The sequence below is a fragment of the Collinsella sp. AM44-11 genome (genome assembly GCF_003467145.1).
Lineage (GTDB): Bacteria > Actinomycetota > Coriobacteriia > Coriobacteriales > Coriobacteriaceae > Collinsella.
Genome location: NZ_QSFE01000006.1, coordinates 57672 through 115342 on the forward strand (window position 1 = coordinate 57672; position 57671 = coordinate 115342).

Below are 57671 nucleotides of genomic sequence, written 5' to 3' on the forward strand. Positions count from 1 at the left end.
GCCATATGAGCGCTCATACTCTGTCCCAGTAAAGCAACCAATGCAAAGGGAGATATCTATGAGCACCCTGATTCAACCGAACGCGCCGTTTCGCGCCGATATCGTCGGCAGCTTTCTTCGTCCCCAGGCCGTAAAGGACGCCCGTGCCGCCTATGTCGCGGGTAAACTCGACGCTTCCGGCCTTAAGGCCGTCGAGGATGAGGCCATTTGCGATTTGGTGGCCAAGCAGAAGGCAGCCGGCTTACAGGTAATTACCGATGGCGAATACCGCCGCAGCTACTGGCACCTCGATTTTATGTGGGGCCTTAACGGCATTGAGCGCCGCGCCTCACGCACGGGTTATATGTTCCATGACGAGGAGACGACGGCCGACACCGCTGTGGTTACCGGTCCTATTAGCGGCGAGAATCATCCGTTCGTCGAGCATTTTAAGTTCGTCAAGGCGCTCGAGGGCAAGGGCCAGGTCGCGCGCCAGACCATTCCGGCACCGATCCAGACGTTCTCCGAAGTCACGCTCGACCGCTGCGATGGCCAGCAGGAGAGTCTGCACGCCGTCTATAAGACCGACGAAGAGCTCGTCGATGCCATTGCCGCAGCATACCGCACCGTGATTGCCGACCTGTATGCCGCAGGCTGCCGCAACATCCAATTTGATGACTGCACCTGGGGCATCTACTGCGATACCGACTTTGTGTCCAAGACTGGCATGAGCCCGGTTGACCTGCAAAAGGTGAGCGAGCTGGGCGTGGCACTCAACAATGCTGCCATCGCGGGCAAGCCCGACGATCTGGTCATCAACACGCACGTATGCCGCGGCAACTACCACTCCACCTACGCTTTTGAGGGCGGCTACGACCCCATTGCGCCGTATCTGTTTGCGCATGAGGACGTTGACGCGTTCTATCTGGAGTTCGACACGCCCCGCGCCGGTGGTTTTGAGCCGCTCAAGTACGTTGCTCCCGGCAAGAAGGTCGTGCTGGGCTTGGTGACCACCAAGGTGGCAGAGCTCGAGAACGAGGATGTTATCGTCGAGCGTATTCGCGAGGCGGCAAAGTACGTGCCGCTCGAGAACCTGTATCTGTCTCCGCAGTGTGGCTTTGCCAGCTGCGAGATTGGCAATAAGCTGACCGAGGACGAGCAGTGGGCAAAGATTGCGCTGGTCAGGCGTGTTGCTGAGCGTGTCTGGAAGTAGTGCTGCCGTTCGCAGGGGCGTCGTGGTCGGAGCGGCATGCATCGCGTACAATGGTTCGGATCGTATCGTTCGGGCAGGTAATCCGATATGCCCGGGCGCCCTTCCATTATGAAAGGACATCCATGTCCCAATCCTCGACGCCCGCCGTCGCCGATGCCATCTACGATGCGTCGTCGCTCGGTCGCCCGCGCATGTTCTTGCTCGGCCTGCAGCACCTGTTTGCCATGTTTGGCGCCACGGTGTTGGTGCCCGTGCTCACCGGCCTTTCGGTTTCGGCGACCCTTTTGTTTGCCGGCCTGGGCACGCTGCTCTTCCACTTCCTATCGCGCGGCAAGGTGCCAGCGTTTTTGGGATCTTCGTTTGCCTTTATTGCCGGTTATGCCGCAATCGCGCCCAACGGCGAGGCCGAGCTTTTGCCCTACGCCTGCCTAGGTGTAGCCTGTGCCGGCCTGCTCTATCCGGTGCTGGCGGCCCTGTTTCGCGCGTTTGGTGCCAAGCGCGTTATGCGCTTCTTCCCGCCGGTAGTGACGGGCCCCATCGTCATTTCCATCGGCCTGATCTTGGCAAGCTCTGCCATCGCCAACTGCCAGACTAATTGGCTTGTTGCCGTTGTCGCTGTGGCGGTGATCGTCATCTGCAACATCTGGGGCCGTGGCATGGTCAAGATCGTGCCGATTCTGCTGGGCGTTGTGGTGAGCTATGCCGTTGCGACTGCGCTCGGCGAGGTTGATTTCTCGGGCGTCGCAGCCGCTCCCTGGGTTGGCTTGCCCGTCGTGTGGGATAACACCGTGTTTGCACTCTTTGGGCCGCAGTTCGATAGCGGTCTTGCCACGACGGCCATCATCACCATTATGCCGCTGGCATTTGCGACCATGATCGAGCATATCGGTGATATCTCGGCTATCGGCTCCACCTGCGAGCGTAACTACATCGCCGATCCCGGTCTGCATCGCACGCTGCTCGGCGACGGCCTTGCCACGATCCTGGCTTCGCTCTTTGGCGCTCCGGCCAACACCACCTATGGCGAGAACACCGGCGTGCTCGCCCTGACGCGCGTGTTCGACCCGCGCGTGATTCGCATTGCCGCGTGTTGCGCCATCGTGCTTTCGTTCTGCCCCAAGTTTGCTGCGGTGATTGCCGCCATGCCGGCGTGCGTAATCGGCGGTGTGTCGCTCGTGCTCTATGGCATGATCAGCGCCGTGGGCGTTCGCAACCTCATCGAGAACCAGGTCGATTTCCAAAATAACCGCAACGTGCTGGTGGCCGCCCTGGTGCTCGTGCTTTCGCTCGGCATTGCGTACAGCACCGCCGGCGCCATCGTGCTGGAATTGGGCGGCGTGACGATTTCGCTTTCCGGTCTTGCCGTGGGCTCGCTGGTGGGCATTGTACTCAACGCCATCCTGCCGGGTAACGACTTTGAGTTTGATGTCTCCGAGCTTGAGGAGGCTGCTGAGTAACAACTGCGTCCAGCTGAATCAAAAAATGGCGCCCATGCGTACGCGCGGGCGCCATTTTTAATGCGCCAATATCCAGTGGATGCCACGTGCCATGCGCAGATCGGTTTGGGCAAAGTGATTGCCGGGGTTGAGCTCCAGCGTTGTTGGAATGCCGCGCGCGATGAGCAGCGCTTCCGTCGCGCGCGTGTCGTCGAGCACATGCCGCATCATGCGGTTGGGCGTCTTGGTCTCTTTTTTGCCGAGCGACAGATAGACAGCCTGCGGGCTGCCGGCAAATGGCGCCGTGCTGGCACGGTCGACAAAGTCGGGAAACCATAGCGACCCCGATGCGCTCGCGGCGCGGTCAAAGGCGTCGGTTTGCCAGAGGGACCAGAGTGCGAAGAGGCCCGCGAGCGAGTAACCGGCAATGCCGCGCCAGGTGGGCGGCTGAGGAAGCGACGACTCGACCTGGGGGATTATCTGATTCAGCAGCTCATCAAGAAAATCGGCAGCTTGGCCGCCGAAAGGTTCGGCATCGCGTACGGTCCCGTCGCATGCCCAGGGGCTCAGCTCGCGATTCCAATCGAGCCCGCCAATGGTGACAAGGGCGAATGGCGGACAGTTGAGCTCTCGGCAACACTTATAAACCTCGCTGCCGTCGCCCACGACCACAGGAAGGTAGATGACAGGCGCGCTTTCCGTATGATTCGAATAAACGGTTATCTGTTTTTGATGCGCTTCCATGACAGGCTTCTCTCAGTGTTGTGATATCGGCAGCCCCAATTGTCGCACGCCAGCGTATGCCGGTTGGGCTAGACCAAAGACAATCTCGTGCATCCCCTGCGGACGCATATGGAAAACGCCACCGCCGGAGGGGAGCTCGGCGGTGGCGTTGTTAAACGGTGCTGGGGCTCGGGGCCTTCGCGGGAGCTGCCATGTGCGCAGGGGCGTCTAAGAGCGCTTACGGCTCGCCATGGTGCCTGCGGCGATAGCGGCTGTTCCCGCAAGGACGGTTGCCACGATGGCTGCACCCGAGGTGTCGCCGGTTGCCGCGAGCACGCCGGTAGTCTTGGCTTTCGTGGTTGAAGCCGCAACGGCCTTGGTCGGCTTTGAGCCCTCAGACTTGGGGTCCTGCTTGGACTCCGCGGGCTTGCTTTCTGCGGGCTTGGGGTCTTCCGGCTTGGCTACCTCGGGAGGTGCGATGGTCGTGCTTTTGGCGACTGCTTTGATATAGAGGGAGTCGACCGTGGCGTCGCCCGTGCCGATGGCTTGACCTGCCTCGTAGATGCCGTCACGGAGCTTGCGATAGTCAATGACCTTGCCGACTTCGGGCGTCTGGATGGCGGCGTTCTCAATCTTGATGGTGCCGATTGTCTTGCCGTCAGCGCTCATGGCACGGGCAAAGATTGCCGCTGTATCTCCTTCGGCCGTTACCTTGCTGCGGATGATCGAGATGACTGCGGGTGTGACGCCCTCGCTGGTCTGGGCGATGATGCCGATGTTCTCGCCTTGGGGTTCGCGCCTCGTCTCGCCATCTTGGTTTTCGCTGTAGGGGATGGGGCCGTCGCCGTTCTCGACATAGCAGGCTATGGCCTTGACAACGGAGTCGCTGATGTAGATGTGGCCACCCTTCTCGTTGGGTCGATCGTTTCTGGTGGAGAATGCAGCCGAAACTTCGCCTTCCGCAAACGCGTCCACGGTGGAGCCGTTCTTGACGACGATGTCGTCCTGGTAGGTGAAGAGGGCGATGGCGCCACCGTATCTGCCTTTACTTGCACGGACCGTCACGTTTGCATGATCGAGGGTGATGCCCTTGTGGGCATAGACGCCATATTCAACACCGTTTACGTTGAGGGAGGCGTTTGTGGCTGCGAGGCTGCCCTTGGCCTCGACGGCAGCGTCTTTCTCGGAGCTTGCCTCGACCGTCCCGCCACCCTTGATGGTGAGGTTCTTGTCGGTTCCAATACCCTTGTCCTTGGTAGCCCTGGCGGTGACGGCTCCGCTGTCGTCAATCGTGATATTGCCGTTTGCCCTGATGCCATCCGATGCACCCGTGGCGTTGACGTTGCCCGAACCTTTGATAGCGAGATCACCCCCGGCATTGATGGCATCAAACCCTGTGCTCGTGGCGTTGACGGATCCGGCTCCGTCGATGTTGATATTACCCGTGGAGAGGATAGCGTCCTCAGTAGATGTCACGCTGAGCGTGCCGCCCTCGTCGCCTTGGATATTGAGCTCGGCATTCTCGTTAGTGCCATGAGAAACGTTGATGCTTTCGATCCATTCGGCAGTGACGATGTTGGTTCCCGAGTAATTCACGTTGAGCTTGCCTGCGGCCTGGATCTCGCCGCCGTTATAGTTGTTGAGCTTCAAGTCGTCGGCGCCGTCCCACGACCAGGTACCGGCTTCGTCGCTCGCCGCGGTGTTGTACTTGTTGCCGCCGACCTTGACCCATTCCGCTGCGAGCGAGACGCTCGGCATGAGAAGCGAGCTTACCGTGAGCGCGCATACGGCTCCCACGACGATGCGGCGCGTCACGCGGCGCCAGCTGCCGTGCGCGAGTCCTATGCGACGGCGAACGTCGGGTTCGGCAACATGGGTTCCGGCGGTAGTGTCATTGCGTTTGGGGGTCGTGAACAAGGCTGCCATGGTTGCTCCCGTTCTCATAGGGCCTATACGACTAGATTCAGCGTATCTGCTGGATGTTGCCGGCGGTAGTGCCGTTTGGAGGGCAAAATGGCCAAAATGGGGGAGAAATAGACCGCACGCCGGCGCAGGGACCGGCGCTAAAAGAAAAGCGCGGAGCCGCATGGCGACTCCGCGCTTTATTGTTCAGCTTTTGCAGCCTTGCCCTTACGCTACGAAGAAGTAGACGAGGAAGGCAAGGGCCGCGATCCACCCGTCCTGTGCGAAAAAGTGTTTACGAGCGTTTGCGACTCGCCAGGGCGCCTGTGACGATGGTGGCCGTTCCTGCAAGGGCGGTCGCTATGATGGCCGCGCTCGAGGTGTCGCCGGTTGCGGCGAGGATGCCGGTGGTTTTGGCTCCCGTGGCTGCAACTGCAACGGTCTTGGTCGTCTTCGTGCCCTCGGACTTGGAACCCTCGGGCTTGGTCTCCTCGGACGGCGCGATGACGACGTTCTTGGCGACGGCCTGGTCGTAGGGGGAGTCAATCGTGGCATCTCCCGTGCCGATGGTTTGACCCGCCTCGTAGACGATGCCGTCGCTGAGTTCTTCCTTGTTGCGATAGTCAATGACCTTGCCGCCTTCAGGCGTCTGGATGGTGGCTCCTTCGATTTCGATGGTGCCGATCGCCTTGCCGTCCGCGCTCATGGCAAGGGCGAAGATTGCCGCCGTGTCTCCCTCGGCCGTGACCCTGCTGCGGACGATCGAGATGGTCGCGGGCGTGATGCCCTCGCTGGTCTGCGCGAAGATGCCGATGTTCAGGCCCTCGGACTCAGGGATGATTTCGTCGTTTTGGTCTCCACTGTAGTGGTCGGGGCCGTCGCCGCCGGTCTCGGCATAGCGGGCTATGGCCTTGACAACGGAGTCGCTGATGTAGATATGGCCACCCGCTTCGCCGGAGTAGAAATTACTGGTGGAGATTGCAACCGAGAACCTGCCTTCTGCGAGCGCATCCACAGTCGAGCCGTTCTTGATGACGATGTCGTCCTCATCGGTGAAGAGTGCGCTGACTTCCCCGCCATCTGAGCTTGCGCGGACCGTCACGGTCGCGCCATCGAGCGTGATGCCCTTGTAGACATAGATGCCATACCCAACGCCACCTGCGTTGAGGGAAGCGTTCGTGACCGTGAGGCTGTTTTTACCGTCGATGGCGGCGTCTTCCTCGGAGCTTGCCTTGACCTGGCTGCCACCCGAGATCTCGATACTGCCGTCGGCCCAAATCGCATTGTCCTCGATAGAGCTTGCCTCTACCTTGCCGCCGCCCTTTATGATGAGGTTCTCGTTAGCATCGATACCCTGATCCTCGGTGGCCTTGGCGGTGACGGTTCCGCTGTTGTCGATCGTGATGTTGCCGTCGGCCCTGATGCCATCCGAATCGCCCGTGGCGTTAACGTTTCCCGAGCCCTTGATGGTGACATCGCCCCCGGCATCGATGGCATCGTGCTCGGTGCTCGTGGCGTTGACAGTGCCAGCGCCGTCGATGTTGATGTTGCCGACGGAAGTGATGGCGTCACGAGAAGATGTCACGTTGAGCGTGCTAGACGCGTCGCCCTGAATATTAAGCTCGGCGTCCTCGTTCGCGCCATCCTTAACCTTGATGCCGCGGCCGTCGTCGTTAGTGACGGTGTTGTTGCCCTCGTAGCTCACGTTGAGCTTGCCCGCTGCCTCGATCGCGCCGCCGTTATAGCCGTTGAGCTTCATGTCATCGGCGCCATCCCATGACCAGGTACCGGCGGTGTCTCCCGTGGGGCCCGCGGCCGCTTCGTGGCGGACGCCGCCAACGTCCACCCACTCGGCTGCGAGCGAGATGCTCGGCATGAGCAGCGAGCTTACCGTAAGCGCGCATACGGCGCCTACAACGATGCGGCGCGTCACGCGGCGCCAGCTGCCGTGTGCGAGCAGCGTGCAACGGCGCAGGTCGGGCTCGACAAAATGGGCTCCAGAGGTTTTGTCATTGCGCTTGGGGGTCGTGAACAAGACGGCCATGGTTACTCCCATCCTCATAGGGCCTATGCGGTTATATCCAGCATATCTGCAGGATGTAGCTGTCGGTAGTGCCGTTTGGAGAGCAAAACGTCCAAAACTTGCGAAGCAATACATCGCGCGTCCGTGTGGTGCCTGGCTTTAAAAGCAAAGCGCGGAGCCGCTCGATGCGACTCCGCGCTTTGCTGTTTGGTATTGCGAATCTTGCGCCTACGCTACAAAGAAGTAGACGAGGAAGGCGAGGGCTGCGATCCACATGAGCGGCTTGATCTTGGAGGCCTCGCCCTTAAAGAGCGCGACGATTACGTAGGCGATAAAGCCCAGGCCAATGCCGGCAGAGATGGAGTAAGTGAAGGGCACGCCGGCGACAATCATGAACGCCGGGAAACCTTGCGACACGTCGGACCAGTCGATCTCGGAGGCCTCGCTCATCATGAGGTAGCCGACGTAGACCAGAGCACCGCAGGTGGCGGCGCTGGAAACGATGGTGACGATGGGGGAGAAGAACGCGGCGAGGATGAACAGCACGCCGGTGGTGACGGAGGTGAGACCCGTGCGGCCACCGTCGGCAGCGCCGGACGTGGACTCGACGAAAGTGGTGATGGAGGAGACGCCCATAAAGCCACCGGCAGCAGCGGCCACGGAGTCGACGACCAGGATGGGACGGATGTCCTCGACATTGCCGTCCTCGGTCAGGAACTCGCCCTGCTTGGCGACGGCCATCGCGGTGCCCATGGTGTCGAAGAAGTCACTCATGAGCAGCGAGAAGGCCACGACGAGCAGCATCGGGTCGGTCAGAACCTTCACGATGGCCATGTTGCCATCGGCGGTGCTGGCAAACGGGGCGCCAAAGGTCGAGAAGTCGAGCGGGGCGATAAGGCCCGCGGGCGCATGGGTGACGCCCAGCGGGATACCGGCGATAACGGCGACGATGATGCCGATGAGCAACGAGCCCGGCACGTTGCGGGAAGCCAAGGCGACCGTCACGACGATGGAGATGATGCCGACGATAAAGGTGGGGGAGGTGATGTCGCCCAGGCCGACGAGCGTACCGGCGCCAGCGGTGATGATGCCGGCGTCGCACAGGCCGATCATGGCGATAAACAGGCCCAGACCTACCGAGATGGCGTGGCGCAGGACCACGGGGATGGCATCCATGATGGCCTCGCGCAGGCCGCAAAGGACGAGCAGCAAGATGACGATACCCTCGAGGAAGATAACGCTCATGGCCACGTGCCAGTCGCCGCCGCACATGGTGGTGGCGATGCCCGCGATCATGGCGTTGATGCCCAGACCCGACGCGCAGGCGAGCGGGCGGTTGGCGAAGATGCCCATGCAGATGGTCATGATGCCGGCGCCCAGGCAGGTGGCGCAGGCGAGCGCTCCCGCATCGATGCCAGCGCCCGAGAGCACTGCGGGGTTGACGGCGATGATGTAGGCCATCGCCAGGAATGTTGTCAGTCCAGCGCGAAGTTCGGTCCCGATTGTGGACTTGCGCTCACTGACGTGAAAAAGTTCGTCCATGCATACCCTTTCCTTGTTCGGCCCCGAGTTTAGGCCGATTGACACGAACTCACTTACTATATCGTCTTTACAACCTTGCTGTTCCTCGCATGTTGATGTTCGGCGCTTTGTAACAGACGGACGGTATTTATCGCATGAAAATGTGTGGGTACCGTATACTTAAGCGGTTACAACGACCCCTATGGAGGAACGTATGATTAAAGAGCTTTGCCACGACGAGGCTATCCTGTCCCAGCGTTGCGAGGTTGCGACCGTCGAGGACGAGTCGGTTGCTCAGGACCTGATCGATACCATCAAGTCGCTCGACGATGCCGGCTGCCTTGCCGCTAACCAGATTGGCGTTACCAAGAAGGTCTGCGTCTACCTGGACGACGCCGGCGAGCCCCACGTGCTCTACAACCCCCGTCTGGTGTTTGGCCTGGGCGCCAGCAAGATGGAGGAGAGCTGCCTGACGCATGAGGAGGTCACCAAGTCCACGCGCTATATCAAGTGCAAGGTTGCCTTTGACCAGATCGTCGACGGCAAGATGCGCGAGCGCAAGCAGGACTTTGTGGGCTTCGAGGCGCAGATGATCCAGCATATGATCGATCACTGTCTTGGCAAGCTTGTCTAGGGCGACCGCAGCACCGCACTTCGTCGTTTTTGGTCCGGGCGTGACATTGTTGTCATGTCCGGGCTTTTGTGTTTAGCGCCTTTTTGTTTGGTGACAATGAACTTAGCAAGAACGTAAAGCTAGGAGGCGCTATGTGTACGAGCATTCGATTTACCGATAATTCCGGCAACATGTATCTGGGCCGCAACCTCGACTGGAGCTTTGACTACGGCCAACAGGTTCGCGTGATGCCGCGCGGGTTTCACATTCCGTATTCGTTTATCGACGACACGACAGCGGCACACGCGGTGATCGGTATGTGCATCGATTACAAGAACTACCCTATGTTCTTCGACTGCGGCAACGATGCGGGCCTCGCCGTGGCGGGTCTCAATTTCCCGGGTTATGCCGAGTATGCCGAGGACCCTGTCGACGGCAAGACCAATATCGCGGCCTATGAGTTTCCCCTGTGGGTGGCAGCGACGTTCTCGACGGTCGATGAGGTCGAGGCCGCGCTGCGCGACACGGTGATTGTCGCCAAATCTGCCGGAGAAGGGCTGGGCGTGTCGCTGCTCCATTGGATTATCGGCGACAGCCAGCGTAGCATCGTGGTCGAGATGATGGCTGACGGCCTGCATGTATACGACGATCCAGTCGACACCCTTGCCAACCAGCCGACCTTCCCGTGGCACATGGAAAACCTACGCACTTATATCACTGCCACAAGCGATTTTCCGCAGACGGCGACATGGCGTGGCGCCGAGCTCAAGCCCTATGGCGCGGGTGCCGGTATGCGCGGTATTCCGGGCGATTGCTATTCGCCGAGCCGTTTTGTAAAGGCGGCGTACCTCAATGCCAATTACCCGCAAAAGGAGAGCGAGACCGAAAACGTCGTCCGCATGTTCCGCTCGCTCGAAGGCGTGGTGATGATTGAGGGGGCGTCCAGGATGGGCGACGGCAAGTTCGAGAAGACTATCTATACCGGATGCTTTAGCGCGCGCACGGGCAATTATTACTATGCGACCTACGATGACCCATCGATTCGCTACGTGAGCCTGATGGATGCCGAGGGCGCGAGCCCCGATAGGCTCGTGGTTCCCGAGCCGCGTCGTTCGTAGCCGTTAGCTTTACTGCAATGCAAAGCGGCCCTGCATCTCCTATGAGGTGCAGGGCCGCTGCGACCTGGGCTTTATCCCGCATGCGCCCCGAGAAAATGTCCCTTAAGCGCGTGCTGCCTGGGCGATACCGGCCTTGGCGTTTGCGCGTTTGCCGGTGAGTTCGCAAAAAATCGCGCCGCCGATGATAAGTGCGGCGCCCATCAGGCGGACTGGTGTTATGGCTTCGCCTAAAAGGACGGCGGAGAACACGACGGCCGAAAGCGGCTCGAGGTAGCCGACGACCGCGACGGTCTGGACGGGCAGCTTGGCGACGGCACTAAAGTAGAGCAGGCAACCGATGCCGGTGTTGACGACGCCAAGCATGACGACGGCGCGCCAATCAATACTGGTGGCGACGCCGGCGGACAGACATGAGGGAGCGCCCTGCGTGATGAGTGTAAGGACCAGCGCGGTCACAAAGGCGGCGCTCACCTGGAGCGTGGAGTTCTCGAGGCCTTCGATGTGTGGCGCACCCTTGCTAGCGATGACCATCAGCGCATAGCAAAATGCCGAGGCGATGCCGCAGGCGATACCCGCAATGGGCATATTGCCGCCTAGACCTTGTGCTGCAATGAGAAAAGCACCGCAAGCAACGGCGGTGAACCCGGCGATTTTGCCGCTGGTCAGTTTTTCGCCAAAGATAAGCGGTGAGAGAGCCATGACGATGATGGGGCCGCAGTAGTACAGCAGCGAGGAGATGCCGACGCCGATCGTCTGATAGGCGCGGAACAGAAAAATCCAGCTGGTGCCCAGCGCGGCGCCCGAGACGATGAGCGCTGCGGCCTCGCGGGGGCGAGACGGAGCCTGCAGGTTATGGCGCTTGGTTATGAAGAGGACGGCGGCAAGGGTGAGAGCGCCCAAAAACGTGCGCAACAGTACGATATCGGAGCTCGGCAGCGCGATGGCAGCGGCGATGATGCCGTTGGAGCCAAACAATAGCAATGCTGCTAAGTACGTAAACAATCCGTTGTTCATGTGCTGACATCCCCTCTATATTCGAGCATGTTCACTATGGGTGAACTGGCTTTAGAAGAAAAGCGAATATAATGCATGGATAACATGACAAAAACTCATGTAAAGGTGGAGGGGTGCCGTGGAAACGAATATTCAAAAGATGCAGGTGCTGCTCGAGACGGTGCGGGCCGGCAGTTTTACGCGCGCCGCCGAGCGGCTGAGCTATTCGCAGTCGGGCGTGAGCCGCATGGTGGCCGATCTCGAGGCCGACTGGGGCTTTAAAGTGCTCGATAGAAGCCGCGAGGGCGTAGTGCTTTCTGCCGATGGGCAGCAGGTCATGCCGGCAGTCGAGGCGTTATGCGAAGAGTTTGGCCGCCTGCAGCGACGGGTGGATGAGATGCGCGGGCTCATGCGCGGCAAAATCTGCATCGGTACGTTTTCGAGTGTGGCGACCCACGTGTTGCCGCCGGTGATTGCGCGTTTTCGCGCCGATCACCCGGACGTCGATTATGAGTTGCTGATGGGCGATTACTCAGAGATTGAACAATGGGTGGCAGAGGGCCGCTGCGATCTGGGCTTTATCCCGCGTGAGCCACGCGGCGCCGGCATGGCGTCGCGGCCGTTGGTGCAAGACGAGCTGATGGCCGTGGTGCCAGCGGACTCCTCGCTTGCCACCGCGGAGGTCGTTTCCCTTGCCGATTTGGCCAACGAGCAGTTTATTCTGCTGGAACGCGGTAGCGACGACGAGATTACGCCGCTGTTCCGCCGCGCGGGCCTGGCGGTGCGCTCTAAGCTGTCGACCTGGGATGATTATGCGATTATGGCTATGGTCGAGGACGGCCTGGGCGTGAGCATTCTTCCCGCGCTCATCTTGCGCCGCTGCCAGTTCGATGTTGCCGTGCGTTCGCTCGAAGGGCATCCCCATCGGCAGATCAACGCCATATATCGAACGGCTGACGTTTCGCTTGCCGCCGCTCGATTCCTCGAATACCTCTAAACGCGTGCACGTCATTGTCTGCTTTGGGCAAATCTCTGAGTCCGGTACATTTTCTTATGAAATTGAACTTTTGAATGAGGTGCCGCGTTATACTGCTTCCTAAATTGAACTCAGGTTCAATTCGTGTTGTATAAATTGAACTTTGCCAGCAAGGAGGTTCTAGTGGCCCAAGAGACGTTTAGCGATCGTCTGCGACAGGCTATGTCCGATCGCGACGTTCGCCAGTCGGACGTGATCCGCGCATCGGAGATGCTCGGCAAAAAACTCGGCAAGAGTCAGATGAGCCAATATGTGAGCGGCAAGACGATTCCGCGGCGCGATGTGGCTGAGCTGCTCGCCCGTATTTTGGAGGTCGATGTTACCTGGCTGCTTGCCGGCGACGCCGATCAAGGCGAGGCATCATCACCCCGCAACGATTCCAAGCCCGAACCCCATCCCTCAGCTCAAATTGCAAGGAGCACCACCATGCGTACTTTTTCTAAATCCACCAAGCTCGATAACGTCCTGTATGACGTGCGCGGTCCCGTCGTCGACGAGGCCGCCCGTATGGAGGACGAGGGCGAGCGCATCCTCAAGCTCAATATCGGCAACCCGGCGCCCTTCGGTTTCCGCACGCCCGATGAGGTCATCAAGGACATGCGCCAGCAGCTGCCCGACTGCGAAGGCTATTCCAACTCGCGTGGCCTGTTCTCCGCGCGCAAGGCGATCATGCAGTATTCGCAGATCAAGGGCTTGCCCAACGTTCAGATGGAGCATATCTACACGGGCAACGGCGTGTCCGAGCTCATTCAGCTTTCGATGAACGCGCTGCTCGACAATGGCGACGAGATTCTGATTCCCAGCCCCGACTATCCGCTCTGGACGGCGTGCGCAACCCTTGCCGGCGGTCATCCCGTGCACTATCTGTGCGATGAGCAGGCGGATTGGTATCCCGACCTGGAGGATATGGAGTCCAAGATCACGAGCGCGACCAAAGCCCTCGTCATCATCAACCCCAACAACCCCACGGGTTCCGTCTATCCGCGCGAGGTGCTCGAGGGCATCGTCGAGGTTGCACGCAGGCATCAGCTGATGATCTTTGCTGATGAGATCTACGACCGCCTGTGCATGGACGGCTACGAGCACGTCTCGATTGCCTCGCTCGCTCCCGATCTGCCCTGCGTCACCTTTAGCGGTCTGTCCAAGTCGCACATGATCGCGGGCTATCGTATTGGCTGGATGGTGCTTTCGGGCAACCAGCGCTGCATGAGCGACTTCATCATGGGCATCAACATGCTCTCCAACATGCGCCTGTGCTCCAACGTGCCGGCTCAGTCGATCGTTCAGACGGCGCTCGGTGGCCATCAGTCCGTCAACGACTACATCCGCCCTGGCGGCCGTGTCTACGAGCAGCGCAACTTTGTGTATGAGGCGCTCAACAAGATTGACGGCATCTCGGTGGTTAAGCCGCGTGCGGCGTTCTACATCTTCCCCAAGATGGATGTGAAGAAGTTCAACATTACCGATGACGAGCAGTTCGCCCTTGACCTGCTGCACGAGAAGAAGATCCTGATCACGCGCGGCGGCGGCTTTAACTGGGCTGAGCCCGACCACTTCCGTATCGTGTACCTGCCGCGCATGGAAGTGCTCAAAGAGTCCCTCGAAGACCTCGCCGACTTCTTCGACCATTACCGCCAGAGCTAGTGGGATAGAAGTTCCGCACTATGAAAAGCTCCCTGCAGTTGTTTTGCTGCAGGGAGCTTTCTTGAATCGGCGGAACTAAATAACGATTCCGCAACAGTGGTCGATTTCGTGTTGGATGATCTCGGCGGTGTAGCCCGAGAAGTTTTTGATGCGGTGGACGTAATTCTCGTCCAAATACTCAACCTTAATGCGGCGATAGCGAGTACAGGGGCGCTCGCCGGAAAGCGAGAGACATCCTTCGCTCGTCTGATAGGAATTGACCTGCTCAAGAATTTGAGGGTTGTACATCAGCAGCGCCCTGTTGCCGTCCTTTACGCAGATGATGCGTTTGCGCACGCCAATCATGTTGGCGGCAAGGCCCACGCACTCGTGCTCATGCTCATGGAGCGTATCCAGGAGGTCCTGCCCGGTCGCGGCATCGTCGGGTCTCGCGTCTTCGGAAGGCAGGCGCAAAAAGAACTCGGATTTCATGATGGGCTTAATCATGGCGGGCTCCTCATGTCTCGTGCTTTCGTGGACTTTTAATAATAGCGCGGAAGGAAAGCTGCGCGTCAGCGTTACAATCTTTCAACGTTGGACCATGTTGTCGGATCCGTCGCGTGCGGCGTCTGACGTAAGTCTAGGGCTCATGCTCGCCCTGGACTGTTCCTCTGGGGCGATGCGACTGTCGTTCCAAGAGGAAGGAAATGCATGGGGAGCAAATCTCAGCAACAAGTTCAAGCAACGCCATCGGCCACTTCGGCGTTTCTCGTCGTAATGTATATTGCAGCCTTTGTCGCCGCGTTTAACGAGAACATCATTAACGTGGCACTGCACGATATCATGGCGGCCTTTTCGGTGAGTGCCACCACGGCGCAGTGGCTAGTTTCGGGATACATGATCGTGACGTCGATCTTTACGGCCATCATGGCCTTTCTGTCCGGTCGTTTCTCGACGCGCAAGCTGCTGTTTTTCGCATGCGGATGCATGGTCGCCGGAGAAGTTCTGTGCCTGGTCGCCCCGTCGTTTACCGTTTTGCTGCCAAGTCGTATTTTGCAGGCTGCGGGATCGGGCATCTTGTTTCCGCTCATGATGAATGTGGTGCTATCTTGTGCTCCGCGCGAGAAGCTCGGTCTGTATCTGAGCCTGGGCGGTGCCTGCATTACGCTAGGGCCGGCGTTTGGGCCCGTGATTAGTGGTCTTATATGCACGTTGTTTGGCTGGAGGGCGGTGTTCGTAGTGCCGCTGGTGGGCGGTGTCGTGGTCGCCGCGGCGGCAGCAAAGCTCGTTCGGAATGTCGGAGAGCGCTCGAACACCACGCTTGATATTCTGTCGGTTGTTTTGCTCGCTGCCGGCATTACGGCGTTCGTGTATTCCGTAGGCGAGTTCTCGACCAATGTGATGGCCGGTATCGTGGCGCTTTTCGCCGCTGTTGTGGTGCTCGGCCTGTTTGCGGTTCGTCAGCTCAAGCTCGAGCATCCGGTGCTTAACGTGCGTCCCATGGCGAGCGTTCGTTTTTGGCCTGCATGCCTGCTTGTGGTGGTGTCGATGATGACGACGTTCTCGATGAGCGTTTTGTTGCCGCTCTATTTTGAGGGCGCATACGGCATGACCGCACTTGTCGCGGGTTTGCTCATTTTGCCGGCGATCGCCTGCAACGCCGTGACCTCGATTGTGGGCGGACGCGTGATGGATGCCCGTGGTGCGTGGCCGCTGCTGCCGGTCGGCTTTGCCCTGATCGCTGTGGGGCAGACGGCAATCTCGATGACCGCGGCAAGCATGAACATCGGCGTTGTCGTGCTGCTGGCCGTTGTGGTGTATGCCGGCGTCGGTTTGGTACTGAGCCCCTCGCAGACCGCCGGTTTGGAGACGCTTCCCGCCGCTGAGCATCCTCACGGAACGGCATTGCTTAACACGTGGAACATGATTGCCGCGTCGTTTGGTCCGTCGCTGTTTATCGGCCTGCTTTCGAGTTCTGCGGTGGCTGCTGGCGCCGCAGGCGTTGCGTCGGACGTTGCCCAGGCGATAGGATTTGCAGCCGCCGTGCGCGTGGCGGCCGTGATTGCCGTTGTCGGGTTCGCGGTGTCGCTGGTGTACGCTCGCCGCGAGTCGCACATGTCGCATTAATGTGTGCACATAGATTCTGCAGCTAGATTGGATGGCGACACCATAAACTAATGGACGTTTTGCCGAGAGGCATGAATGTATAAAGCGCAAAGAGTGCGCGACGGGCCCCGCGAATGGGGCGATGATGCCCGAGAGGGCCAAGAAGGAGTCTCATGTCTGAGAACGAAGAGATCATGAACGAGACCGAGAACGAGACCATGGCTGCCGAGGTCGAGGCAGTCGAGACCGTGGAGACCGAAGCTGCTGAGGTTGAGGCTGCTGACGAGGTTTCCGCCGAGGAGGCCGAGGTTGTCGAGGCCGCCGCTGATTACGATGACGAAGAGCTGATGGACAAGATGCAGAAGGCCGCCCGCCTGCTGCGCAGCCGTCGCTTTGCTATTTCCAAGGAGGAGGAGGCCAAGGCCGAGCGCATGGCGAACATCGAGCGCGCCATCAAGCTTCTTGACCTCAAGCCCAAGATGGAGCAGAAGGAAATGTCCGACCTGCTGGGCATGCGCCTTCGTGAGCTCGATGGCCTGATGGCCGAGGCCGAGGCCGCCGATCTGGTCGGCCGCATCGACGACGCCGAGGGCGATATGCGCAAGATCGTTGTCTTCGCTGCCGAGGATGCCGCTGAGGGCCTGACCGAGCTTGCCAACAAGAAGGAGAAGCTCCTGCCCGAGCTTTCTTACGAGGAGGCCACCGAGCTGATGGCCGCTCTCGATAAGGTTATCGCTCCGCTCGTCGCCATGGGCCTGGACGAGGACCGCGGTCCTCGCGGCGGCCGTGACGAGCGCGGTGGCCGTGGCGGCGACCGTGGCGGTCGCGGCGGCTTTGGCGATCGCGGTGGCCGTGGCGGTGACCGCGGCGGCCGCGGTGGCGATCGCGGTGGCCGTGGCGGCTTTGGCGACCGTGGCGGCGACCGTGGCGGTCGCGGCGGCTTTGGTGGCAACCGTGGTGGCTATGGCGATCGCGGTGGCAACCGTGGTGGCTTCGGCGGCAACCGTGGTAACGACCGCGGCGGTCGCGGTGGCGACCGTGGCGGCCGCAACGGTGGCGGCTTCCGCGGCAACCGCTTCTAATTGGGTTACGCGGTTTTACCAAATCGCGTAACTAGTTGACGCTGCAAACCCGCCAGAGCGGCAATCTGCCTTTCAACTTCGACGGCATGATCAAAAGATCAATGCCGCCTCGTTTCAAGGCACCTTGCTCGCTCTGGCGGGTTTTCGCTGTCGGTACCAAGGCATCGGCGTTGCCTTGATCCAAACCTACCAAAAAGGGACAGGTTTATTTTGGCCGGTTTTATCTGGGCAAACGTGGTCGTCTATCGCAATATGGTCGTTGGGGACGTTCTTTTTTGACTAGTCGTTTAAGAACGTCCCCAACGACTACATAGGATGAGAGTGGATAATCTCCCGGTTTGAGTCTGCATTCAAGCTCAAAGTGGGAGATTATCCACTCTCGTTTTTGTTCTACCTACATTTGTAGGAACAGTTCGTGGAGGCGGGTGTCTTCATCGAGTTCGGGGTGGAAGGTTACGCCGAGCTGGTTGCCCTGGCGGGCGGCGACGATGCGGCCATCGACCTCTGCCAAGGCCTTGGCGTCGCCGTGGACCTCGACGATGCGGGGCGCGCGGATAAATGTCAGCGGCACTTCACCGTCGATGCCGTCTACCTGTCCCTTGGTGCGAAAACTGCCGAGCTGTCTGCCATAGGCATTGCGCTCAACGAGCACATCCATGGTTGCCAAACGCGGCGTGCCCTTATCGTCATGAGCGGCAAGGTCGTGAGCCAGCAGAATCAGGCCGGCGCAGGTGCCCAGGACGGGCATGCCTTCAGCGATACGGGTACGAAGCTCCTCGAGCATGCCCAACTCATCAAGCAGTTTCCCTTGAACGGTAGACTCGCCGCCGGGAAGTACCAGACGGTCAAAGTTCTGCTTCAAATCAGCCGCCTGCCTCAGCTCAATACAGCGTGCGCCCAGCTCAGATAGCCTTGCCTCATGCTCGGCAAAAGCGCCTTGGACCGCCAGCACGGCAACCGTTTGGTGTGCATAATCGCTCATGTGCGATCCTTTCTGCTGGACTAGCGCCCGCGCTCCTCCATGATGATCTCGATTTCGTCGGCGTTGATGCCCACCATGGCCTCGCCCAGGTCCTCCGAAAGCTCGGCGATGAGCTTGGCGTCGGTGAAGTTTGCCACGGCCTTGACGATGGCGGCGGCGCGCTTGGCGGGGTCGCCGCTCTTAAAGATGCCCGAGCCAACAAAGACGCCCTCGGCGCCCAGCTGCATCATCAGCGCGGCGTCGGCGGGGGTCGCGACTCCGCCGGCGGCAAAGTTTACGACGGGGAGCTTGCCCATGGCATGGACCTCGCGCACCAGCTCGACCGGAACCTGCAGCTGCTTGGCTGCCTCAAAGAGCTCGTCGTCGCGCAGAGCAACAACGTCGCGGATCTGCTTTTGGATCTTGCGCATGTGACGCACGGCCTGAACGACGTCGCCCGTGCCCGGCTCGCCCTTGGTACGAATCATCGTGGCGCCCTCAGCAACACGGCGCAACGCCTCGCCCAGATCGCGGGCGCCGCAGACAAACGGCACGTCAAACTGGGTCTTGTCGATGTGATAGACGTCATCGGCAGGGGAGAGGACCTCGGACTCATCGATGTAATCGATCTCGATGGCCTGCAGGACCTGCGCCTCGACAATGTGACCGATGCGACACTTGGCCATAACGGGGATGGAGACGGCCTCCTGGATGCCCTTGATCATCTTGGGGTCGCTCATGCGCGACACACCACCTGCGGCACGGATATCGGCCGGGATGCGCTCGAGTGCCATGACGGCGCAGGCGCCTGCCTCTTCGGCGACGCGTGCTTGCTCGGGCGTGGTGACGTCCATGATGACGCCGCCCTTGAGCATCTGCGCGAGCTCGCGATTGAGTTTGACGCGATCGGCCTTGTTGGTCTGTTCTGCCATGGTTGCTCCCTTGGTTGGCATGTGCATTGCTTGACGGAACATCCTATCGGGGAGCTGGGTATGGCGAAATACTCAGTTTTCGGGATAATTACAAGGTCAGACTAATACCAGAATGAATGACTTAATAAGGTCAGGTGACAAACTCATGCTTGACTACAATTTGGAAAAACGCGGCGAGGCATCGCTTTATGAGTATATTTATCAGCAAATTCGAGATGATATCGTTGCTGGACGCATTGCGGCGGGGGAGCATCTTCCGTCTAAGCGCGCCTTTGCCAGTCATCTGGGAATCAGTGTCATTACTATCGAGAATGCATATAGCCAGTTGCTTGCCGAGGGCTATATTTGCTCAATGCCGCGTCGTGGCTACTACGCTTGTGAACTTCCGGATGCACCGGTTTTGGCTTCGGCTGCGGAGGGCATCGACCGAGATGCCGTCTCTGTGGGCCCCAGCGCGTATGATGTCAACGGACAGGTCGAGCGATTCGATGCGCTCTCTCCTTCCGCTTTGGAGGCGGCGCGGCTTTGGCAAAGCGCGCTACGGGCGACGCTGGCATCCGAAGACGAACGCGAAATCTTTTCGACCGCGCCGGCACAGGGCACCGCTCGGCTACGACGCGCAATTGCTCACCATCTGCGCGGGACAAGGGGCATGAATGTCGACCCCGACAACATCGTTATCGGTGCGGGCGCCCAGCTGCTCGATACCATGTTGGTTCAGTTGCTTGGCGCGGACAAGGTGTATGCCGTCGAGGATCCAGGCTATTTGCGCTTGACGCGCATCTATCAGGTCATGGGTTGCGAAGTGCGGCATGTCCCGTTGGATGCTGAGGGCGTGGACTTGAGCGCGCTGCAGAAAACCGGGACCGATGTCCTTCACCTGATGCCGTCTCATCAGTATCCGACCGGTCTTGTGACGAGCATTGCGCGTCGCTATGCGCTGCTGAGCTGGGCCGCCGAGCGACCAGGTCGGTATCTCATCGAAGATGACTTTGATTGTGAGTTTCGCCTTGCCGGCAAGCCGATTCCCGCGCTCGCGTCGATCGATGCCGCCCAGTCGGTTATCTACACCAACACGTTTTCGAAGAGCCTTTCATCGGCGTTGCGTTTGGCGTACATGGTGCTGCCCGATGAGCTAATGGAGAGGTTTAAACGCAACCTTGGTTTCTACGCCTCGTCGGTAAGTTCTGTTGATCAGGTTGCCTTGGCGCGTTTGCTGGAATCGGGTGATTACGAGCGACATGTGAACCGCGTGCGCGTTCGTGCTCGCGAGGCGCGTGATGGCCTGGCGGCGCTTGTACGGAAAGCGTTTCCGGCAGGGGAGGTTTCGATCGATCATGCAGACGCGGGCCTTTACTGCACTGTTGCCCTGGCCGAGGACAAGGCAGGGGAGAGTTTCGCGAAGGCTCTCGCTGACGCTCGTATTTCCTATGTCAACATCGCCGATTGCCTGTGGACGGGTGATCGGGCATCGACTAAGAACGCTCCATCTCGCGTCCTCATACAATACGACGACCTGAGCTCTCAGTCGCTCAGTGTTCTTCAGGAGCAACTGCAATAAGCCAACGAAAAGGCCCGAACCAATACGGTCCGGGCCTTCTTCGAGCTAGAGGTTATGTCTCAGGCAGTTGGCTTAGCCAAAGTAGCGCTTGAGCAGGCCAGCGAAAGCCTTGCCGTGGCGAGCCTCGTCGCGAGCCATCTCGTGCACGGTGTCGTGGATGGCATCGAGGCCAGCGGCCTTGGCGCGCTTGGCAAGATCGGTCTTGCCGGCGGTGGCGCCGTTCTCGGCCTCAACGCGCATCTCGAGGTTCTTCTTGGTGGAGTCGGTCACGACCTCGCCCAGAAGCTCGGCGAACTTGGCGGCGTGCTCGGCCTCCTCGTGGGCAGCCTTCTCCCAGTACAGGCCGATCTCGGGATAGCCCTCGCGATGGGCGACGCGAGCCATGGCCAGGTACATGCCGACCTCAGAGCACTCGCCCTCAAAGTTGGCGCGCAGATCGGCAACGATGTCCTCGGAGACGCCCTCCATCTTGGCGACGCCCACGACGTGCTCGGCAGCCCACTCGAGCTGGCCCTCCTCCTGCTTCAGGAAGCGAGAGCCGGGAACGCCGCACTGGGGGCACTTGAAATCCTCGGGCAGCTGGTCGCCGTCGAACTCTTCCACATAACCGCAAACGGGGCAAACAAACTTCATGATTCGATCCTTTCGATCGATGGCGATGGTGCGCTCGTCCGGTCCCGTAAGGGCCCTCTCCGGACGTGCGTCTTGACGAGTTCTATTATCCATAAATGCGACCGAATGTGAAGCCTATTAGGAATGATTTTTAATAAAACAATTTTCGGCATGTGAAGATGTTGATTGATTAACGATTTGCAAGCCATATGCGGACGCCGATGAGTACAATCGGTCGAACAAATGTTGACCTATCAACAAATGAAGGAGTTTCCTTTATGCATCTAGCCCGCCGCGCCTGGTGCCGAACATATCAGACGGTTTTTCGCATCGCATTGCCGATCCTGCCCTATACCGAGCCGCGCATTTTGGAGCATGCCGAGGACGTGCCCGCGGTGCTTCAAAAGCGCTCGATACAGCGGGTTCTTATCGTGACGGATCCCGGTATTGCCCGTCTGGGGCTCACGGCGCCGCTCGAGTGCGCGCTCGCGTCCAAGGGAATTGGCGTTACGGTCTATGCCGAAACGCGTGCGAACCCCACGGTCTCAAACGTGGAGGAAGCGGCGTCCCTGTATCGCGAGAGCGCCTGCCAGGCCATTATCGGCTTTGGCGGCGGTTCGGCCATGGACTGTGCCAAGGGCGTGGGCGCACGCATCGCACAGCCAAATAAGCCCATCAACAAGATGCGCGGCCTGTTGCGCGTCCACCGTCTCCTGCCGCTGCTTATTGCGGTTCCCACTACCGCCGGTACGGGAAGCGAAGTCACGCTCGCGGCGGTTATCACCGATGATGAGACGCACTACAAGTACCCCATTAACGACTTTGTGCTTATTCCGCGCTTTGCGGTGCACGTCCCCGAGTTTACACGCGGCCTGCCCGCTTCCATTACGGGGCAGACGGGCATGGACGCCCTGACGCATGCCGTTGAGGCCTTTATCGGGCGAAGCACCACGCCCTATACGCGTAAGATGGCGCGACAGGCGGTCCAGCTCATCCATGACAATTTGCTCGAGGCCTATGAGCATGGCGATAACATGCGTGCGCGCCGCAATATGCTATCGGCGGCGTATAAAGCGGGCGTTGCCTTTACGCGCTCCTATGTTGGATACGTTCATGCCATCGCACACAGCCTGGGCGGGCGTTACGGGATCCCCCACGGCTTGGCTAACGCCATCATCCTGCCGCACATGCTTCGCGCTTATGGCGAAGCTGCTGCTCCTAAGCTTGCCGATCTCGCCCGCATGGCCGGTATCGCGCCAGCTAACGCGCAGGACAACGTGGCGTCCGAGGCCTTTATCGATTGGGTCGACCGCATGAACGAGGCCCTGGGGATCCCTAAATACGTGACGGGCATTCGCCGTTCCGACATTGCCGAAATGGCGGCACATGCCGATGCCGAGGCCAATCCCCTGTACCCCGTTCCGCTTTTGATGGACCGTTTGGAGCTCGAGCATATGTACGAGGTCGTTGCGGGTGGTATGTTTGAGGACGAGAACTAGGAGGGTCCATGAACACCGAGGAAATCGCGCGCATCGTTGCCGATCAGCGCGCCTATTTTAAGACGCACGCCACGTTTGATGTCGATGCTCGACGCCGCGCCCTCGTGCGCCTGCGCGAGGCGGTGCGGGCGCACGAGACCGATATCGCCCATGCGCTCAAGACCGATTTGGGAAAGTCGCATGACGAGGCCTATATGTGTGAGATCGGCACCTCGCTTTCCGAGATTCGTCATCAGATCGCTCACGTGGCTCGATGGAGTCGTCCGCGCCTGCGTCCGTGTGACCTTGCCAACGCCGTGAGTGTGTGCAAAACGCAGGCCGTGCCCTATGGCGTCACGCTCATTATGGCTCCGTGGAACTATCCGTTTTTGCTAACGCTCGAGCCGCTCGCTGGCGCCCTTGCCGCGGGCAACACCGTGGTCATCAAGCCGAGTGCCTATGCTCCGGCATCGAGCGCGGTGCTCAGGCAAATCTGTGAAGAGGCATTTGATCCGCGCCTGGTGACGGTTGTCGAGGGCGGGCGTGCCGAGAATGAGGCGCTGCTCGATGAGTGCTGGGACAAGATCTTCTTTACCGGTAGCGTTCCGGTCGGCAAGCTCGTCATGGAGCGGGCAAGTAAAAACCTGACGCCCGTGACGCTTGAGCTGGGCGGAAAGAGTCCCTGCATCGTGGATGCGACGGCAAACTTGAAGGTTGCGGCACGGCGCATCGCCTTCGGTAAATGGCTCAACGTGGGACAGACCTGCGTGGCGCCCGACTACCTGCTGGTCGATACGAGCGTGCACGACGAGCTGCTGGGCCTCATCAAGGAGGAGGTCCGCCGCATGTTTGGCGAGCATCCGCTCGACAACGAGGATTACGGCCACATCGTCAACGCCAAGCATTTTGCGCGCGTGCGCGGGCTGATCGATCCCGACAAGGTTGTGCTGGGAGGCACGGCGCGCGAGTCGTCGCTCAAGATTGAGCCGACGATCCTAGACGGCGTGTCCCCCGATGACGCCGTGATGCAGGAAGAAATCTTCGGTCCCATCTTGCCGGTGCTGACGTTTGAGAGCTTAGACGAGGCCGAGACGTTTATTACGGATCGTCCGACACCGCTGGCCTTATATATCTTTAGCCAGGACCGCGCAGTTCAGGAGCGCTTTGTGCGCCATGTGCCCTTTGGCGGCGGCTGCGTCAACGACACGATCATGCATCTGGCTACGAGCCATATGGGCTTTGGCGGCATGGGCGCGAGCGGTATGGGGCAGTACCATGGCCGCGAGAGTTTCGATACGTTTAGCCACAAGAAGAGCATCGTGAACAAGGCAACCTGGCTGGACGTGCCATTCCGCTATGCCCCGTATGCAAGCTGGAAGCACAAGTTCGTGCGCATGTTCGTGCATTAGAATCAGATGACTTAGAGATAAGCAAAATGGCCGCCCCCGCATAAGCGAAGACGGCCACTTCTCATGCCCAAGCGCTGGGGCGTGGAGCGTTCTGATGGCAATGCGCAGGGGCGGCGCGGTGAATCGGTGCTAGAATACGGGACGACCGCAACGAAGGGGAGACTATGCATATGTTCGAGACCAACATGGACTGATGGCGCCCAGGCTGTCTTGTTTGGTTTCCATATGCATAAGGGGTCTGCCATGTCCCGTTTTCTTTCTCCATCGCACCGTTTGGTTGCGGTAAATTTCTTTATTCAACTTGCATTTCAGTCGACGTATTTTGTTGGCATCATCGGTTGCGGCACCTATGTTCTCGGAGCCGGCGCATTTGAGACGTCCGCGCTCGTGTTTGGACTCAACCTGGCGCTCATCTTCGCAACGTTTTGCGCCGGCGCGCTTGTGGACTTCTTGGGTCCGCGTCGCGTGCTCCTGACCGTTTGCGTCCTGCTTTGCGCATCGGGCGTTTTTGGCCTTGTAGCTCCCGTGTCCTATCCCGCGCTTGCGCTACTCGCCATCTCTGCCGGGTTGCTGTTTGGCGCGGGGACCACGGCCATGGACGCCTATCCGCGCTTTTTGACGGAGGCGCCCGAGGAGCTTTTGCGCATAAACGGCCTCAACAATATCGCGACAAGTGTCGCGGTGATCGTTGGACCTGCCCTTGGAGGCGTTATCGCCTCGGCCTTTTCCAACCAAGGGGTGTTTTTCCTGCTCGCGGCAGCACCTGTTCCCGCTTTGCTGCTTGTGGCCTCGTTGCGTGAAGGCACTGCTGTTCAGGGCGTCGACAAGCCGGAGTCTCGCGATGGGGCGACGGGCTTGCGATCGCTTTGGGAGGGCGTAATTGTCACGGCGGCCGATGTCGACCTGCGTCTGATTTTTCTCATGGGCTTTATGGGTTTCTTTGCCTACGGGGCGTTCGATTCGCTCGAGTCGCTGTTCTACCGCGATGTTCTCTGCGTGGGTGCGGAGTGGATGGGATGGCTGTCGGCCATCGCCGGCATCGGCGGAACGCTGGGGTCGTACCTGATCATGCGCGTGCCGTCGGGATGCATCAGGCTGGAGCTTCTGGCGGCGATGCTGCTGGTGACGGGCGTGGGCTCCGTTGTGTATGTGGGTACCGCCCATGTTGCCGTTGCTGCGGTGGGGCAGCTTGTCTGCGGCATCGGTTTTGGCGCCATGGGACCGGTGCGCGTCACGCTCACCCAGCGCTTGAGCGACCCTGCTAAGGTGGGGCGCGTCATGGGCGTGATGCGCGTGGGCCTCAATGGCGCCGGCGTGCTGCCGCTGATTGTGGCTCCGTTTTTGGCCGATGCCTTTGGCGTGCAGGGAGTACTTGTTGGCGCAAGCCTGGCAACGGCCGCTATCGCCTGCACGTTTTGGGCAATCGCCCGGCATCGGGGCTAGACTCGCGGTGTCCCACTTGCTTTGCTGAATAAGTAGTATGGCGTGCCAATTTTGTGCAATAGAACCGATAGCATAGGGATAAACAAAGTGGCCGCCCCGCGTAAGCGAAGACGGCCACTTCTCACGATGAAAACGTGTATCGGAGTTGGCAAGACCCGCGGCAACGGGTGCCATCCGTGTTCCTATCTTATCCGCAAGCGTTGCGGCAAGCGATTGAAGGACGCAGACAGGATGTATTTGTGTCCGCACGGACCCGTAGACTTCTCGATAAGGTTACTTGCCGGTTTATTCGGCCGTTAGAGGAGCTGCCATGTATGAGCCTTCACGTGTTCTTTTGTCGTTTCATATTGCAGGGTTTCAATATGCCGACGGCGCTTTGGTCCTAGGCGATCTTAAGGTTGGCGATAAGCTGACGCTGTGTACCGAGCGCGATAATCCCCATGATCCCGAGGCGGTTGCGATCTACTGCGGCAACACCAAGCTTGGGTATGTTCCGGGAAACGAGGTCGGCCCGCTGTCCTTGATGATGTATTACGGGCATGGGGACGTATTTGAAGCCCGTGTGCAGCAGGTTGCTCCCGAGCGCAGCCCGTGGCATCAGGTGCGCGTTGGCCTCTATGTGGTGGATGCCCGCTAATCGGTGAGGGAGGCTGCCATGTTTGATGACGATGATCTGTTTAATCTGACAGATGATCCGTTTGAGTGGGATCTGCTGCTCGATGACGATGAGCTGGTGCGGGACCGTAAAAAGCGGCAGGACAAGAACGCCCAGGGTGACGCGTCGAAAAAGAAAGACAAACGCCGCCGAGGTCCGTTCGGTGGGCTCTTTGGCTAACCGACGCGCCAAAGCGTCTGTATACTAGGCACGTGTTAGACACGTTGCGAAATGAGGATACAGACGATGATGTGGTTTACCGCCGACCTGCACCTGGGCGATACGAATATCTTGCACGATATGGACCGGCCGTTTGGCTCGGTCGAGGAGATGAATCGCAAGGTCATCGATGCCATCAATGAGTGCGTGGCTGCGGATGACCGCCTCTATATTCTGGGTGACTTTACCTATCGTTTGCCCCTGGCGGAGGCGGTGCGCCTGCGCGAGCGTATCGAATGCAAGAATGTGACGCTTATCCGCGGTAACCATGACGGTGATTGGGAAGATCCCGACGTGCCGCAGATTTGGGATGAGGTACGCGATTACCTGGAGATTGCTCCCGGCTATGTCAAGGGCCATCGTCTGGTTATGAGCCACTACCCCATGCTCAGCTGGAATGGCAAGGCGCGTGGCGCCATCATGCTGCACGGGCATATCCACAGCAGGGGAGACCGCGTCAACGCGCGCAACCGCGATCGCGAGCGCCCTATCTTTCGCTACGACGTTGGCCTCGATGCCAACAACTACAAGCCCGTAAGCCGTGATCAAATCCTTGACTTCTTTGGACTGTAATTCTCGAACCACCACACAAACCACCACAAAGGTGCCTGTCCCCTTTGTGGCGGTTCTGGCGCCGTTGCCATTCTGGCGGCGGCGCCTTTTTTGTCCGTCCGGCGCGGTAGAGTGTAAGCGGTTGAAATTTGCGTCCATCGAGGAGCTGCCATGAACGAGATTAAGTGCCCGCATTGCGGCGAAGTTTTTAAGGTCGACGCGTCCGGTTATGCGGATATCGTCAAACAAGTGCGCGATGCCGAGTTTTCGCGCGACCTGGATGAGCGCGTGAAGGCGGTCCAGCGCGAGGGCGAGCAGGCGCTGGAGCTTGAACGCTCGCGTTCGTCGGCTGCTTTGCAGGAGGCAGAGTCTCAGCGCAACGCTCAGCTTGTCGAGCAGAAGAACACTGCGGATCAGAAACTGGCGCAAGAAGTCGCCAAGCGCGATGCTGAACTCGCCGAGCTACGCGCCAAGCTCGAGGGCGCTGCCGCAGAGCGCGAGAGTGCAAGCCAGCGCGCGGCGGTCGAGGCCCGTGCCGATGCTCAAAAGGAGAACGCCGAGCTCCAGCGTGAGATCGACAATTTGCGTGCGCAGCTGGGACACAAGGATGATGAAGCCAAGCTTGCCGAGTCGGCGGCGCGCAACGCTGCTCAAAACGATGTAGCCGCGCGTGATGCGCAGATTGCCGAGCTGCAGGCCAAGCTTGCCGCGGCGGACAAGGCCCAGGAGATGGCGCTCGCCGCTGCTACGGCCGAGTCGCAGCGTGAGCTCGATGCCGCTCGCAGCGAGGCCGAACGTACGCTTACTGACTATCGCGCGAAGGTACAAGAGAAGTTTTCCGCTGCAAAGGCTCAGTCCGAGCAAGAGGCCGAGGGTCTGCGTGCGCAGCTGCGCGAACAGGAGCTGACGGCCAAAATGAACCTGTCAGAGGCGGTTGCCGCGGCGGAGCGAGAGCGCGATGAGGCGCGTGCCAAGCTGACGAGTGAGCTGGCGGTGCGCGATTCGCGTGAGGAACAGGCCAAGGCGGCACATGAGCTCGAGCTTGCGCAGGCCAAGCGCGTGAGCGACGAGTTGATCCGCTACAAGGACGAAGAGATTGAGCGCCTTAAGGAAATGAAGATTCGTCTGTCCACCAAGATGGTGGGCGAGTCGCTCGAGCAGCACTGCGAGACCGAGTTTAACCGTCTGCGCATGACGGCATTTCCTAACGCGTACTTCGAGAAGGATAACGATGCGTCCGAGGGCACCAAGGGCGACTTTATCTTCCGCGAGTGCGACGCGAGCGGCAACGAGGTCATTTCGATTATGTTCGAGATGAAAAACGAGAACGACGAGACCGCGACCAAACATAAAAACGAGGACTTCTTTAAGAAACTCGATCACGATCGTCGCCAGAAAGGCTGTGAGTACGCGGTGCTCTGCACGCTGCTCGAGCCCGAGAGCGAGCTTTACAACGCGGGAATCGTGGACGTGAGCTATCGCTACGAGAAGATGTATGTGATCCGCCCGCAGTTTTTCATTCCCATGATTACGCTGCTGCGCAATGCCGCCATGGGTTCGCTGCGCTATAAGCAGGAGCTGGCGGAGTACAAACAGCAGAATATCGATGTCACGAACTTCGAAGCCAAGATGGAAAAGTTCAAGGACGGCTTCTCGCGCAACTATAACCTGGCGAGTAAGCAATTCGAGTCGGCGATTAAGGAAATCGATGCCGCCATCAAGCAGCTCGAGAAGACCAAGGACGATTTGCGCCGCAGCACCGAGAATCTGCGCCTGGCCCACAACAAGGCTGATGAGCTCACCATTCGCAAGCTCACTTGGGGAAACAAGACCATGAAGGCAGCGTTTGACGAGGCGCGCGAGGCTGCGCCAGAGACAAACGAGGAGCCAGCCGAGGCGGATTCGTATGAGGTCGAGGATGCCGAGTAGGGCATAGCGTATAGTGCAAAAGCGGGGCCGCTGGCGATATTGCCAACGGCCCCGTTTCGTTCCAGTATGTTCGGCTAGCCCTCGAGCAGGTTCTCGATAAAACCGACGCGGTAGTTCTTGAAGATGACCTCGCCACCGTCTTGCGTGGCGTCCAGATCGACATCGCCCATGATGCCAAAGTCGTGGTCGCCGTCCTCGTCGGCAAAAATCTGGTGCACGTGCCACACGTGGAGCGCCTTCTCGTCGGACTCGTCGATCGAGAACATAGCAGAGGAGCGCGCGTCGCCGTCGGTGAGAATCTCCTCGTGCTGCTCGTGGTAAGCGTCGAGTGCTTTTTGCCAGCGGATCTCGCTCATGCCCCAGTCGTCGTCGAGCTCGCCCAGGTCGCGAACGTGCTCGCGGGCGGCAAGGGTCACGCGGCGGAAGAGCGCGTTGCGCACCAACAGCGTGCAGCCGCGGCGGTCCGCCACGACCTCGTCGATGCCCTGCGGCGGCGTGGCGTCGAGGGCTGCCGGGTTGCCAGCGTTTTCCCACTCGTCTACCAAGCTCGAGTCGACCGAGCGCACCACAAAGCCCAGCCACGAGATAATGTCGCGCAGGCGCTCGTCGCGCTTCTCGATGGGTACGGTGCGGTCGAGCGAACGGTAAGCCTCTGCCAGGTAGCGCAGCAAAATGCCCTCGGAGCGGGCGATGCCGAGCTTTTGAATGTAGCCCTTAAAATCGCTCGCGCTTTCCAGCATATCGCGCAGGACGCTCTTGGGAGAGAGCTGGTAGTCGTTTGCCCAGGGTACTTCCTGGCAGTACTTGTCAAAAGCGGCGTCGAGCAAATCCTCGAGCGGCTTTTCGTACGTGACGTCTTGAATGCGCTCCAGACGCTCCTCATACTCGATGCCGTCGGCCTTCATCTCGGCCATAGCTCGATCGCGTGCGGCACGCTCCTGCGCACGCAGCACTTGCTTGGGATCTTCGAGCGTCGCCTCGACCATTGAGATTAAATCCATGGTATAGGTCTCGCTCTCGGGATCGAGCAGCTCCAACGCGGCGAGCAAGAACGGCGAGAGCGGCTGATCGAGCGCAAAGTCCTCGGGCAGGTCGACCGTCAGCGCGTAGTCGATGTCCGGCGCGGCGTCAGCCGGAGCGTCGGGTGCGGGCGGCACCTCGGTGCGCACGACGACGCCGGAATCGATGAGCGTGGCGAAAATCTCATCGGCGCGAACCTCGAGCTTGGACTTTTCCTCGGGGGTCTGCAGGCTTGTCTCGATGAGGTCGTGCACGCGGGCGCGGGCATCGCCGCCCTGTTCGACCACGCTAATCACCATGGAGTGTGTGATGCGAAGGCGCGGCTTGAGCGTTTCGGGCTGCGTCTCGATCAGGCGCTCAAAGGTCTGCTTGTTCCAGGTGACAAAGCCCTCGGGGGCCTTCTTCTTTTTAATCTTGCGGAGCTTCTTGGGGTCGTCGCCCGCCTTGGCCATGAGCTTGGCATTCTCGATCTCGTGCTCGGGTGCCTCGGCAATCACCATGCCCTCGGTATCGAAGCCCGAGCGGCCGGCGCGACCGGCAATCTGATGAAACTCGCGGGCGCGCAGACGACGCATCTTGTAGCCGTCGAACTTGGTGAGCGCGGTGAGCACCACGGTATGGATGGGCACGTTGATGCCGACGCCGAGCGTATCGGTGCCGCAGATGACGGGCAACAGGCCCTGTTGTGCCAAGCGCTCGACCAGCAGACGATAGCGCGGCAACATGCCAGCATGGTGCACGCCGACGCCGCATCCGAGCAAGCGCTTAAGAATCTTGCCAAAGGCCGTGGAGAAGCTCGTGCCCTTGGCCGCCTCCTTGATGGCCTCGCGCTGCTCCTTGCTGGCAATACCAAAGTTGGCGAGGGATTGCGCCGTCGCAAGTGCGGCGTCCTGGCTAAAGTGCACGATGTAGAGCGGGGCCTCGCCGCGGCGCATTGCGAGCTCGACCGTGCCCTCGAGGGAGGTCGTCACATAGTCGTAGCTCAGCGGAACAGGACGCGGGGCATCGACGACCAAGTCGCAAACAGCGCCGGTGTGTTCCTCGAGCGAGGCGGCGATGGCAGTGACATCGCCGAGCGTGGCGCTCATGAGCATAAACTGCGTGTGAGGCAGGGTGAGCAGCGGCACCTGCCAGGCCCAGCCACGATCGGGGTCGGCAAAGTAGTGGAACTCGTCCATGGCGACGCAGCCAACATCGGCATCTTCGCCCTCGCGCAGTGCGTCGTTGGCAAGGATCTCTGCCGTGCAGCAGATGACGGGCGCCTTGGTGTTGATATGCGTGTCGCCGGTGATCATACCGACGTTATCGCGGCCGAGCACCTGTACCAGGTCGAAGAACTTTTCGCTGACCAGGGCCTTGATAGGGGCCGTGTAATAACAGCGCTTGCCCTGCGCCATGCCCATAAAGAGCATGCCCAGCGCGACGAGCGACTTGCCCGATCCGGTTGGTGTTCCCAAAATGACATGGTCACCGGCGGCTAGATCCATGAGGGCTTCTTCTTGGTGATCCCACAGCTCAATGCCGCGATTGCTCGTCCATTCAAAGAAGCGTTCGAAGGCTTGGTCGGGCGTGAGCCATGGTTCGGGCTCGCTGCCGTCCTCGGGCTCCCACCAAGTGGGAGAGAGCGCGCCGAGCGAACCGAACTCTGCCTCGGTTCCCGTGCCGCCCGAGAATGAGCTGGCGGCCCCGGCGCCGGAGACGGTGCTGGCGGCGGTATCTGTCGTGGTCTGTGCCATGTGGTTGCTTTCTCTCGCGATTGTCCGCCATCCATTATGGCGTAGCGGCGGCACGGGGTGCTAGCGCGCGAGAAAATGCAGGAAATGGGCGTTCTGCCCAGCCGTTTAGTGTAGTCGCTAGCCAAGTGAGTAGACTATTTGCGATATTGCGAGCACATGGCTTTTGCGCAATGGTTCTACCTGCGGTTTTAGTTTTCGTTATGCGGGTTGTGCTTGGCTATTGCCAAGAAGTCTACTCACTTAGGTTTGAGAATCGTTCGCCAGCGCCTATTTGCGCTTGGTAGCCGATGCCGCGACTGCCAAAAGCTCCTAGGACTCTTGTGGCAGGCGCTTCTTGCCCTTGCGGGCGCGGTTTCTGAAGTTCTCGACGGCCTCCTCCATGCCCAGAGGTACATAGGTGAGCTCATCGAGGTTTTCGGGCAGGTAGCAGGCAAGGCTTTGCTCCTGCGCGCGGCCCGCCGCGAGCTGTTCATCGCTGGGCTGCGCGCCGGGTGTGGCGCAAATGCCATAGACGGCTGCACCCATCTCGCGTGTGCGGCATTCATATTCGGTCTCGGGGTGCTCGGGATGGTCGCGGCGGACGTCGTCACTTACCCAAAGTGTGTCGTAGCCGGCCGCGGCAAACTGCCCCAGGGCGTAGTCGCGCAATGGCTTGCTGTCGGTGCGCAGCGTGACGGTAGCACCGGCTGCAAAGAGCGGGCGGTAGAGCATCAGATGGTCGACATGGACGAGTCTTTTTTTGGCGTACTTGGCCTTGGGCTGCGGCGTGGGAAAGTTGATGGTGATGGCATCGAGCTCGCCTGCGGCAAATAGCTGCGGCAGCGATGCGGCACCTCGGGGCAGGACGAGTGCGTTGGACAGCCCCTGCTCGCAGATTTTCTGTGCGGCATAGGCGATGCAGATGGGCTCCTGGTCCATACCGATAAAGAGCGTGTCGGGCTCACGGCGAGCTTGCTCAACCAGATAGGTGCCTTTGCCGCAGCCCAGATCCAGATGAAGGCGGGTGAAGGGTGCGCCGCCGGCTGGCGCGCAGGCTTCGCGCCAATTCCCGGCATAGGCCTCGGGGTTCGTCTCAATCGCATCGGCGTAGCGCTCCAGGCGCTCCTCGAGTACAAAGTTCTTAGGCGTGCGAACGTGGACGGCTCCCATGAGGCTCCTTGGTCATAAGTATGGAACGCATGGCTGCACGTTCCGGTGATGGGTTAGAAGGGGGGCGATTTGCCCAAAAGATGCGGTGCGGCTCAGCGACGAGTCGCTGACGCCTATAGACGCTTGAGAATCACGTAACGGTTGAGCTCGCCGCTGCGACCGTCGGCGTGGAAACGCTCGAGCTCGCGTACGGGAACCTCGCCGCTCTTGTAGAACGTACGAACGCCGCGCACCAGGTCGGTGATCTGTTGATCGTCAAAGTGGTGGCAGTAGCGGTAGGCATGGCGGTCGTTTTGCCAACCAATGAGGTGGTCGCCGGCTTCGAACTGCGCGGAATCGTAGCCCTCAAACGGCGGGCTGAGCTCGGCGCGGGCCTCAGCGCGAACGGCTTTGCGTGCCATACGCTCGTCATTCATAAACTCCCAAAAGCTGATGGCGATGATGCCACCCGGGAGCGTCTGGCGCACCAGGGCGTCGAGCACACGCACACGGTATTCGCACGACGGCACGTGGTGCATAAAGCCAAAGCAGACCGAGATATCGGCGAGCGGGGCATCGAAAAGCACATCGGGCGTCTCGGCGGGGTTGAGCTTCATGAGGGCGTCGAGCGCATCGAGTTCCTGGAAGTGCAGGTTGGGAATGCGCAGGGCGTGGCCGTGGGCGTCTATTGCCAGATCTTGGCACGAGTCGACACCATAGAACTCAAACGGGCAGCTGGCATCTGCCGAGGGGTTTGCGCCGTCGACGCCCTTGGCGGCAAGTGCCCCGCCGGCGGCAAAGTTCTCGAATCGCATATTGCCGCAGGCAAGGTCGAAGACGCGGACGGGATGCTCGATCGTGGCCACATCGAGCTGCTCAAGCGCGATGTCCATGGTGCGCACCCAGCCGGGCCACGGGGCTTGGCGCGTATCGGAAAAGGAAGCGGAGTGCTCGCGATAGAACGTATTGTTGAGCTGGATGAGCGATGATGCGAAATCGCGGTTCACGGCGCGGAACTCCCTCCGATGGCGGTGCGGAATAAACAGTACGACCATACTACCGTTAACGCCGCAACGGGGACAACCGAGCTGTGGGCCATTGCTTTGTTTGGACACATTTCCGCAGCTCATATGTGCCCGCAACCGCCGGTTGTCAAAAATCTCACTAGAATAGGTAGCATGATTTTGGCGGTGGCGGATAGATTTTTAACTGTGCAAGGCGCCTTAAGAACAACAACGGTCCGGCGGCACGGCTGGCAAAAGCATAGGAGGAATCATGAATGTAGAAACTGCGCAGCGGCTCGCCGATCTTCGCCGCAGCAAGGGCTTTAGCCAAGAAGGATTGGCACGAAAGCTGGGACTGTCACGCCAAGCGGTCAGTAAATGGGAGCGCGCGGAGAGCTCGCCTGATACCGAGAACCTGATCTCGCTTGCCAAGCTCTATGGTGTGAGTCTGGACGAGCTACTCAATCCGAGCGACGAGATCGAGGACGATATCGAGTTTGAGAACGAGGACCGTGCCCGCCAGCGCGAGGCCGAGGCGGCCGAGCGCGCCCGTACCCACGAGGCGGCAGCGCGCGCTACCGAGGCGGCAACACAGGCGAGTGATGCCGCGGCCAAGGCGGCGCAAGCTGCAAGTTGGAGCGCGCAGGCGGCTAACGCCGCGACGGCGCAAGCGACGAGCGCTGGCGCGGTCAATCCGACTCCAGTGAAAGGTCCGTTCCAGTCGTTTCCGTATTGGGCCGTGTGCTGGCTGCTGTTCTTTTTACTGATGTTCCTGTTTGGTGGTGCCCCCTTTGCCGCACTGATCTTCTTTACGATCCCCATCTATCACTGGGTGGCGCGTGCGCTCGACGGCGATTGGGCGCGCGGGAATATTCAGGTTGGTCCGGCGCCGGCGGCAGCCAGGGCTCAGGATGATTCCCCTGCGGTTGATACCGACGTGGCTACCGCGACCCCCGCTGATGCGAGCGCCAAAGAAGGTGATGAATAATGAAACTCTCGCATGAATCTAAGGTGCGTCTGGGCGTTGGCATCGGAGCGTTTGTGCTTATTGTTGGGCTTGTCTTTGGCGCCTCGCGGACATTGATTCATTTTGATGGTCCGTGGGATCTCGGCAATATTGCATCCGGCTTGTCCGGTATGGGTGATGCGGTTGACGACGATGTTTTGAACGATGGCGGTAAGTATTCCGCTCAGCCTCAGCAGCTTTCGAGTGCGACCTTTGATGCCGATGAGTTTCGCTACCTCGATTTCGATATCAATGCGGCTTCGGTGGACGTCAAGGTTGTTGATGGCAACAAGGCTCGCGTTATCGAGCGGGGACGCGTTGCCAAGGGTATGGATGCCTCCAAGGCCGCGGCGCAAAACATCGCATCCGTCGAGGACTCGACGCTCAAGGTTTCCCAGTTTGGAAGTGATGACGGTAAGGCAATCGATCGCTCGGTTACGGTTGAGCTGCCGCGCCGTGTTGCCGAACATCTGAAGGGGATCAACGCGCACGTGGGCTCGGGTGATTTGCAGATTGCCGGTGTCATCTGTGATGGTTTTGACCTTTTCCTGGGTGCGGGAGATGTAGAGTTTACAGGCAGCGTGACTGATGCGCTCAGTGCTGAGGTCGGTTCGGGCGATGTGACGTTCGAGCTCTACCAGGCCCCCGCGAAGTCGATGAACGTAAGCGTGGACTCGGGCGATGTGGAGGTAACGGTTCCGAACTCTACGGGCTTTACGGCGAGCCTTACTCTGGGTAGCGGTGACTTCGAGAGCGATTTCCTTCCGGATAGCTACGACGACGAGGCGATTTCGAGCCTCGAGTTCGATAATGGCGATAAGTCCGCCACGTATCGCTTTGGGGTTGGTTCGGGCGACATGTCGTTCAATCCGGAATGACGACGGCGGGCTAAGTCCGCAAACATAGATGCTTATACGCGCTGTTTGATGTAGGCGCCGGAGCCGTGACGGGCTTCGGCGCCTTTGCCTTTACAATGGGGTCATGGAACAGATTATTTTAAACATACTCGATGCCCTGCGTCGCGGCGAGACCGTGGACGACAAGGCGCTCGTCAAACTGATACATACCGAGGCGCGCCGCGAGGGTGCCGACAAACGCGACCTGGCCAAGCGCCGTCTGCTGCCGTTCTACCAGCGGGTTAAACGCGAGGAGCCGACTCGTTGGGCTGGGTGGAATGTCGATGCCGAGCTGGAGCGTCAACTGCTGCAGGTACTGCGCATGAAGCCGCGCCGAACGGCTTCGGGCGTGGCGACCATTACCGTCATCACCAAGCCCTGGCCGTGCTCGGGCGATTGCCTGTTTTGCCCCAACGACCTGCGCATGCCCAAAAGCTATCTGCATGCCGAGCCGGCGTGCGCCCGTGCGGAACAAAACTGTTTCGATCCGTATCTGCAGGTGAGCGCTCGCCTGACCGCGCTTTCGCAGATGGGACATGCGACCGATAAGATTGAACTCATCGTGCTCGGCGGTACCTGGAGCGACTACTCGCAAGGGTATCAGGCATGGTTTATGTCGGAGCTCTTCCGTGCGCTCAATGATGATGCGGTGGCGGGCGTGGCGGCAAACCCCATGTTGGCGCGTCCGGGCATCAGCCGTGCCGAGGCGGGGCGTCTGCTCGATGACGCTCCCGCCGATGCCCTGCCGCTTGTGGTGGCAGAACGCCGCGAGCGCTATCGGGCCGCCGGCATTGCGACAGACGAGGCCGAGCTTGCTGCCGGCGTTGCTGACGAGCAGGGGCGTGTGGATGCTGCCGTGGGCGGCTATAACCGTGCAGTGCGTCGTCTGTACGGCCCCGGTACGCCGTGGGGCGAGGTCACCGAGTGGCAGACGGCAACGATGGAAGAGCTTGAGCGGCAGCAGCGCATCAACGAGACGGCGAAGCATCGCGTGGTGGGACTCGTTATCGAGACGCGCCCCGATGCCGTAACGCCTCAGGCGCTCACGCTCATTCGTCGCCTGGGCTGCACCAAGATTCAGATGGGTATCCAGAGCCTCGACCAGCACCTGCTCGACATCAACGAGCGTCGTATTACGGTGGCACAGATCGAGCGAGCGTTTTCGCTCGCGCGCCTATTTGGCTTTAAGATCCACGCGCACTTTATGCTCAACTTGTTGGGTGCTACGCCCGAGGGGGACAAACGCGACTACGAGCGCTTTATGACCGAGGGCGCTTTTATGCCCGACGAGGTCAAGGTCTACCCGTGCGCGCTCATCGAGGGCTCGCGTTTGGTGGGCTGTTACGAGCGTGGCAAGTGGCGCCCCTATTCCGAGGAGGAGCTGCTCGACGTGCTGGCCGATGACATCGTGGTTACGCCATCGTTCTGCCGTATCAGCCGCATGATTCGCGACTTTAGCTCCGACGACATCATGGTGGGCAACAAGAAGCCCAACCTGCGCCAGCTCGTCGAGAACCGCTTGGCGGCTCGTGGAGAAGGCGCGACGGTGCGCGAGATCCGCTATCGCGAGATCAGCACCGCGGGCGCCGACCTGGACGAACTGTCTCTTGATGAGGTCGCTTACGAGACGCCGGTGACGCGCGAGCGTTTTTTGCAGTGGGTGACGCCGCGGGGCAAGATCGCGGGCTTTTTGCGCCTGTCCCTGCCTGATCGCGCCTTTGTCACCGCACATGCGGACGAGCTGCCGACGACGCCGGACGAGGCGATGATTCGCGAGGTGCACGTGTATGGCATGGCGGCGCGCGTGGGGGATCAAGGCCAGGCGGCGCAGCATCACGGTTTGGGGCGTTTGCTCGTAGAGCATGCATGCGAGATTGCCCGGGATGCGGGTTATGCGCGCATCAACGTGATTAGCGCGATTGGCACACGCGAGTACTATCGCCATCTTGGATTTTATGACCATGGCCTTTATCTGCAAAAGGAGCTCTAGATGAACAAGCCGAGTGTTTCTGCCGGCGTCGTTGCCGGCGTTGCTCTGGGAGCCGCGGCGCTTGGTGCGGCCGCTGTCGCTGTTCGTGCTGCCTGTCTGCAGGTCGCACGTACCCGCAACGGGTTGGCGCGTGTGAAGCGTGTACACGACGAGAGCGGTGACGAGGTCCGTGTGCTCGTGCAAGGCGGCGTCTACCAAAGTGCGAGTTACGTTGGCGAGCGCTGGGCGGAGCCCGTCTTTGCGTACTATCGCGCGTTTGACGACGTGTTTGAGGCCGAGGACGCGATGCGCGACGTTTATGGTCACGGTATCAGCCGCATGCTCATGCTGGGCGGCGGCGGGTTTGCCTATCCCAAGTTTGCGCTGATGTCGCACGAGGGCTTGCGCATGGACGTCATTGAGTACGATGCCGAGATTACGCGCCTGGCGCGCCGTTGGTTCTACCTGGATGAGCTGGAGCACGCGGTGGGCGATCGCCTGCGGGTGATTACCGCTGAGGCTCGCTCATATCTGGGTGTGACGAGCGTGGGTCATCGTCGCTACGACGTGGTCGTGAGCGATTGCTTTGGCGGTGCCGAGCCCGTACGCGAGCTGGCGACGGTTGAGGCGTTGCGTTTGGTGCGGGGTAGCTTGAACTCGGGCGGCATCTACGTGGCTAATATCGTGAGCTCGAACGAGGGGAACGATGTGACGTTCCTGCGCGACTGCGCTGCCACAGCGCTCGAGGTATTCGACCACGCCTGGGTGGTCCCATGTGGCGATGCGAAGTTCGGCGGCGAGGAGAACTACCTGCTCATCGCCAGCGACGGCGACTACGCCTTTGCCGAAGCCGTGCCCTTCGACGCCGACTTTCTCGGCGCTACCCTCCATGACTAGCGCGTTTCCCTGCGACCAGTCTTTCTGGGACGGGGCTTTTTTAGCTACGGGCATGATTTTTCTGGGACGGGGATTAAAAAATCATTAGGTACAGAATGATTTTTTAATCCCCGTCCCAGAAAAATCATGCTGCCGGCGCCTGGCCAAGAAGTAGCTCAACAAGCCCCGTCCCAAAAAGACTGGTCTCAGGCGTGGTCGCGCCAGCTGCGGACACGCCGCTTCATGCCCTCTATGTCGAGCACGCCTTCGGCAAAGCCCTTGCGCACGAGCTCCTCGGGAACGTACTCGTCGTAGCGATCAAAGTAAGGCACCTCGCCGGGATAGACGAGCTCGATGGGGTCGAAGTCCTTTTCGGCCTCGGCGGCGAGCACCTCAAAGAACGTCTCCTCGTCGGCCTTCATCTTAAACTGCATAAAGTACGGGCGCGACGGGTCGAGTCCGCGAAGGCCCAGCTCCGCGGCGCATTTAATCTTGAGCATACGTTCGAGCGCCAAAAAGGCGTAGCTTCCCAGCCAGGGGAAGAGCACCCAGGTGTCGCCGCCCAGGTTAATGAGCGGCTTAGTTCCCGCACCCGAAATCTCGGCCGTATGGCGAGCCTGCGCCAGACGGGCCCGTGCATTACCCATGAGGTACGGATACGACGCGTGCTCGTTAAGCGCCTTGCGCATACGCTCGAGTACATGTGTGTTGATGTCACCGGGGCAGTCGCCAAAGTAGGCCGGCACACGGCCCTTGACCTGCGTGGCAAAGACGGTATGACGCTTCCAGTCCACTTCCTCGACAATCCAGCAGTGTCCGGCGATGGCGATGCGCTCACCGGGCGGTGGCGGATTGACAATCGTGCCCAACTCGGCCGACTCGCTGCGAACGGTGAACTCCTCGTTTTCCTGGAACACGGCGTAAAACTTAAAGTTGTTAATGATACGCTCGCCCGCGAGACCCACGATGAGCCCGCCGCCCTCGGTGACCTGGATATGGTCGATCTTAATGAGGTGACGCAGCAGCACGCGATAGTCATCGGCCGAGATGCGATGGAAATAGCTGAGCGTGAGCACGCGCTGGGCAAGTTCGGCCGGCGTGAGCTCTCCGGTGCTGGCGAGGGTCGACATGGTCTGGTGATAGAGCAGACTGTAGGGGAGTCGATCGAGCTCGGGCGGCTCGACCCACTTTTCCTCGCGATAGAGTTGTACGAGCGCGATGCCCTGGAGGAGCTTCCAGGGAATGGTCTCGGGCATCATCGTGCGCGGCTCGGGCTCTTCCTCGCGCATAACGAACCACATCTCGGGTGGAAGGTCGCGGCGTCCCGTGCGGCCCATTCGCTGCAAAAAGGAGCTGACGGTAAATGGCGCGTCGATCTGGAAGGCACGCTCCAGACGGCCGATATCAATACCGAGTTCCAGCGTAGAGGTGGTGACGGTTGTCTGCGCCTGTTCCTCGTCGCGCATGAGCTCTTCTGCCGTCTCGCGCAGCGATGCCGAAAGGTTGCCGTGGTGGATGAGAAAGCGGTCGGGCTCGTGCCGGCTCTCGCAGTAGCTGCGCAGCATGGAGCATACGGCCTCTGCCTCCTCGCGCGAGTTGACAAAGACCAGGCATTTGCGGCCGCGGGTGTGTTCGAAGATATAGCCCATGCCGGGGTCGGCGTTGTCTGGTGCTGTGTCGGTGGGGTTGAGTAATGCCTGTTCGGGTGCCTGCGGGATGTCGACTTCGCCCTCGGGGGCCGACGAAGTGCGGCGATCCCTGGAGGTAGCCTTGTCCCGTGCCCACTCACGACGTTGGCGGCGTTCCTCCTGTGTGAGCTGTCCGCTATGGCGCATGTCTTGGGCGCCGGCGGGCAGCGCCGCGGGTGCCGCTGCCTCAATGCGCTCGCACGCAAGTACTTCGGCCTCTTGAGGACCTGTGCTCTCAAATCCTCGCTGCTGCGCCTGGGGACCCGAGTTGTAGAAGTGCTCCATGGAGATACGCCACACGCGGCGCGGCTCCTCAAAACGGGGGATAACGCAATCGCGTCCCGTTCCCTGTGAGAGAAAGGCGCCCGTGCGCTCGGGGTCGCCGATGGTGGCCGAAAGGCCAATGCGACGGGGCCGCACGCCTGCCATGCGCGACAGGCGCTCAATAAGGCAGAGCGTCTGCCCGCCACGGTCGCCGCGCATGAGCGAGTGGACCTCGTCGATGACGACGTAGCGCAGGTCGCAAAACATGCGCGGGATCGCCATGTGCTTATGGATTAAGAGCGCCTCGAGTGACTCGGGCGTAATCTGCAAGATGCCGCTTGGTTTTTTGATGAGCTTAGCCTTGTGCGACTGCGAGACATCGCCATGCCAGTGCCAGACAGGGATATCGGCCTCTTCGCAGAGGTCGTTGAGACGGACGAACTGATCGTTGATGAGCGCTTTGAGGGGGCCGATGTAGAGGGCGCCCACGCTCGCGGGCGGGTTCTCCCAAAACTCGGTCAGGATGGGAAAGAAGGCTGCCTCGGTTTTGCCGGAAGCCGTGGATGCCGTCAGGAGCACATTGTCTTGCGTGTTAAAGATGGCGTCTGCCGCTGCAACCTGGATAGAGCGCAGACTCTCCCAATCGTGGGAGTAGATGAAGTCTTGGATAAACGGAGCATATCGGTCAAAGGCGTTCACGGGGCCTCCTCTCAAATACGAACCTCTTAACGCGGTGAGCAGTGGCTCGCTACATTACTGTCTCAACGTTTGCCCAGATAAAACCTGCCAAAATAAACCTGTCCCTTTTTGGCAGGTTAGATGGTGAATTCGGCGAAGTTGCGGTCGCCGTCTGCGGTGCCGGTGTCGCCTGTTGCGGCTGCCGGCACCAGCGTGTCGCCGCCGACGCTTTGCAGCAACTCGGCCACGTTTGCATCGGGATTCTGACACAGGATATCGAGCAGCTCGATAAAGTCACGGATGACCTCACGCGGCGTCAAGTGCGTATCAGCTCCCACGCGGCCAAACTCAATCTTGAGAAAGTCCACCAAGTCGTTCTCGGTAAGCGTGGGCGTCCAGCCAAAGTAGCCGGCATGGATCTGCATGAGTTTTTCGATGAGCACCAGCAGCTCCTCATAGGTGAGCGGCTGCAGACGGATGATGGGCGCGAGCATGTCTTTAAAGTCCTCGCGTGCAAAGCGGCCTTGAGCGAGTCGGCTGCGCAGGGCCTCGTAGGAGAACACGCCGCGGCGGCGGTCTTCAATGGAGGTTGGTGTGCCGCCCATAATCATGCCCAGGTACTGCGCTTTGCCCTGGAGCGTGTCGTTGTACATGGTCAGGATCTTCTCGTAGTTATATTGGCGCGTGATTGCGTTGGGAATCTTATACAGATTCACGAGCTCGTCGATGAGCACCAGCATGCCCTTGTAGCCGCTGCAGACCAAAAAGCGCGCAATGAGCTTGACGTAGTCGTACCAGTCGTCATCGCTGATGATGGTCGAGGAGCCCAGCTCGGCGCGCGCCTCGCTCTTGGTGCGGTACTCGCCGCGAATCCATTTGGTCACGCGGCTCATGGCCTCTTCGTCGCCCCCGGATGCGGCCATGCGATAGCGGCGGAGCATGCGGGTGAAGTCGAAGCCGTGGACCATCTCCTCGAGCGGGGCCAGTTGGGCATTGACGACCGACTCGTCGACGTCGGCACACGAGGCGACCCAGCGATCCAGAATAAGGTTGAGCGCACCGCCCTCGGGGCGCGTCTTGGTCGATATATTGCGGATGAGCTCGCGGTAGGTGGCAAGGCCCTGTCCCTGACCGCCCTGCAGGCGGCGCTCGGGCGACAGGTCGGCATCAGCGACGACGAATCCCTCGCCCATGGCGTGCGTGCGGATAGTCTGGAGCAAAAAGCTCTTGCCGGCGCCGTAACGACCGACCAGAAAGCGGAAGCTCGCGCCACCGTCGGCGATGAGACTCAGATCGGTGAGCAGGGCGCGGATCTCGACCTCGCGCCCTACGGTGATGTAAGGAAGGCCGATGCGCGGGACCACACCGCCCTTGAGCGAGTTGAGAATGACGGCAGCGACGCGCTTGGGCACGCGAGGTGCTGCGGATGCGGTATCACTCATGGTCTAGGTATCCTCTCACGTCTGCTTCGTAGTCCTCGATAATCTGCGGCCCTGCCGCGCTAAATTCAATTACGGTGTCGCCCACCAGGTCAAAGAGCGCCTCGTTGATGGTATCGACGAGCATGTCCTCGCTCTGCTCCGATTGCACTACCGCCGATTCCGCCTGTACTGCGTTGTGCTCGAGCAGCGCGCGGAGATAGGCGTCTGCGGCGGGCGCGAGTTCGTTCGCGGCGTCAGCGGGCGCAGCAGCTGCGAACGCGGGCGTCGGCGCGAGAAGCGGTGCCACGACACCAAACTGTTCGGTGGATATGGTCGGCCCGTCGGACTCGTCCCGCCCTGCAGCCGCCGCGACCGCCTCGACCATCGCGTCGGCTACGGGCTCGGCTTCCGGTTGCCCTGAGTCCGCTGCCTCGGCTTCTGCGGACGCGCCGTCCTCGCGTTCCTCGTCGATCAAAAGCGCTTCGCGCGTTTGTGCGGCAGCGCTCCGAATGTGCCCCAGCTGGCTCAAATCGATATCGATCTTGACGGGCTGGTGTGCGGCGTCCCACGAAAGCCATGCCACAATCTCGTCATCGATAATCTTGGCCAGATATTTGGGGACCTTTTCTTCCTTCAGGGGATGGGCAGGGTCCAGGGCCAGGCGCAGGCGTTGGTCGCAGGCGCGCATCATCTCGCCAAGTTTGCTGCTCTTTTGTCTGCTGCCGTGAATTCGCATGCATTCCCAAAAACCGTTTTGGCAACGGTAGATATGGATGGGGTCCAGACGGTATTCGCAGTCCTCGTGGCGCTCGGGCGCAAAGAATACGGCCGAGGCAAACATGGTGTAGGGCATTGCCGTCTCCTCCCCAAATAAACTTGCCACGATGCCGGTCTTTCGGTGCGTGTCATAGTAGCGCGCCATGCGGACATACACGGCGCACGCCACGTGGCGCAGATCGCGGTGGTGGCTGCGGTCGAGCCGCGAGCTACTTAGGTTGTACGTGGAGAGGGCGTTGATGGCGGCCATGAGTCGCTCCTCGCGCACCTCATCGGGCGGAAGGGGGAGCGTGGGCTCGGAGGTTTTGCGACGCTTAGGGGTCTGGCCGGACGGTGCCGGTGCCGGTACAAGGTCTCGTGCCGCGCACCGCAGTTCGATAAGGGCGTTATCGAACATGACGGTTTTAGAGTCGCGAAGCAGCTTGGGGTCGAGCCCGTGGAACACGGCGTAATCTTGCAGCCACACGCGCGCAAACCGGTCGATGCCGGGCTCGAAGGCGCGATAGACATCCCAAAAAGCCTTGATCTTGTTAAAACCATCGAGTGGATTATCTACGCCAATGCCGCAGATCAGCTCATAGAGATACAGAAAGGCAAAGGACGTAGACGTTTCCTCGACGGTTCCGCGGCGCACTTGGGCACGCCAGGTAAAGTAGCCGCGCAGTTGCCGGTCGCTCATGGCGTTGTAGGTGGGAAAGTACGACTTAAAGGTGCCGTTGTAGGGACAGTCGTCCTCAAAGCCGGCCATCAGCAGGCCCTGGCGGTAAAAAAGCTCGGCTTCCGAAAGCCAGCGGCCCGCACCGCCCTTGGGGTCATCCTGCCAGCGCGATATCTCGCGCATTTTACGGTACTGGTCGGGGAGGAAATTCTGCATCTGTCGGCCGGTTTTGAGAATCGGCTCGTCTGCGTAGATTTCGTTTGAGAAGCGGGCGGACTGATGGGTCCGGGCCTCGGCCATAATGCGCTCGATGAGCATCTTGATGTCCTGGTCGGCCACCGCCCCTCCTCTCGAACGCAGCTACGGTGACCTCATATCATAGCACAGCATCAAACAGATGTTCGAAATACCGCTGCGTTGATAGATTTAGAACAGGAGGGCGTAGATGACGGCGATGACGACGGAGGGAAGCATATTGGCCGTGCGGAAGGTCTGAGGACGGATGAGGTTGACGCCGACGCAGAAGATGAGCATGGAGCCTACGAGCGAAAGGCTGTTGAGGGCCGCTGCGGTCATGATGGGGGAGAGCGCGCCGGCAAACAACGTAATCGTCCCCTGGAACACGGTGACGGGCAGGGCGGAGAAGATGCAGCCGCGGCCAAGCGAGGCCGTCATGGTGCAGACGATGATGCAGTCCAGTGCGCCCTTGAGGGCAAGCGTTGACCAGTCGCCGAGCAGGCCGTCCTGAATCGATCCCACAATGGCCATGGCGCCGATGCACACGGTGAGTGAAGTCGAGACAAAAGCGTTGGTAAATTCGTTATCGCCCTCACTGCCAGTCTTGCGCTTGAGCCATTCGCCAAGGTTCTCGATGGCGGCCTCCAAGTTGATGGCCTCGCCGATGAGCGAACCGAGCGCAAATGAGACGATGAGCATGGTGGTACCGGTGGTCGCTAGCGCCTTTCCATCGATGATGAGCATCTTTTGCATGGTGCCGCTCAGGCCGATAAACAGGACGCACAGCCCCGATGCTTTCATGAGCGTGTCTTGGATGCGCGGTGTAATGAAGCGGCCGCCCGCTAATCCCAAAAGACCGCCCGCAACTAAAAGCGCAACGTTGATGATTGTTCCCAAGCCCGGCATGAGCCCTCCTGTATTGATGCCAACGTGGCAATCGTAGCAGAACGAAATGCGAGGCACATCGCGACTCATCTAATACGTTATATAAGTGGTATTAGGAATGATGCGCAGCATTTAAGCCTCAGGTGGTTGTCGGGACATAGGGATAGTAGTCAAAGCGCAGTGCCATAAGCCGCTGTGGGGATTCAATAGCCGCGGCGATGATATTGGCATCGCGGGCACGATCAAACCCTTCGAGTTCGATCTGATACGAGACGTCTTGCATAATGTCCAGACGTCGCCAGGCTAGAAGTGTGTCGCCATCGAATTCCAAGGTCTTGCTTCCGTCTGGGGCAACGGCGTATAGACGCAGTCTAGCGGTGGTTGCAGGGTCGACAACCGTGACCTTTTTAATTTCGTTTCGAGTATTCTTGGCGCCCAACAAGGTGAGCAGTGTTGGGGCCACGACCTCGCCCGATGGCAAAAAGACGACTTCGATGGATTCGGGAAATGCGATGATGGCCGACTTGCGGACGGGCTGATTGGCGGCGGCAACTTCGATGCTCGCGGCGTCGATGACCTCTGTGTGGTCGAGGGCGGCAAGCACGCAGCAGTTACCTTCATCGATCTCCTGAGGATCAGCAAGCCCCAGACTGTCCGCGAGCTCGGGATCGTTTGGATCGGCAGCGGGCTCATTCGGTGCTTCGAAAGAGGCTGGGGCGCTGTTTGTCGGCGACGGCGTGTCGCCCGCACCTGCTTCTTTGTCCGCGCTTTCTTCTTGTATGGTTGCGTTGATGGGTTCGTCGTTTGAGGGGAGCGTCTTGGCGTTAAGCGCGGAGGGGACAATCCCGACGGCTCCGGATCCGTTCCACTCCATCTCGAGAAGCGCCGGGTCGGCAAGAATGCGTTGCCTGCCTAGCGTGTGGGCATCGATTTCAATAGGGCCCGCCTCTGTCCCTCGTGTAAGGCTGAGTGATCCGGCTGGCTTCTCGAAATGAGCGTCTGTGTCTTTGGCGCTGACGGCGTAGAACAGCAGGGATGCTTCTCCCGCCGCGATGGCATCGGTGCCGGCTTTGGTCAGCCGCAACGATGCCGTGAATGAGAGGGTGGGCTGCGTATCGTCTGCATTCGCGGCGGCGCAGCCCAGACATATACCGCCTCCTTTCTCGAAAAACGCACCGTCGAAGGCGACCTTCGCTCCGTTCGCCGAGTCATCGACCGAAGCGATGTCGATGCGCAGCTCTAAATTGCATGGATCGCCATCTGCATCGAGCACAACCGAGCGCCATGTGCAGACAGCGCGCCCCGCCTGGGAGCCGTTTGCCTTGTTCGAACGATTGATATCCACGACTATCGAGCCGTCCGTATTACGACGAAGGCATCCCGAGGTTGAGATTGCGGCCTGTGCGATCGAAAAACGCTTGCACGCAATGGCACTCGACGGATTTGGTGCGGAGCTTAGGGCTGCCGGCAAGGAGTCCGCCATGGCGGGAGTCGCCCAAGCGACGACAGGCGTTCCGGTTGCGAGCGCGCCGCAGAGTGCGACAACGGGCAAAAGGTTCTTCGATGCCATGAAGTCTCCTTAGCTAATTTAGTGCGGCCTGTCCGTGTTTTGTTTCTGGCTGCGTTTGATATGCAGACCGAGGCCGGCGGTTCCCGCGCCTGCTGCTGTGGCGCCTGCTGCCAAGAGCCATCGTCTGTCGTCTGTCTGTGCCAACGGTTCCTGGCGGTCGCCGCGGTCGAGCTCCGAGAGGTCGACCGTCACTTGCGTGGCGGCCCGCGCCTGTTCTTGCTGGGCAAAGGCCATAGCTGGCCCACACGCTAGGATACTGACGGCGGCGGCCAGGGCGACGGCCTTATGCCGTGTGCGCACCGGGCTCGACCGTCCAGGTGATCGTTGCAACCTGATCGCCTTCGCCGGTTACGCGGAAGATGTCGCGCGTGACGCGGGCGACGTTTCCGCTTGTCTTGAGCTTAATTTTGTCCGTGCCGCCGGCAATGCCCTGGTAGCCCATGTCGAAGGCTGCATTCTTGGAAAGATCGAGGCCCGTCTCCTGCATTGCGGCGCTGGCGTTCTGGAGTGCGCCGTCGGGGCCGACCTTAAAGTCGATGGAATTCTGCGCGGTTCCGGCCTTGGCGTCGGCGGCAATGGTCCAGGTGTTCATGGCGTCGATCTTCATGTTGGTGACATGGATGCCGTAGGCCGAATGATTGTCGATGGTGGTCGCGTCTTCTGAGGGGCCCTGAAGCGTGCCGTCGGCCTTGGCGACGAAGGGAATAACCGTCGGAACTTTGAACTCTACGTTGTCGATCTCGGTCCTGACCATTACTTTCGTGGTTCCAACGCGCCCGGCTGCCAGAGCTGGCGTCGGGGCGGCGCCCATTGCGAGCGCGAGCGCGAGCCCTGCGCCCACGACGAGCGCTCTGGCTCCGTTCATGTTCCTGGTGATGTCCATGGTCGTTCCTTTCTATTCGCCGCGGGCCGTCCCCGCGATGATTGGACGAATGCTGGTGAATTGCGTGCGGTGCCGCGTCGGCCGAAAAGCTAGTTCTCGGCTTGCTCAACCCGTACCTTGACACGTGTCGGATTGCCGTGGCTGTCGAGGGTCTTGGCATCGAGTGCCTGGATCTCGATGTATGCCTCGCCTTCTTTGATGTCGCCGGCGGGGCACGTCTCGATTGTCTTGCCGGTCTCGACCACACCGGATTCGTACATGGTCTCGTCGTTTTGGATGACGCGGAATCGCTGGGGAAATTTATTGTCTTGGACGTTTTGCACGTTGACGCGCAGCTTGCCGTCCTCCTGTAGCTGAGCGACCGGCGCGACCGAAATCGTCATCATGTTGTCGCGGACGATGGCATCGAGCTCATCTTGGATTTCTTGTCGCGATTTGCCCTCTGCCGTCGTGACTGAGGCGCCCGCTTCGGGCACGGGCTGCGACTGCCAGGCGTATAGCCCTACGGCGATGAGGGCGCAGACGATAGCCAGGCAGACAACGACGAGTTTCTTGCGACGCCCCAGTCCTGCGAGGCGGGGCGGCTTCTTCGCACTCATGCGGCGTCCTTGGTGGTGTAGACACGTGCGAACGTGGACGGGTCCGCTCCAAAGAGCATGTGAAGCATCAGGCGGCGCGAGTAGATGAGCTCGTCAAAGTCGTGAGGGAGCTCGATGTCGTGGATACGCGCGATGTGGTGGGCGAGCGCCGAGAACGACTCGGGGTCGCAGATAACATCGGTGGTGACGTGGTAGACCGCCGTATCGGGGAACGCCTCTTCGTCGAAAGGCAGGAGATAGGGATCGTCGTCGACCTCGATGGCGACGCCGTACTGGGGCCAGTAATATGCCATGGGAACCTCCCTGCTTCTGGGGCCAAAACTTCTATCGGTTTTGGTTGTCGACGCCGACCGTATCAGCCGCTACTTGACCAATTTCTGACCAAATGCTTGACGGATTGACATCTCCGCAGGTAAAAGGTGGAAAAAATTACTCCAACTTTTTTCGAGCGACAATCGAGCGGTCGGCGACGGCGGGGCGATATGTGTCAAAAGCATCGTCTGCCGAGGAAGCCTTGCCGTTCGCCGAATTGCACAAACGTAAAAATCGCCAATTATGGAGACGGTCTCGAACACGTCGACGAAACGATGCGGTAACATCTCCCTGCAAACACTGTAGTTAGCTAAAGGGGGAGTTCGCGTGTCTGCAACCATTAAACCCTTCACCGATGAGTTCGAAGAGTATGGCCGCGATGAATCTCGTGCATCGGGCGAAGCATCGAGCATCTCGTTTCCGACAACGGAAGACGAGGTCCGTGCCATTTTGGAAACGCTCCATGCCGAGCGTGTCCCGGTAACGGTTCAGGGCGCCCGAACCGGCCTTGCCGCCGGTGCCGTGCCCCACGGTGGGCATATCCTCAATACTTCCCGTATGAATCGCTACTTGGGCCTTCGCCGCGATGAACAAAGCCAATTTCTGCTGCGCGTGGAGCCGGGCGTTGTGCTCTCGGAGCTGCGTAAGCAGCTGAGCAAGAAGGTACTGCCGACCGCTGGTTGGGACCAGGCATCGCTTGAGGCCTACGAGGAGTTCCAAGAGTCCCCCGAGCAGTTCTTTCCCACCGATCCCACCGAGGCATCTGCCTGTCTGGGTGGCATGGCGGCATGCAACGCCTCCGGCGCCCGCAGCTACGCTTACGGCCCCATGCGCCCGCATATCACGGGACTCCACGTCGCGCTGGCTGATGGCGATTTGCTTGAGCTTCAGCGCGGCGAGGCTTTTGCCCAGGGCCGCCACCTGTCGCTCGTGACGGCAGAGGGCCGTACGCTCGAGCTCGATCTTCCCGGCTATACCATGCCCGAGACAAAAAATGCCTCAGGCTATTTCGTTGCGGACGATATGGACGCCATCGACCTCTTTATCGGCGCGTGCGGCACGCTCGGCGTTATCACCGAGCTCGAGATTGCCCTGCAGGCGGCGCCTGCGGTCGTTTGGGGTGTGAGTTGCTTTTTCGATAGCGAGGACAAGGCGGTGTCCTTTACCGATTCCGTGCGCCCTGTCCTGTCCCATGCGGCTGCCATCGAGTACTTCGATGCTGGCGCCCTGGATATTCTACGTCGCCAGCGCGAGCAGTCGACGGCGTTTGCCTCGCTGCCGGCGCTCGACAAAGAGGCCAAGGTATGTGTCTACGTGGAGCTCGATTGCGATGACGAGGCGCAGGCGACCGAGGAGCTGTACCACTTGGGATGGGTGCTGGAGCTTGCGGGCGGCCGCGACGATGCGACATGGGTCGCCCGCAACGAAGTCGATCGCGAGTGCCAGCGGTTCTTCCGCCACGCGGTGCCCGAGAGCGTCAACATGCTCATTGACGAGCGTCGCCGCACCGACCCCACCATTACCAAGCTGGGATCGGATATGTCGGTGCCCAATGCACGCCTTGCCGATGTCGTGGCCCTCTATCGCCGCACGCTGGCCGAAAGCGGGCTTGAGTCTGCTGCCTGGGGACACATCGGGAACAACCATCTGCATGTGAACATCCTGCCGCGCGATGCGCAAGACTACCGTCGTGGTGGAGAGCTCTTTGCCCAGTGGGCTTCCGAGGTCACGGCCATGGGCGGTGCCGTTTCTGCCGAACACGGCGTCGGCAAGATCAAGGCGGGCTTCTTGGAGACGATGTACGGCCACGAGGCCATGGTCGAGTCGGCGCGTCTCAAACTCCAGCTTGATCCTGCCGGCCAGCTGGGTCGCGGCAACCTGTTTACGGAGAAGCTCTTGGATGAACTCGTCCAGAAAGGGGGCGCGTGAAGATGAGTGATTTCCATATGGTGGTGTGCGTCAAGGCGGTGCCCGGAAGCACCGAGGTCAAGATGGACCCCAAGACCAATACTATCGTGCGTGATGGCAAGCAGGCGGTCGTTAATCCCTTCGATGCAAGTGCCCTCGAATGTGCGCTAGCGCTGAAGGACGACTTTATCGGCTTTGGCATGGACGTGCGTGTGACGGTGGTGTCGATGGGCATCCCCGCGACCGAATCGCTGCTGCGCGACTGCATCGCCCGCGGTGCCGACGACGCGCTGCTGCTGACCGATCGCGCCTTTGCGGGCGCCGATACCCTAGCCACCACCTATGCCCTCAAATGCGGCATCGAGGCACTCGATGAGGACTTTGACCTGCTCATCTGCGGCAAGATGGCAGTGGACGGCGATACGGCCCAGATCGGCCCCGAGCTGGCCGGCGCCTTTGGGGTCCCCTGCGTGACCGACGTGAGCTGTGTGCAGAGCGCGGGATTTACGACGTGTGGCTCGCTGGCGCTCGTTCACGGCTGCGATGCCGGCGAGGAGACGGTGTACCTGGAGATGCCGTGTGCGATGACGACTGCCAAGGAGATTGGCCAGTTGCGTATGCCGAGTATTGCCGGTATTCGCGCGGCAGAGGGGGCGGACGTGCGCGTGATCAGTGCCGCCGACGTGAACGCCGACCCCTCGCGTTGCGGCCTTGCCGGATCACCGACGCAGGTCGTGCGCTCGTTTGTGCCCGACCGTGACCAAACGTGCGAGGCCGTTGAGGGAACGGCGTCCGAGCAGGCGGTAAAACTTGCCAAGATTATTGAGGGGATGGCATAGATGAGCGGGCTGATTATCGATAGCGAAGCCTGTATCGGCTGCGGTCGCTGCGTTCGCGCCTGCGCCTCGGGCGGCATTGTGGTGGAGGGTGAGCGCCCCAATCGCTGTGCCCGCGTAACCGACGGCTGTATCCTGTGCGGTGGGTGCGTCGACGCCTGCCCCGTCAACGCCATCTCGATTGAGCGCGACGAGGCCGCCGGCGCGGCAGACCTTGACGCATATCGAGACATCTGGATCTTCGTGCAGACTGACGAGCACGATGCCGTTGCATCCGTGGCCTTCGAGCTCATGGGCAAGGGGCGCGAGCTTGCCGATGCCCGCGGCTGCCGTCTGGTGGCACTGGTCGGCATGAGCCCCGAGGGCTCACTCGGGGACCTGGAGCATCTGATTTGCGCCGGTGCGGACGAAGTTCTGGTCTGTCGTGACGAGCGCCTGCGTCAGAACGACGCGGAGGTCTACGCTCGCTTGATCTGCGATTTGGTAGCCGAGCGCAAGCCCGAGGCCATTCTGTACGGCGCGACCGCCTTTGGTCGCGAGCTGGCGCCCGGTGTGGCCGTGCGCTTGCAGACGGGTCTTACGGCCGATTGCACGGTGCTTTCTATGGATACGGAGACGGGTCTGCTGCAGCAGACGCGCCCGGCGTTTGGCGGCAACCTGATGGCCACCATTATCTGCCCCAACCACCGTCCTCAGATGGCAACGGTGCGCCCCGGCATCTTTAAGGCGCCCGAGTTTGACTATAGCCGCTCCGGCACGATTACCCAGGTAGTGCTTGCGGATGACGTTAAGGCCCGCGTCGAGATCTCGATTCCCGCCGAGGAGTGGGGACAGCAGGCCTCAATTGCCGATGCCGAGCGTCTGGTCGTGGTGGGCCGCGGCATCGGCTCCAAGAAGAATCTGCCCCTGATGCGAAAGCTCGCCGATGCCCTGGGTGCCGAGCTTGGTTGCACGCGTCCCATTGTGGAGGCGGGCTGGTTGGAGTATCGCCACCAAATTGGCCAGACGGGTGTATCGGTCTCGCCCAAGCTCCTCGTGAGCATCGGTGTCTCGGGCGCTATCCAGCATCTCGCCGGCATCGGTGGGGCGGAGTGCATTGTCGCCATCAATGAGGACCCGGATGCCCCCATCTTTGGTGCCGCCCAGTACAAGGTCGTCGGCGATGCCGTTGAGATCGTTGAGGAGCTGCTGGCTCAGCTTGAGCGCTAAGCGCGCGTCAGCCAGTCGCGCATCTCGTCCTTTAGGCGGCTCCAGGTTGCCTGCGTGGCGGGGTCGGTAAAGGGCCGCGTAATGCCAAAGGGCGCGTCGAGCAGGCGGTGGATATCGCCCTGTTTGCGCGCCAGCGCGCGGCTCGCCGGATAGACGAGCTCAAACATAAAGCAGATGAGTCCCACCAGGTAGTCTGCGGGCTCATCGCGCTCATCGCGTGCGACGCAGCGGTGCTCGTCAAAGGCGGTAAGCGCCGGTGTCGAGAAGTGGCTGGCGAGAAACGTGTCCTCATCCACCTTGAGGATGGTGTCGACGGTGCTGTCGGCGATGGTGCGCATAATGTCGATCTTGTCGCCATCGCGCACGATCTCGCAGAAGCTCCGTGTACGGGTGTCGAGTTCCGTGGGCAGGCGAAAATCACTGTGGTGGGCGATGCTCGCGCGGATCAGTTCGTCCTCTGCCGGGTCATCGATAAAGTCGCGGATGCTCGTTACGGCGGGTGCATCGGCGGGATTCTCGCCAAAGAGGATCTCGATGCCCAGCGCTGCATGGCTCATGCTCTCGGCGTCCTTAAAGGTGTCCCAGTGCCGCAACTGCTCAAAGCGGCCCATATCGTGTAGCAGGCCGCAAAGCCATGCCAGGTCAATATCTTCTGACGACCAGCCCTGCTCGCGCGCTACGGCATCGCATGCCTCGGCCACGTGGTACGTATGCTCGATTTTGAGCGCGATGCGTGGGCTGGTGGCGTCGTAGGCATCGGTGTAGCTTTTGAAGGCCGCGCGCGCCCGGTCTCGATCGATAGCTGTCATAATGACTTCCTAAAAAGTTGTGTCTTTCGATCCGGTGGCAATTGTAGGTGAACTTTATTGCCACCGGTTGATATTTCTGCTGCGTTGCAAGGCGCGCTGCAGACGACTTACCAGAATGGGAGTGGCATGGTCCTTAGGATCTTTAAAATCGTCTGGCCAGTGATGCTTACCTATATTGCAATAGGCGCGCCGTGCGGAATGATCATGGGGCAGACGGGAATGGAGCCCTGGATGGTCTTTGCTCTGAGCAGCACGTTTGTGACGGGCAGCGGCCAGTTTATGATCTGCAATCTTTGGCTGGCGGGCGTGCCTGCAGCATCGATCGTCGCGAGCGTTGCTGCCATCTCCTCGCGCTTTGCGCTTTACTCGGCATCGATCGCGCCGCATCTGACGGGTGCCTCGAAGCGTCAGACGCTGGCTGTTGCCGCGACACTTACCGAGGAGGCATATGGCATCTCGCTTGCCAAGTTGGTTGAAGGGGAGGATTGGGGCCCGCGCGAGTCCTTCGTGCTCAACGTGATTCTCATCGCAACATGGGGCGTTTCGTGTACGATGGGCGCCATCGTCGGCGCCGTTGTCGATGTTCCCACCGCCATTGCAGCCTTTGTCTGCACCTCGCTCTTTATCTGCCTGCTCTTTTCGCAGCGGCTGTCGCGCGGCAACGTTGTCGCGGCGGTTTCGGGCGCGGTGTCCGTCGCCGTATGCAAGTTCTTGGGCCTCACGAATATTGCCGTGCCGGCAAGCGTCGTGGCCGGCATTGCCATTGCGTTGGCGTGCGATGCTGTATTTGACGGAAGAGGTGCCCGCGATGCCCGTTAACGAGTTCTTGGTTCTGTGGCTGTCGTCGTGGGCTGCTATCGCGTTCTTTCGCATCGCGCCGGCGTTTGCCTTGCGCGGGAGAACGCTGTCGCCCCGCATTACCGAGGCCCTGGGTTATATCCCGCCCGCTGCCTTTGCCGCGCTGGTCGCCAACGACTTGGTGAGCCCCGGCGCGTTCGACGCGGGACCCTGGCCTGCCTTGGTTCCCTGGATTGCGGCTGCCGGCGTCGTGGCCGTGGCGGTCAAGACAAAATCGATGCTGTGGTGCTGTGTTTCGGGCATCGTGTTCTATATCGTTTTGAGCCTCATATAAGAGCGGGGCACGTTTAGCGCCCCTGTCCAACGAATCGAATTTCTCACCGAGCTGGTCTATTTCTTCTGGTACCATGGTCAAACTTTACTGTAGCAAAGCGTGACGTGGGCTTTTGTACCCCGTCAGCGGAAATGGGGGTTTCATGGCACAGGAAGCGACCGCCAACGAGCAAAAGAAATTCAAGGTCCCGCGCATCCCGGGCGACATCATGATCTATCCGATGATCGTCGGTCTTTTGCTCAACACCTTCTGCCCGCAGGTTTTTGAGATCGGCGGCTTCTTTACGGCTGCCTGCCGCGGTGGCTCCAATGCCATCGTCGCCGCGATCCTGCTGTTTGTGGGCGCCGGCATCAGCTTTAAGTCCACGCCGGGTGCCATCAAGACCGGTATCGTCGTGCTGATCCCCAAGCTGGTCGTCGCAGCGGCTCTCGGCCTGGGCGTGGCATATTTCTTTAACGACAACTTCCTGGGTCTGAGCTCCGTGTCTATCATCGGCGGCATCACGTTTTGCAACATGGCGCTCTATACGGGCATCATGGGCGAGTTCGGCGATGAGTCTGAGCAGGGCGCCGTCGGTATCCTGTTCCTTACGGCCGGCCCCGCCGTCACGATGATCATCCTCGGTGTTTCCGGCCTCGCCAACATTCCCATTGGCACCATTATCGGCTCCATCTTGCCACTCGTTATTGGCATGGTTCTGGGCAACCTGTTCCCGTTTATCAAGAACCTGCTGGTTCCCGGTGCCAATCCCGCGATTGCCGTCATCGGATTTCAGCTCGGTGCGTCCATGAGCCTGTCGAGCTTTATCACCGGCGGTATTTCCGGCATCTTGCTGGGCCTTGTCACGCTGTTTGTCGTCGGTCCCATCACCTTTGCGTTCGAGCGTCTGTGCGGCGGCAATGGCAAGGCCGCTGTGGCTTGCTCCACCATTGCCGGCACGGCTATGACCACACCGGTTGCCCTCGCCGAGGTCGCACCGCGCTACGCCGAGCTTGCGCCCATCGCGTACGCTCAGATCGCCACCGCCGTTATCATCACGGCGATCATGGCTCCGATTCTGACTGGCTGGGTCGACAAGAAGTTCTGCCAAGGCAAGGAGGATCTGTCGCCTGTCGGTGTCGAGGCCATAGAGGAGGCCGTCGCGACTGACATCGATGGCGAGTAGCAATCGATACCCATCAATGATGCCGGCGTGTGCAATTCGCGCCGTATGGGCGCCCGAACAGAAACTGTTTTGCAGTGATGTTCGGGCGCTCTGCTATTATCCCCTTTACCCCTGTGGAGTAAAGGGGTGTTTATTGCCCTGATTCGAATTGGGCGATTCTGACCACTTGGGTATTGAAGGGATGGCGCTAGTGGTTAAGGCACTCAAGATTGAGATATTCGTGCTATGCATGATTGTTCTTATCGGGCTTGCCGTGCGAAGCCGTCGCTCCTTATTCTCGAGTACCCAGCAGCTGTTGTTTAGCATGCTCGGCTACACCTCTGCCGCGTACATGTTATTCGATATAATCTGGACGCTTTCGGACGGTGTGGGCGGCACGCTGGGCATTGCTGCCAACTGGATTTCCAACGCGCTTTCGTTTTCACTCTTTGCCGCCGCGTGCCTTATTTGGTTTATCTATTCCGAGACGGTGCAGGGCTCTCACCTTTTGACCGCGCGCTATAGGATGGCGTTTGTAATGCTACCTGCGGCGCTGGTGGTCGTACTGGCGTTTACCAGCTGCTGGACGCATGCCCTGTTCTATATCGATGCACAGGGCGTGTATCGTCGCGGTTTTGTCTATATGATCCAGCCCATCGTCAGCTACTGCTACGTTATATATACGTCCCTGCATGCGTTTATACAATCTCGCAAGGTCGAGAGCCTGCAAAAGAAGGCCATCTATCAAACCTTGGCATTTTTCGCCATTCCGGCCTTGGTGGCCGGTGTCTTTCAGGTCTTTTATTCGGGTCCCTGCCTTAGTGTTGGCATCATGTTAAGTATGTTGCAGCTCTACATTGTTTGTCAGGAGCAGCTGATCTCGACCGACCCGTCGACCGGTCTCAACAATCGCAACCGCTTTGAGACCTATATGCTGTCGCTCTTCTCAAATGTGGATCAGGCCAAAGATGTGTATCTGCTTATGATGGACGCCGATGGCTTTAAGCAGATTAACGATCACCATGGACATGTTGAGGGCGACCATGCTCTTCAGGTCATCTCCACGGTGCTCAAAGATGTCTGCTCGGCGTCTGGTGGCTTTATCGCACGTTATGGTGGCGATGAGTTCGTAGTGCTCCAAAAGGCGACAGAGGAGCAGGAAATCATAGATCTGTGCGCGGTAATCAACGACGAGCTCGCGCGTGCCGAGGTGCCGTATCTGTTGCAGATGTCCATCGGCTACGCACGGGTCGGTGATGGCGTCGATACCTAGCAAGACTTGCTTCGCGCCGCCGATGCGGAGCTCTACCGCGTAAAGCATGAAAAGAAGAAAGCCGGCGCTTAGATACGCTAGAAAAAAGCGACCACGCGAACGTCCGCTGCAAGTGCGGCATACGCAAGGGCCTGGTTTGTTAGGCCTTTTTAGGTTTGTTGACAATGATGATGCCGCCGCAGACCAACAGCAGGGCAACGATGACGGTAACGGGGCTCGTGCCAGCGCCCTCGCCGAGCAGCAGCGCGCTCAGCAGCACGCCAAAGACCGGGTTCATAAACCCAAAGACCGAGACGCGGCTGACAGGGTTGACGGCAAGCAGGCGCGACCATAGCGAGTACGCGACGGCGGAAATGAGTGCCATATAGATAATGAGCGCGATGGCAGGGATGATCGCGGTGGGGGAGAGCGCGCCGCCCATCAAAAACCCGATGGCGGTAAGGACCAAACCTCCGACTAAAAACTGCCAGCCGGCGAGCAGAACGCCGTCATGCTCGCGCGAGAAGATGCCAATGAGGCAGGTTGACAGGGCGCCCGCAACAGTGGAGGCCAAGATAAGGCCCTCGCCGTCGAGCGTAAAGCCAAAGGTGCCGTCCGCGCCCGAAAGGTTGACGAGCGCGACACCGGCAAAGCC

At 60.0% G+C, this 57671-nt stretch carries 50 protein-coding genes (1 of these 50 only partly in view); 27 read left to right on the plus strand and 23 right to left on the minus strand.

The window, feature by feature from the left end; translation table 11 throughout:
- Positions 1–58: 58 nt before the first annotated feature.
- Together DW943_RS05305 and DW943_RS05310 are read left to right on the plus strand one after the other, a co-directional pair.
- Positions 59–1192, plus strand: a complete 1134-nt coding sequence (locus DW943_RS05305; RefSeq protein ID WP_117862393.1) for a 5-methyltetrahydropteroyltriglutamate--homocysteine S-methyltransferase — start codon at positions 59–61, stop codon at positions 1190–1192.
- Between the two features lie 122 nt (positions 1193–1314).
- Positions 1315–2649 carry a uracil-xanthine permease family protein gene (locus tag DW943_RS05310; protein ID WP_089572925.1) on the plus strand — a complete coding sequence of 445 codons (1335 nt, stop codon included), beginning with the start codon at positions 1315–1317 and terminating at the stop codon, positions 2647–2649.
- Between the two features lie 57 nt (positions 2650–2706).
- Here the strand turns inward: DW943_RS05310 and DW943_RS05315 are convergent, their stop codons facing one another.
- The 4 genes from DW943_RS05315 to DW943_RS05330 form a co-directional block, all read right to left on the minus strand.
- Positions 2707–3372: an alpha/beta hydrolase gene (locus tag DW943_RS05315; RefSeq protein WP_117862394.1), complete on the minus strand. Its 666-nt coding sequence runs from the start codon at positions 3370–3372 to the stop codon at positions 2707–2709.
- 207 nt (positions 3373–3579) lie between these two features.
- The gene (locus DW943_RS05320) at positions 3580–5277 is read right to left on the minus strand and encodes a hypothetical protein (RefSeq protein ID WP_117862395.1); all 1698 of its coding nucleotides are present in this window, start codon (positions 5275–5277) and stop codon (positions 3580–3582) included.
- 271 nt (positions 5278–5548) lie between these two features.
- Complete coding sequence (locus DW943_RS05325) at positions 5549–7297, minus strand: carbohydrate-binding domain-containing protein (RefSeq protein WP_158566099.1); 1749 nt, start codon at positions 7295–7297, stop codon at positions 5549–5551.
- 207 nt (positions 7298–7504) lie between these two features.
- Complete coding sequence (locus DW943_RS05330; protein WP_117862397.1) at positions 7505–8818, minus strand: NCS2 family permease; 1314 nt, start codon at positions 8816–8818, stop codon at positions 7505–7507.
- A 193-nt stretch (positions 8819–9011) separates the two neighbouring features.
- On the opposite strand from DW943_RS05330, the gene DW943_RS05335 reads away from it, so the two are divergent.
- Both DW943_RS05335 and bsh read left to right on the plus strand, forming a co-directional pair.
- A complete protein-coding gene (locus tag DW943_RS05335; protein WP_055250721.1) occupies positions 9012–9431 on the plus strand; it encodes a peptide deformylase in 420 nt (139 codons plus the stop codon).
- A gap of 131 nt (positions 9432–9562) precedes the next feature.
- Complete coding sequence (gene bsh, locus DW943_RS05340) at positions 9563–10528, plus strand: choloylglycine hydrolase (RefSeq protein ID WP_117862398.1); 966 nt, start codon at positions 9563–9565, stop codon at positions 10526–10528.
- 102 nt (positions 10529–10630) lie between these two features.
- On the opposite strand, the gene DW943_RS05345 is transcribed toward bsh, so the two are convergent.
- Positions 10631–11542, minus strand: coding sequence for a DMT family transporter (locus tag DW943_RS05345; RefSeq protein ID WP_117862399.1), 912 nt, complete (start codon positions 11540–11542; stop codon positions 10631–10633).
- Between the two features lie 118 nt (positions 11543–11660).
- Between DW943_RS05345 and DW943_RS05350 the strand changes: the two genes are divergently transcribed.
- Positions 11661–12518 (plus strand): LysR family transcriptional regulator, encoded by an 858-nt coding sequence (locus DW943_RS05350; protein ID WP_117862400.1) that lies wholly within the window; start codon positions 11661–11663, stop codon positions 12516–12518.
- Positions 12519–12719: 201 nt separating this feature from the next.
- Positions 12720–14201, plus strand: coding sequence for an aminotransferase class I/II-fold pyridoxal phosphate-dependent enzyme (locus DW943_RS05355; RefSeq protein WP_117757320.1), 1482 nt, complete (start codon positions 12720–12722; stop codon positions 14199–14201).
- Positions 14202–14276: 75 nt separating this feature from the next.
- On the opposite strand, the gene DW943_RS05360 is transcribed toward DW943_RS05355, so the two are convergent.
- Positions 14277–14687 carry a peptide deformylase gene (locus DW943_RS05360; RefSeq protein WP_117862401.1) on the minus strand — a complete coding sequence of 137 codons (411 nt, stop codon included), beginning with the start codon at positions 14685–14687 and terminating at the stop codon, positions 14277–14279.
- A gap of 204 nt (positions 14688–14891) precedes the next feature.
- On the opposite strand from DW943_RS05360, the gene DW943_RS05365 reads away from it, so the two are divergent.
- Together DW943_RS05365 and DW943_RS05370 are read left to right on the plus strand one after the other, a co-directional pair.
- Entirely contained in the window at positions 14892–16307 is a 1416-nt protein-coding gene (locus DW943_RS05365) for an MFS transporter (RefSeq protein WP_117862402.1), read from the plus strand.
- Between the two features lie 152 nt (positions 16308–16459).
- A complete protein-coding gene (locus DW943_RS05370) occupies positions 16460–17368 on the plus strand; it encodes a hypothetical protein (protein ID WP_117862403.1) in 909 nt (302 codons plus the stop codon).
- 394 nt (positions 17369–17762) lie between these two features.
- On the opposite strand, the gene pdxT is transcribed toward DW943_RS05370, so the two are convergent.
- Together pdxT and pdxS are read right to left on the minus strand one after the other, a co-directional pair.
- A complete protein-coding gene (gene pdxT / locus DW943_RS05375; protein WP_117736778.1) occupies positions 17763–18350 on the minus strand; it encodes a pyridoxal 5'-phosphate synthase glutaminase subunit PdxT in 588 nt (195 codons plus the stop codon).
- A 20-nt stretch (positions 18351–18370) separates the two neighbouring features.
- On the minus strand, positions 18371–19261 hold the full coding sequence (pdxS, locus tag DW943_RS05380) for a pyridoxal 5'-phosphate synthase lyase subunit PdxS (protein WP_117862404.1): 891 nt from the start codon (positions 19259–19261) through the stop codon (positions 18371–18373).
- 145 nt (positions 19262–19406) lie between these two features.
- Here pdxS and DW943_RS05385 point away from each other — a divergent pair, with 145 nt between their 5' ends.
- Positions 19407–20822, plus strand: a complete 1416-nt coding sequence (locus DW943_RS05385; RefSeq protein WP_158566101.1) for a PLP-dependent aminotransferase family protein — start codon at positions 19407–19409, stop codon at positions 20820–20822.
- 72 nt (positions 20823–20894) lie between these two features.
- Here the strand turns inward: DW943_RS05385 and DW943_RS05390 are convergent, their stop codons facing one another.
- Positions 20895–21458, minus strand: a complete 564-nt coding sequence (locus DW943_RS05390; protein ID WP_070097113.1) for a ferritin family protein — start codon at positions 21456–21458, stop codon at positions 20895–20897.
- 254 nt (positions 21459–21712) lie between these two features.
- On the opposite strand from DW943_RS05390, the gene DW943_RS05395 reads away from it, so the two are divergent.
- The 7 genes from DW943_RS05395 to DW943_RS05425 all read left to right on the plus strand — a co-directional run bounded on the left by DW943_RS05395 (position 21713) and on the right by DW943_RS05425 (position 29119).
- Positions 21713–22933 carry an iron-containing alcohol dehydrogenase gene (locus DW943_RS05395; protein ID WP_117862406.1) on the plus strand — a complete coding sequence of 407 codons (1221 nt, stop codon included), beginning with the start codon at positions 21713–21715 and terminating at the stop codon, positions 22931–22933.
- Positions 22934–22941: 8 nt separating this feature from the next.
- The gene (locus tag DW943_RS05400) at positions 22942–24321 is read left to right on the plus strand and encodes an aldehyde dehydrogenase (protein WP_117862407.1); all 1380 of its coding nucleotides are present in this window, start codon (positions 22942–22944) and stop codon (positions 24319–24321) included.
- Positions 24322–24564: 243 nt separating this feature from the next.
- A complete protein-coding gene (locus DW943_RS05405) occupies positions 24565–25764 on the plus strand; it encodes an MFS transporter (RefSeq protein ID WP_158566103.1) in 1200 nt (399 codons plus the stop codon).
- A gap of 310 nt (positions 25765–26074) precedes the next feature.
- Entirely contained in the window at positions 26075–26401 is a 327-nt protein-coding gene (locus tag DW943_RS05410; RefSeq protein ID WP_117862409.1) for an HIRAN domain-containing protein, read from the plus strand.
- A gap of 18 nt (positions 26402–26419) precedes the next feature.
- Positions 26420–26599: a hypothetical protein gene (locus tag DW943_RS05415; protein WP_117862410.1), complete on the plus strand. Its 180-nt coding sequence runs from the start codon at positions 26420–26422 to the stop codon at positions 26597–26599.
- A gap of 66 nt (positions 26600–26665) precedes the next feature.
- Positions 26666–27211 carry a metallophosphoesterase gene (locus tag DW943_RS05420; protein WP_233543604.1) on the plus strand — a complete coding sequence of 182 codons (546 nt, stop codon included), beginning with the start codon at positions 26666–26668 and terminating at the stop codon, positions 27209–27211.
- Between the two features lie 150 nt (positions 27212–27361).
- Positions 27362–29119 (plus strand): DUF2130 domain-containing protein, encoded by a 1758-nt coding sequence (locus DW943_RS05425; RefSeq protein ID WP_117862412.1) that lies wholly within the window; start codon positions 27362–27364, stop codon positions 29117–29119.
- Between the two features lie 74 nt (positions 29120–29193).
- Here the strand turns inward: DW943_RS05425 and DW943_RS05430 are convergent, their stop codons facing one another.
- The 3 genes from DW943_RS05430 to DW943_RS05440 all read right to left on the minus strand — a co-directional run bounded on the left by DW943_RS05430 (position 29194) and on the right by DW943_RS05440 (position 34010).
- Entirely contained in the window at positions 29194–31875 is a 2682-nt protein-coding gene (locus DW943_RS05430; protein ID WP_117862413.1) for an RNA helicase, read from the minus strand.
- A 309-nt stretch (positions 31876–32184) separates the two neighbouring features.
- A complete protein-coding gene (locus DW943_RS05435) occupies positions 32185–33024 on the minus strand; it encodes a tRNA (guanosine(46)-N(7))-methyltransferase TrmB (protein WP_117862414.1) in 840 nt (279 codons plus the stop codon).
- Between the two features lie 113 nt (positions 33025–33137).
- Positions 33138–34010, minus strand: coding sequence for a hypothetical protein (locus DW943_RS05440; protein WP_158566104.1), 873 nt, complete (start codon positions 34008–34010; stop codon positions 33138–33140).
- A gap of 268 nt (positions 34011–34278) precedes the next feature.
- On the opposite strand from DW943_RS05440, the gene DW943_RS05445 reads away from it, so the two are divergent.
- The 4 genes from DW943_RS05445 (at position 34279) to DW943_RS05460 (ending at position 38775) form a co-directional block, all read left to right on the plus strand.
- Positions 34279–34995: a helix-turn-helix domain-containing protein gene (locus DW943_RS05445; RefSeq protein WP_117862416.1), complete on the plus strand. Its 717-nt coding sequence runs from the start codon at positions 34279–34281 to the stop codon at positions 34993–34995.
- Entirely contained in the window at positions 34995–35891 is an 897-nt protein-coding gene (locus DW943_RS05450; RefSeq protein WP_117862417.1) for a DUF4097 family beta strand repeat-containing protein, read from the plus strand. The genes DW943_RS05445 and DW943_RS05450 overlap by 1 nt, the downstream gene beginning before the upstream one ends.
- A 103-nt stretch (positions 35892–35994) precedes the next feature.
- A complete protein-coding gene (locus DW943_RS05455) occupies positions 35995–37899 on the plus strand; it encodes an elongator complex protein 3 (RefSeq protein ID WP_117862418.1) in 1905 nt (634 codons plus the stop codon).
- Positions 37900–38775: a spermidine synthase gene (locus DW943_RS05460; RefSeq protein ID WP_117862419.1), complete on the plus strand. Its 876-nt coding sequence runs from the start codon at positions 37900–37902 to the stop codon at positions 38773–38775.
- Positions 38776–38960: 185 nt separating this feature from the next.
- Here DW943_RS05460 and DW943_RS05465 read toward each other — a convergent pair whose 3' ends face one another.
- The 9 genes from DW943_RS05465 to DW943_RS05505 all read right to left on the minus strand — a co-directional run bounded on the left by DW943_RS05465 (position 38961) and on the right by DW943_RS05505 (position 48707).
- Positions 38961–41405: a DEAD/DEAH box helicase gene (locus tag DW943_RS05465; RefSeq protein WP_117862420.1), complete on the minus strand. Its 2445-nt coding sequence runs from the start codon at positions 41403–41405 to the stop codon at positions 38961–38963.
- Positions 41406–41521: 116 nt separating this feature from the next.
- Entirely contained in the window at positions 41522–42826 is a 1305-nt protein-coding gene (locus DW943_RS05470) for an ATP-binding protein (protein WP_117862421.1), read from the minus strand.
- Entirely contained in the window at positions 42819–44579 is a 1761-nt protein-coding gene (locus DW943_RS05475; RefSeq protein ID WP_233543605.1) for a TerB N-terminal domain-containing protein, read from the minus strand. The genes DW943_RS05470 and DW943_RS05475 overlap by 8 nt, the downstream gene beginning before the upstream one ends.
- Positions 44580–44666: 87 nt before the next feature.
- Positions 44667–45383 carry a DUF554 domain-containing protein gene (locus tag DW943_RS05480; RefSeq protein WP_199572790.1) on the minus strand — a complete coding sequence of 239 codons (717 nt, stop codon included), beginning with the start codon at positions 45381–45383 and terminating at the stop codon, positions 44667–44669.
- Positions 45384–45501: 118 nt separating this feature from the next.
- Positions 45502–46932: a hypothetical protein gene (locus DW943_RS05485; protein ID WP_117862422.1), complete on the minus strand. Its 1431-nt coding sequence runs from the start codon at positions 46930–46932 to the stop codon at positions 45502–45504.
- A gap of 18 nt (positions 46933–46950) precedes the next feature.
- Entirely contained in the window at positions 46951–47166 is a 216-nt protein-coding gene (locus DW943_RS10660; RefSeq protein ID WP_117862423.1) for a hypothetical protein, read from the minus strand.
- Between the two features lie 49 nt (positions 47167–47215).
- Positions 47216–47815 (minus strand): hypothetical protein, encoded by a 600-nt coding sequence (locus DW943_RS05495; protein WP_089573324.1) that lies wholly within the window; start codon positions 47813–47815, stop codon positions 47216–47218.
- A gap of 89 nt (positions 47816–47904) precedes the next feature.
- On the minus strand, positions 47905–48414 hold the full coding sequence (locus DW943_RS05500) for a hypothetical protein (RefSeq protein WP_099431401.1): 510 nt from the start codon (positions 48412–48414) through the stop codon (positions 47905–47907).
- Entirely contained in the window at positions 48411–48707 is a 297-nt protein-coding gene (locus tag DW943_RS05505; RefSeq protein ID WP_089573322.1) for a hypothetical protein, read from the minus strand. The genes DW943_RS05500 and DW943_RS05505 overlap by 4 nt, the downstream gene beginning before the upstream one ends.
- A gap of 346 nt (positions 48708–49053) precedes the next feature.
- On the opposite strand from DW943_RS05505, the gene DW943_RS05510 reads away from it, so the two are divergent.
- The 3 genes from DW943_RS05510 to DW943_RS05520 are packed head-to-tail and all read left to right on the plus strand — an operon-like array spanning position 49054 to position 52679.
- Positions 49054–50655 (plus strand): FAD-binding oxidoreductase, encoded by a 1602-nt coding sequence (locus DW943_RS05510; RefSeq protein ID WP_117817308.1) that lies wholly within the window; start codon positions 49054–49056, stop codon positions 50653–50655.
- A gap of 2 nt (positions 50656–50657) precedes the next feature.
- Positions 50658–51473 (plus strand): electron transfer flavoprotein subunit beta/FixA family protein, encoded by an 816-nt coding sequence (locus DW943_RS05515; protein WP_117817309.1) that lies wholly within the window; start codon positions 50658–50660, stop codon positions 51471–51473.
- The gene (locus DW943_RS05520; RefSeq protein WP_117629651.1) at positions 51474–52679 is read left to right on the plus strand and encodes an electron transfer flavoprotein subunit alpha; all 1206 of its coding nucleotides are present in this window, start codon (positions 51474–51476) and stop codon (positions 52677–52679) included.
- Here DW943_RS05520 and DW943_RS05525 read toward each other — a convergent pair.
- Complete coding sequence (locus DW943_RS05525; protein WP_117629652.1) at positions 52676–53488, minus strand: HD domain-containing protein; 813 nt, start codon at positions 53486–53488, stop codon at positions 52676–52678. The genes DW943_RS05520 and DW943_RS05525 overlap by 4 nt on opposite strands.
- A gap of 162 nt (positions 53489–53650) precedes the next feature.
- Here DW943_RS05525 and DW943_RS05530 point away from each other — a divergent pair, with 162 nt between their 5' ends.
- From DW943_RS05530 to DW943_RS05545, 4 genes are all read left to right on the plus strand, one after another.
- On the plus strand, positions 53651–54307 hold the full coding sequence (locus DW943_RS05530) for an AzlC family ABC transporter permease (RefSeq protein ID WP_255413157.1): 657 nt from the start codon (positions 53651–53653) through the stop codon (positions 54305–54307).
- Positions 54297–54620 carry an AzlD domain-containing protein gene (locus tag DW943_RS05535; protein ID WP_117629654.1) on the plus strand — a complete coding sequence of 108 codons (324 nt, stop codon included), beginning with the start codon at positions 54297–54299 and terminating at the stop codon, positions 54618–54620. The genes DW943_RS05530 and DW943_RS05535 overlap by 11 nt, the downstream gene beginning before the upstream one ends.
- A gap of 142 nt (positions 54621–54762) precedes the next feature.
- Positions 54763–55785 (plus strand): 2-keto-3-deoxygluconate permease, encoded by a 1023-nt coding sequence (locus DW943_RS05540; RefSeq protein ID WP_117862424.1) that lies wholly within the window; start codon positions 54763–54765, stop codon positions 55783–55785.
- A gap of 190 nt (positions 55786–55975) precedes the next feature.
- Entirely contained in the window at positions 55976–57037 is a 1062-nt protein-coding gene (locus DW943_RS05545) for a GGDEF domain-containing protein (protein WP_158566107.1), read from the plus strand.
- A gap of 139 nt (positions 57038–57176) precedes the next feature.
- Here the strand turns inward: DW943_RS05545 and DW943_RS05550 are convergent, their stop codons facing one another.
- Positions 57177–57671: the 3' portion of a DMT family transporter gene (locus tag DW943_RS05550; protein ID WP_117862426.1), read on the minus strand. Its footprint extends 441 nt past the window's final position; only the last 495 of its 936 coding nucleotides appear in the window; its start codon lies off the right edge, out of view; its stop codon occupies positions 57177–57179.

Coding starts and splice junctions, on each gene's coding strand:
- DW943_RS05455 (WP_117862418.1), top strand. CDS start 35,995: ATGGAACAGATTATTTTAAACATACTCGATGCCCTGCGTCGCGGCGAG.
- DW943_RS05500 (WP_099431401.1), bottom strand. CDS start 48,414: ATGAGTGCGAAGAAGCCGCCCCGCCTCGCAGGACTGGGGCGTCGCAAG.
- DW943_RS05425 (WP_117862412.1), top strand. CDS start 27,362: ATGAACGAGATTAAGTGCCCGCATTGCGGCGAAGTTTTTAAGGTCGAC.
- DW943_RS05540 (WP_117862424.1), top strand. CDS start 54,763: ATGGCACAGGAAGCGACCGCCAACGAGCAAAAGAAATTCAAGGTCCCG.
- DW943_RS05515 (WP_117817309.1), top strand. CDS start 50,658: ATGAGTGATTTCCATATGGTGGTGTGCGTCAAGGCGGTGCCCGGAAGC.
- DW943_RS05485 (WP_117862422.1), bottom strand. CDS start 46,932: ATGGCATCGAAGAACCTTTTGCCCGTTGTCGCACTCTGCGGCGCGCTC.
- DW943_RS05355 (WP_117757320.1), top strand. CDS start 12,720: ATGTCCGATCGCGACGTTCGCCAGTCGGACGTGATCCGCGCATCGGAG.
- DW943_RS05395 (WP_117862406.1), top strand. CDS start 21,713: ATGCATCTAGCCCGCCGCGCCTGGTGCCGAACATATCAGACGGTTTTT.
- DW943_RS05330 (WP_117862397.1), bottom strand. CDS start 8,818: ATGGACGAACTTTTTCACGTCAGTGAGCGCAAGTCCACAATCGGGACC.
- DW943_RS05365 (WP_117862402.1), top strand. CDS start 14,892: ATGGGGAGCAAATCTCAGCAACAAGTTCAAGCAACGCCATCGGCCACT.
- DW943_RS05410 (WP_117862409.1), top strand. CDS start 26,075: ATGTATGAGCCTTCACGTGTTCTTTTGTCGTTTCATATTGCAGGGTTT.
- DW943_RS05530 (WP_255413157.1), top strand. CDS start 53,651: ATGCTTACCTATATTGCAATAGGCGCGCCGTGCGGAATGATCATGGGG.
- DW943_RS05310 (WP_089572925.1), top strand. CDS start 1,315: ATGTCCCAATCCTCGACGCCCGCCGTCGCCGATGCCATCTACGATGCG.
- DW943_RS05320 (WP_117862395.1), bottom strand. CDS start 5,277: ATGGCAGCCTTGTTCACGACCCCCAAACGCAATGACACTACCGCCGGA.
- DW943_RS05345 (WP_117862399.1), bottom strand. CDS start 11,542: ATGAACAACGGATTGTTTACGTACTTAGCAGCATTGCTATTGTTTGGC.
- DW943_RS05385 (WP_158566101.1), top strand. CDS start 19,407: ATGCTTGACTACAATTTGGAAAAACGCGGCGAGGCATCGCTTTATGAG.
- DW943_RS05450 (WP_117862417.1), top strand. CDS start 34,995: ATGAAACTCTCGCATGAATCTAAGGTGCGTCTGGGCGTTGGCATCGGA.
- DW943_RS05470 (WP_117862421.1), bottom strand. CDS start 42,826: ATGAGTGATACCGCATCCGCAGCACCTCGCGTGCCCAAGCGCGTCGCT.
- pdxT (WP_117736778.1), bottom strand. CDS start 18,350: ATGAGCGATTATGCACACCAAACGGTTGCCGTGCTGGCGGTCCAAGGC.
- DW943_RS05435 (WP_117862414.1), bottom strand. CDS start 33,024: ATGGGAGCCGTCCACGTTCGCACGCCTAAGAACTTTGTACTCGAGGAG.
- DW943_RS10660 (WP_117862423.1), bottom strand. CDS start 47,166: ATGGCCTTTGCCCAGCAAGAACAGGCGCGGGCCGCCACGCAAGTGACG.
- DW943_RS05325 (WP_158566099.1), bottom strand. CDS start 7,297: ATGGCCGTCTTGTTCACGACCCCCAAGCGCAATGACAAAACCTCTGGA.
- DW943_RS05430 (WP_117862413.1), bottom strand. CDS start 31,875: ATGGCACAGACCACGACAGATACCGCCGCCAGCACCGTCTCCGGCGCC.
- DW943_RS05460 (WP_117862419.1), top strand. CDS start 37,900: ATGAACAAGCCGAGTGTTTCTGCCGGCGTCGTTGCCGGCGTTGCTCTG.
- DW943_RS05505 (WP_089573322.1), bottom strand. CDS start 48,707: ATGGCATATTACTGGCCCCAGTACGGCGTCGCCATCGAGGTCGACGAC.
- DW943_RS05405 (WP_158566103.1), top strand. CDS start 24,565: ATGTCCCGTTTTCTTTCTCCATCGCACCGTTTGGTTGCGGTAAATTTC.
- bsh (WP_117862398.1), top strand. CDS start 9,563: ATGTGTACGAGCATTCGATTTACCGATAATTCCGGCAACATGTATCTG.
- DW943_RS05305 (WP_117862393.1), top strand. CDS start 59: ATGAGCACCCTGATTCAACCGAACGCGCCGTTTCGCGCCGATATCGTC.
- DW943_RS05445 (WP_117862416.1), top strand. CDS start 34,279: ATGAATGTAGAAACTGCGCAGCGGCTCGCCGATCTTCGCCGCAGCAAG.
- DW943_RS05495 (WP_089573324.1), bottom strand. CDS start 47,815: ATGGACATCACCAGGAACATGAACGGAGCCAGAGCGCTCGTCGTGGGC.
- DW943_RS05335 (WP_055250721.1), top strand. CDS start 9,012: ATGATTAAAGAGCTTTGCCACGACGAGGCTATCCTGTCCCAGCGTTGC.
- DW943_RS05420 (WP_233543604.1), top strand. CDS start 26,666: ATGATGTGGTTTACCGCCGACCTGCACCTGGGCGATACGAATATCTTG.
- DW943_RS05315 (WP_117862394.1), bottom strand. CDS start 3,372: ATGGAAGCGCATCAAAAACAGATAACCGTTTATTCGAATCATACGGAA.
- DW943_RS05525 (WP_117629652.1), bottom strand. CDS start 53,488: ATGACAGCTATCGATCGAGACCGGGCGCGCGCGGCCTTCAAAAGCTAC.
- DW943_RS05520 (WP_117629651.1), top strand. CDS start 51,474: ATGAGCGGGCTGATTATCGATAGCGAAGCCTGTATCGGCTGCGGTCGC.
- DW943_RS05480 (WP_199572790.1), bottom strand. CDS start 45,383: ATGCCGGGCTTGGGAACAATCATCAACGTTGCGCTTTTAGTTGCGGGC.
- DW943_RS05370 (WP_117862403.1), top strand. CDS start 16,460: ATGTCTGAGAACGAAGAGATCATGAACGAGACCGAGAACGAGACCATG.
- DW943_RS05535 (WP_117629654.1), top strand. CDS start 54,297: ATGCCCGTTAACGAGTTCTTGGTTCTGTGGCTGTCGTCGTGGGCTGCT.
- DW943_RS05400 (WP_117862407.1), top strand. CDS start 22,942: ATGAACACCGAGGAAATCGCGCGCATCGTTGCCGATCAGCGCGCCTAT.
- DW943_RS05360 (WP_117862401.1), bottom strand. CDS start 14,687: ATGATTAAGCCCATCATGAAATCCGAGTTCTTTTTGCGCCTGCCTTCC.
- DW943_RS05415 (WP_117862410.1), top strand. CDS start 26,420: ATGTTTGATGACGATGATCTGTTTAATCTGACAGATGATCCGTTTGAG.
- pdxS (WP_117862404.1), bottom strand. CDS start 19,261: ATGGCAGAACAGACCAACAAGGCCGATCGCGTCAAACTCAATCGCGAG.